46 protein-coding genes (1 of these 46 cut by a window edge) are annotated in these 50,056 nt (G+C 67.6%); 14 read left to right on the plus strand and 32 right to left on the minus strand.

Annotated elements, in window-relative coordinates; genetic code table 11:
• Positions 1-137, minus strand: partial view of a response regulator transcription factor gene (locus VGC47_13255; protein ID HEX9856274.1) — the start only. Its footprint begins 535 nt before the window's first position; 137 of the gene's 672 nt are visible here — the first part of the coding sequence; the start codon lies at positions 135-137; the stop codon falls past the left edge of the window.
• Positions 137-1,297 (minus strand): ATP-binding protein, encoded by a 1,161-nt coding sequence (locus VGC47_13260; GenBank protein ID HEX9856275.1) that lies wholly within the window; start codon positions 1,295-1,297, stop codon positions 137-139. Before VGC47_13260 ends, VGC47_13255 begins: the two co-directional genes overlap by 1 nt.
• 248 nt (positions 1,298-1,545) lie before the next feature.
• Here VGC47_13260 and VGC47_13265 point away from each other — a divergent pair, with 248 nt between their 5' ends.
• The 6 genes from VGC47_13265 to VGC47_13290 all read left to right on the plus strand — a co-directional run bounded on the left by VGC47_13265 (position 1,546) and on the right by VGC47_13290 (position 7,518).
• Positions 1,546-2,622, plus strand: coding sequence for a phosphate ABC transporter substrate-binding protein PstS family protein (locus VGC47_13265; protein ID HEX9856276.1), 1,077 nt, complete (start codon positions 1,546-1,548; stop codon positions 2,620-2,622).
• Positions 2,623-2,729: 107 nt separating this feature from the next.
• A complete protein-coding gene (gene pstC / locus VGC47_13270) occupies positions 2,730-3,662 on the plus strand; it encodes a phosphate ABC transporter permease subunit PstC (GenBank protein HEX9856277.1) in 933 nt (310 codons plus the stop codon).
• Between the two features lies 1 nt (position 3,663).
• Positions 3,664-4,611, plus strand: a complete 948-nt coding sequence (pstA, locus tag VGC47_13275) for a phosphate ABC transporter permease PstA (GenBank protein ID HEX9856278.1) — start codon at positions 3,664-3,666, stop codon at positions 4,609-4,611.
• A 122-nt stretch (positions 4,612-4,733) separates the two neighbouring features.
• On the plus strand, positions 4,734-5,555 hold the full coding sequence (gene pstB / locus VGC47_13280; GenBank protein ID HEX9856279.1) for a phosphate ABC transporter ATP-binding protein PstB: 822 nt from the start codon (positions 4,734-4,736) through the stop codon (positions 5,553-5,555).
• Between the two features lie 14 nt (positions 5,556-5,569).
• Positions 5,570-6,277, plus strand: coding sequence for a phosphate signaling complex protein PhoU (gene phoU / locus VGC47_13285; protein ID HEX9856280.1), 708 nt, complete (start codon positions 5,570-5,572; stop codon positions 6,275-6,277).
• A 41-nt stretch (positions 6,278-6,318) separates the two neighbouring features.
• A complete protein-coding gene (locus VGC47_13290) occupies positions 6,319-7,518 on the plus strand; it encodes an acyl-CoA dehydrogenase family protein (protein HEX9856281.1) in 1,200 nt (399 codons plus the stop codon).
• Here the strand turns inward: VGC47_13290 and VGC47_13295 are convergent.
• From VGC47_13295 to VGC47_13330, 8 genes are all read right to left on the minus strand, one after another.
• Positions 7,512-9,365, minus strand: coding sequence for a tetratricopeptide repeat-containing sensor histidine kinase (locus tag VGC47_13295; protein ID HEX9856282.1), 1,854 nt, complete (start codon positions 9,363-9,365; stop codon positions 7,512-7,514). The genes VGC47_13290 and VGC47_13295 overlap by 7 nt on opposite strands.
• 58 nt (positions 9,366-9,423) lie before the next feature.
• Positions 9,424-10,347: a hypothetical protein gene (locus VGC47_13300; protein ID HEX9856283.1), complete on the minus strand. Its 924-nt coding sequence runs from the start codon at positions 10,345-10,347 to the stop codon at positions 9,424-9,426.
• A complete protein-coding gene (locus VGC47_13305) occupies positions 10,344-10,961 on the minus strand; it encodes a zf-HC2 domain-containing protein (protein HEX9856284.1) in 618 nt (205 codons plus the stop codon). The genes VGC47_13300 and VGC47_13305 overlap by 4 nt, the downstream gene beginning before the upstream one ends.
• Positions 10,949-11,458: a sigma-70 family RNA polymerase sigma factor gene (locus tag VGC47_13310; protein HEX9856285.1), complete on the minus strand. Its 510-nt coding sequence runs from the start codon at positions 11,456-11,458 to the stop codon at positions 10,949-10,951. Before VGC47_13310 ends, VGC47_13305 begins: the two co-directional genes overlap by 13 nt.
• A gap of 57 nt (positions 11,459-11,515) precedes the next feature.
• The gene (gene tatA / locus VGC47_13315) at positions 11,516-11,686 is read right to left on the minus strand and encodes a twin-arginine translocase TatA/TatE family subunit (protein HEX9856286.1); all 171 of its coding nucleotides are present in this window, start codon (positions 11,684-11,686) and stop codon (positions 11,516-11,518) included.
• Between the two features lie 86 nt (positions 11,687-11,772).
• Positions 11,773-12,690: a hypothetical protein gene (locus VGC47_13320; protein ID HEX9856287.1), complete on the minus strand. Its 918-nt coding sequence runs from the start codon at positions 12,688-12,690 to the stop codon at positions 11,773-11,775.
• 81 nt (positions 12,691-12,771) lie between these two features.
• Complete coding sequence (locus VGC47_13325) at positions 12,772-14,283, minus strand: DHA2 family efflux MFS transporter permease subunit (GenBank protein HEX9856288.1); 1,512 nt, start codon at positions 14,281-14,283, stop codon at positions 12,772-12,774.
• Positions 14,284-14,345: 62 nt separating this feature from the next.
• Entirely contained in the window at positions 14,346-14,627 is a 282-nt protein-coding gene (locus VGC47_13330) for a WhiB family transcriptional regulator (protein HEX9856289.1), read from the minus strand.
• A 670-nt stretch (positions 14,628-15,297) separates the two neighbouring features.
• Here VGC47_13330 and VGC47_13335 point away from each other — a divergent pair.
• The 4 genes from VGC47_13335 to VGC47_13350 all read left to right on the plus strand — a co-directional run bounded on the left by VGC47_13335 (position 15,298) and on the right by VGC47_13350 (position 19,220).
• Entirely contained in the window at positions 15,298-16,032 is a 735-nt protein-coding gene (locus VGC47_13335) for a succinate dehydrogenase cytochrome b subunit (GenBank protein ID HEX9856290.1), read from the plus strand.
• An 11-nt stretch (positions 16,033-16,043) separates the two neighbouring features.
• Positions 16,044-17,960: a fumarate reductase/succinate dehydrogenase flavoprotein subunit gene (locus VGC47_13340; GenBank protein HEX9856291.1), complete on the plus strand. Its 1,917-nt coding sequence runs from the start codon at positions 16,044-16,046 to the stop codon at positions 17,958-17,960.
• Entirely contained in the window at positions 17,960-18,721 is a 762-nt protein-coding gene (locus VGC47_13345; protein HEX9856292.1) for a succinate dehydrogenase/fumarate reductase iron-sulfur subunit, read from the plus strand. Before VGC47_13340 ends, VGC47_13345 begins: the two co-directional genes overlap by 1 nt.
• A gap of 112 nt (positions 18,722-18,833) precedes the next feature.
• On the plus strand, positions 18,834-19,220 hold the full coding sequence (locus tag VGC47_13350; protein ID HEX9856293.1) for an SCP2 sterol-binding domain-containing protein: 387 nt from the start codon (positions 18,834-18,836) through the stop codon (positions 19,218-19,220).
• 123 nt (positions 19,221-19,343) lie between these two features.
• On the opposite strand, the gene VGC47_13355 is transcribed toward VGC47_13350, so the two are convergent.
• Positions 19,344-19,616, minus strand: a complete 273-nt coding sequence (locus VGC47_13355; protein HEX9856294.1) for an HU family DNA-binding protein — start codon at positions 19,614-19,616, stop codon at positions 19,344-19,346.
• Between the two features lie 213 nt (positions 19,617-19,829).
• Between VGC47_13355 and VGC47_13360 the strand changes: the two genes are divergently transcribed.
• Positions 19,830-20,699: a hypothetical protein gene (locus VGC47_13360; GenBank protein ID HEX9856295.1), complete on the plus strand. Its 870-nt coding sequence runs from the start codon at positions 19,830-19,832 to the stop codon at positions 20,697-20,699.
• A 3-nt stretch (positions 20,700-20,702) separates the two neighbouring features.
• Here VGC47_13360 and mdh read toward each other — a convergent pair whose 3' ends face one another.
• The 14 genes from mdh to VGC47_13430 all read right to left on the minus strand — a co-directional run bounded on the left by mdh (position 20,703) and on the right by VGC47_13430 (position 37,909).
• Positions 20,703-21,638, minus strand: coding sequence for a malate dehydrogenase (gene mdh, locus VGC47_13365; GenBank protein ID HEX9856296.1), 936 nt, complete (start codon positions 21,636-21,638; stop codon positions 20,703-20,705).
• A 131-nt stretch (positions 21,639-21,769) separates the two neighbouring features.
• Positions 21,770-22,972 carry an NADP-dependent isocitrate dehydrogenase gene (icd, locus tag VGC47_13370; GenBank protein ID HEX9856297.1) on the minus strand — a complete coding sequence of 401 codons (1,203 nt, stop codon included), beginning with the start codon at positions 22,970-22,972 and terminating at the stop codon, positions 21,770-21,772.
• A gap of 110 nt (positions 22,973-23,082) precedes the next feature.
• Positions 23,083-23,943 carry a bifunctional methylenetetrahydrofolate dehydrogenase/methenyltetrahydrofolate cyclohydrolase FolD gene (gene folD, locus VGC47_13375; GenBank protein HEX9856298.1) on the minus strand — a complete coding sequence of 287 codons (861 nt, stop codon included), beginning with the start codon at positions 23,941-23,943 and terminating at the stop codon, positions 23,083-23,085.
• Positions 23,940-25,499: a bifunctional phosphoribosylaminoimidazolecarboxamide formyltransferase/IMP cyclohydrolase gene (purH, locus tag VGC47_13380; GenBank protein HEX9856299.1), complete on the minus strand. Its 1,560-nt coding sequence runs from the start codon at positions 25,497-25,499 to the stop codon at positions 23,940-23,942. The genes folD and purH overlap by 4 nt, the downstream gene beginning before the upstream one ends.
• Positions 25,484-26,104 (minus strand): phosphoribosylglycinamide formyltransferase, encoded by a 621-nt coding sequence (gene purN, locus VGC47_13385; GenBank protein HEX9856300.1) that lies wholly within the window; start codon positions 26,102-26,104, stop codon positions 25,484-25,486. Before purN ends, purH begins: the two co-directional genes overlap by 16 nt.
• Positions 26,105-26,116: 12 nt before the next feature.
• On the minus strand, positions 26,117-26,995 hold the full coding sequence (locus VGC47_13390) for a PHB depolymerase family esterase (protein HEX9856301.1): 879 nt from the start codon (positions 26,993-26,995) through the stop codon (positions 26,117-26,119).
• Positions 26,980-27,810: a DUF6159 family protein gene (locus VGC47_13395; protein HEX9856302.1), complete on the minus strand. Its 831-nt coding sequence runs from the start codon at positions 27,808-27,810 to the stop codon at positions 26,980-26,982. The genes VGC47_13390 and VGC47_13395 overlap by 16 nt, the downstream gene beginning before the upstream one ends.
• A gap of 99 nt (positions 27,811-27,909) precedes the next feature.
• A complete protein-coding gene (gene sucD / locus VGC47_13400; protein ID HEX9856303.1) occupies positions 27,910-28,836 on the minus strand; it encodes a succinate--CoA ligase subunit alpha in 927 nt (308 codons plus the stop codon).
• A complete protein-coding gene (gene sucC, locus VGC47_13405; protein HEX9856304.1) occupies positions 28,833-30,065 on the minus strand; it encodes an ADP-forming succinate--CoA ligase subunit beta in 1,233 nt (410 codons plus the stop codon). Before sucC ends, sucD begins: the two co-directional genes overlap by 4 nt.
• A complete protein-coding gene (locus VGC47_13410; protein ID HEX9856305.1) occupies positions 30,062-30,457 on the minus strand; it encodes a cobalamin B12-binding domain-containing protein in 396 nt (131 codons plus the stop codon). The genes sucC and VGC47_13410 overlap by 4 nt, the downstream gene beginning before the upstream one ends.
• A 46-nt stretch (positions 30,458-30,503) precedes the next feature.
• Positions 30,504-32,687 (minus strand): DNA helicase PcrA, encoded by a 2,184-nt coding sequence (pcrA, locus tag VGC47_13415; protein HEX9856306.1) that lies wholly within the window; start codon positions 32,685-32,687, stop codon positions 30,504-30,506.
• A gap of 132 nt (positions 32,688-32,819) precedes the next feature.
• Positions 32,820-35,057, minus strand: coding sequence for a response regulator (locus VGC47_13420; GenBank protein HEX9856307.1), 2,238 nt, complete (start codon positions 35,055-35,057; stop codon positions 32,820-32,822).
• A 120-nt stretch (positions 35,058-35,177) separates the two neighbouring features.
• Entirely contained in the window at positions 35,178-36,752 is a 1,575-nt protein-coding gene (guaA, locus tag VGC47_13425; GenBank protein HEX9856308.1) for a glutamine-hydrolyzing GMP synthase, read from the minus strand.
• Positions 36,752-37,909: a GuaB3 family IMP dehydrogenase-related protein gene (locus VGC47_13430; protein HEX9856309.1), complete on the minus strand. Its 1,158-nt coding sequence runs from the start codon at positions 37,907-37,909 to the stop codon at positions 36,752-36,754. The genes guaA and VGC47_13430 overlap by 1 nt, the downstream gene beginning before the upstream one ends.
• Before the next feature lie 157 nt (positions 37,910-38,066).
• Here VGC47_13430 and VGC47_13435 point away from each other — a divergent pair, with 157 nt between their 5' ends.
• Complete coding sequence (locus VGC47_13435) at positions 38,067-39,281, plus strand: alpha/beta hydrolase (GenBank protein ID HEX9856310.1); 1,215 nt, start codon at positions 38,067-38,069, stop codon at positions 39,279-39,281.
• A 19-nt stretch (positions 39,282-39,300) separates the two neighbouring features.
• Here VGC47_13435 and VGC47_13440 read toward each other — a convergent pair whose 3' ends face one another.
• The 4 genes from VGC47_13440 to VGC47_13455 all read right to left on the minus strand — a co-directional run bounded on the left by VGC47_13440 (position 39,301) and on the right by VGC47_13455 (position 44,885).
• Complete coding sequence (locus VGC47_13440) at positions 39,301-40,800, minus strand: 6-bladed beta-propeller (protein HEX9856311.1); 1,500 nt, start codon at positions 40,798-40,800, stop codon at positions 39,301-39,303.
• A gap of 76 nt (positions 40,801-40,876) precedes the next feature.
• The gene (locus tag VGC47_13445; GenBank protein HEX9856312.1) at positions 40,877-42,439 is read right to left on the minus strand and encodes a 6-bladed beta-propeller; all 1,563 of its coding nucleotides are present in this window, start codon (positions 42,437-42,439) and stop codon (positions 40,877-40,879) included.
• A 16-nt stretch (positions 42,440-42,455) separates the two neighbouring features.
• On the minus strand, positions 42,456-43,445 hold the full coding sequence (trpS, locus tag VGC47_13450) for a tryptophan--tRNA ligase (GenBank protein ID HEX9856313.1): 990 nt from the start codon (positions 43,443-43,445) through the stop codon (positions 42,456-42,458).
• Between the two features lie 180 nt (positions 43,446-43,625).
• The gene (locus VGC47_13455) at positions 43,626-44,885 is read right to left on the minus strand and encodes a glycosyltransferase family 87 protein (GenBank protein ID HEX9856314.1); all 1,260 of its coding nucleotides are present in this window, start codon (positions 44,883-44,885) and stop codon (positions 43,626-43,628) included.
• Positions 44,886-45,132: 247 nt separating this feature from the next.
• Between VGC47_13455 and cimA the strand changes: the two genes are divergently transcribed.
• Both cimA and VGC47_13465 read left to right on the plus strand, forming a co-directional pair.
• Positions 45,133-46,713 (plus strand): citramalate synthase, encoded by a 1,581-nt coding sequence (cimA, locus tag VGC47_13460; GenBank protein ID HEX9856315.1) that lies wholly within the window; start codon positions 45,133-45,135, stop codon positions 46,711-46,713.
• Positions 46,714-46,717: 4 nt separating this feature from the next.
• Positions 46,718-47,788 (plus strand): HEAT repeat domain-containing protein, encoded by a 1,071-nt coding sequence (locus VGC47_13465; GenBank protein ID HEX9856316.1) that lies wholly within the window; start codon positions 46,718-46,720, stop codon positions 47,786-47,788.
• On the opposite strand, the gene VGC47_13470 is transcribed toward VGC47_13465, so the two are convergent.
• From VGC47_13470 to VGC47_13480, 3 genes are all read right to left on the minus strand, one after another.
• Positions 47,774-48,415, minus strand: coding sequence for a DUF480 domain-containing protein (locus VGC47_13470; GenBank protein HEX9856317.1), 642 nt, complete (start codon positions 48,413-48,415; stop codon positions 47,774-47,776). The two genes, VGC47_13465 and VGC47_13470, sit on opposite strands and share 15 nt — an antisense overlap.
• The gene (locus VGC47_13475; GenBank protein ID HEX9856318.1) at positions 48,412-49,248 is read right to left on the minus strand and encodes an SDR family NAD(P)-dependent oxidoreductase; all 837 of its coding nucleotides are present in this window, start codon (positions 49,246-49,248) and stop codon (positions 48,412-48,414) included. The genes VGC47_13470 and VGC47_13475 overlap by 4 nt, the downstream gene beginning before the upstream one ends.
• Before the next feature lie 591 nt (positions 49,249-49,839).
• Positions 49,840-50,056, minus strand: a 217-nt coding sequence (locus VGC47_13480; GenBank protein HEX9856319.1) for a glycosidase, incomplete at its 5' end; no start/stop codon positions are given.

Genomic DNA, 50,056 nt, shown 5'->3' on the forward strand with positions numbered 1-50,056 from the left:
GGCCGCTCCTCGCGGAAGGCGAGCAGCCCTTCCCTGCCGTCGCCCTCCGCCCGAAGCTCGAAGCCCTCACGGCCCAGCGCCACCTCGAGGGCTTCGACGTAAGCCGGCTCGTCTTCGATGATGAGCACGCGCAGCATCACGCGACCCTCAGGGGAAGCGTGATGGTGAACGTGGCGCCGGCACCGGGCTCGGAGGAGATGTCGACGGTGCCGCCGTGGTTGAGGCTGACGTGGCGCACTATCGCCAGGCCGAGCCCCGTGCCGCCGGTCACGCGGCTCCTCCCGCGGTCGACGCGATAGAACCGCTCGAAGATGCGATCGTGGTGCTCGGATGGGATGCCGATGCCGTTGTCGCGCACCGAGATGCGTACGAAGGCGGTGTCGTGCTCGACCGAGACGACCACCTTCCCCGGCGCGTCACGATGCTCGACGCTCGAGTACCGGATGGCGTTGTCGACGAGGTTGGTGACGGCCGCTTCGAGTTGCCTGGCGTCGCCGTCGATCTTGACCTCGGCGTCCGGCACGGCCAGCTCGATGCCCACACCTCGCTCGTGAGCGATGGGCTCCACCTGGTGGACTGCCAGCTTCACGACCTCCTGGACGACCAGCGGCTCACGCTCGAAGTCGCCGGACTCGACGAGCGAGAGGTCCATGATGTCCTCGAGCAATCGAGCCATGCGGTCGGATTCGGAGCGGAGGCGGGTCGTCAGCCGCCGCCTGGCGTTCGGATCGGCCTCGTCCTCGAGGGTTTCGGCGAGGACGCTCAGCGCTCCGAGCGGCGTCTTCAGCTCGTGGCTGACGTTGGCCAGGAAGTCGCGGCGCATGGCGTCGACTCGGACCCTCCCCGTCAAATCCTCCAGGTAGACGAGCGCCGAGATACCGCCGACCCCGTGCACCGGGACGGCTGTGATCCCGATGTGGCGGTGCTTCGGTACCTGGATCTCGACGACGTCGCGGACGGTCTCGCCCCTCTCCCCCATCGTCTCGAGGACCCGCTCGATCCGGAGCTCGGTGATGGCCGCTCCGTGGCGGGCGCCGAGCAGCTGCTGGGCGGCATCGTTCGAGAAGGCAACCCGGCCGCCGGCCGTCAGGGCAAGCACCCCGAACGGCGCCCGCTGCCAGGCCACGCTGGCCTCGTCCCTGGCGATCTCGGCGCTGACGATCTGGCGCTCTACGCCCTGGCGGCGGGCCTCGGCAGCCGCGACCGCACGCCCGGAGCGGATGAGCGCCGAGACGGCGACGGCGGCAGCTGCTGCGAGAAGCGTGATGGCGCCGCCTACCGGAATGATCGTGTCCACGTCTCGCGACTATAGGTGTGGGTCGCAACGGCGAGGATCGTTGTCAGACAAGGACACCCGAGAATTCACCCTGAGTTCAAGCAGGTGAGCGCCTCAGGTCACGTGCGCCCCATACGGTGTTGCCGGGCTGATCGCGACACCTCGATGAGGCGCCGAGTGCGTGATTCGGGATGGGTCACGGATCGGTCCGTCGCAGACAAGTGAGGGGCGGGAGCGGCGATGCTCTCGCTCGGACAACAGGAGAGGCAATGACATCAAGAAACAGGCTCGTCACCGCGGCGCTGCTCGCCTTGGCGCTCGTCGTCGCCGCGTGTGGTGGCGACTCCGACGAGACGACGACAACGGCAGGTAGCGGCGACACGACCCAGGCGCCGCCGGATACGACGGGGTCGGGCGGGCTCACCGGCCAGATCGTCATCTCCGGATCGTCGACGGTAGAGCCGATAACGGGACGGGTTGCGGAGGACTTCGGCGGCGCCAATCCCGAGGTGAGGATCAGCGTCGACGGCCCCGGCACATCGGACGGGTTCGTGCTCTTCTGCAACGGGGAAACCGACATCTCGGACGCCTCGCGTGCGATTCGTGAGGAAGAGGTCGAGACCTGCCTGGCCAACGGCGTCGAGCCGATCGAGATCAAGGTGGCGATCGACGGGTTGTCCGTCCTGACCTCCACGCAGAACACCGACGTGACCTGCCTCGACTTCGGCGACCTCTATGCCCTCCTCGGGTCGGAGAGCACGGCCTTCAACACGTGGGCGGCGGCCAACGACCTGGCGGCGGAGATCCAGGCGGATGGACTGGGCGCATCGCACGCTCCATACGCCGACGTCCCCCTCGTGATCACCGCTCCAGGTGAGGAGTCCGGGACGTTCGACTCGTTCATCGAGATCGTGCTGGCGGACACCGCCGAGGCGCGCGGCACGGATGAGAACCCTCGTCCCGACTACGTCGCATCTCCCAACGACAACGTGATCATCGAGGGCATCTCGAGCAACGACACGTCGCTGGGGTGGGTCGGCTACGCCTTCTTCATCGAGAACCAGGACGTCGTCGCCGCCCTCGAGGTCGACGGCGGCGATGGCTGCGTCGCCCCGACGCCGGAGACGATCGCCAGCGGCGAATACCCGATCTCGCGACCGCTGTTCATCTACGTGAACAAGGCGGCGGCCGAGGAGAAGCCTGCGCTGTCGGCGTTCGTCGACTTCTACCTCAGCGAAGCCGGCCTGGCCAATGTGGGCGAGGCGGGCTATGTCGACCTGACGCCCGACGAGAACGCCGAGTGGCTCGCCAACTGGGAAGCCGGGAACGTGGGCAAGGTCGACTGACCGGGCGCACGGATGGACGGGGCCCACGGTTGGCGTGGCGCCCCGTCCATCGGCATGATTGACGTCGATCTGGGAAGCGAACTGCGAAGCGCCGACCGAGGACTGTGATGACGACAGAGCCAACCGAGACAATCGGACTGCTTGCCGGGTCGCGCCCCCGCCAGCGTCGAGAGCGTGTGATCCGCTGGTTCTTCCTCAGCGCGGCGGCCACGTCGATCCTGATAAGCGCAGCCATCGTGCTCTCGCTCGCCGGTGAGGCCTGGACATTCATCAGCAACGTCGAGTTGGCGTCGCTCACCGACATCGGCTGGTTCCCGAGGCGGGGAGCGTACGACATCGGGACGATCGTCGTCGGGACGCTCCTGGTGGCGGGCATCGCCATGCTCGTGGCCGCTCCGTTGGGGTTGGGGGCGGCGATCTACCTCTCTGAGTACGCCGATCGCAGGCTCCGCAAGGTCCTCAAGCCGGCGTTGGAGATCCTGGCGGGCATCCCGAGCGTCGTCCTCGGCTACTTCGCATTGACGTTCATCACCCCCGAGCTGCTCAGGAGGATCTTCGGCAGCGAGGTCGCCGGGTTCAACATGCTGGCAGCCGGAGTCGGCGTCGGCATCCTCACCATCCCGTTGGTGGCATCGATCACCGAGGACTCGCTGCGCGCCGTGCCCAACTCGCTACGCGAGGCGTCGTACGGTCTGGGCGCCTCCCGGATGCGGACGTCGCTGCGGGTCGTCTTCCCGGCCGCGGTATCGGGCGTCGTCGCCTCGTTGATCGTGGCGTTCTCGCGCGCCATCGGGGAGACCATGGTCGTCGCAATCGCAGCAGGGGCCCAGGGCGGATCGCTGTTTTCGGTGAACGCGCTCCAGCCCGGCCAGACCATGACGGCGGCGATGGCCTCGCTGGCGATCGGCTCCGACCGGGTCCGCGGCGCCGACTTCGCCTTCCAGAGCCTGTTCTTCGTGGGTTTGTTGCTCTTCACGATGACACTGACACTGAACGTGATCTCGGAACGATTCGTCCGGCGAGTCCGGCAGAGGTACTGACATGGCGATCACCACACCCCGGGCGTACGCGCCGGACGCGGTGCGCAGGGTCTTGCAGCGCAAGAAGCGGGACGTGCGCGGCCGCACGTTCCATGTCGGCCTGGTGGCGACGCTCCTGACGAGCGTGGCGATATTGGTGATCCTCATGGTGGATGTGGTTCTCGACAGCTTGACGGTCTGGGAGACCCGGAGCCTCGGAAGCTTCCTGACGAGCCAGCTGTCGGCGGATCCGGCGGTGGCCGGCATCGCCCAGGCGCTGTACGGCTCGATCGTGCTCATGATGTTCACGATCGCCATCGCATTCCCGCTGGGGATCTCGGCCGCCATCTACCTGGAGGAGTATGCCCGCGACACCCGCTTCACCAGGATCATCAACGCCAACATCCGCAACCTGGCGGGCGTCCCGTCGATCGTGTACGGCATCCTCGGCCTCGCCCTCTTCGTCAAGGCGTTGGAGTCGATCACGGGTCCCCAGGTCCACGGCAGAAGCGTCATCTCGGGCGGCTTCACGCTGGGGCTGCTGGTTCTCCCCATCGTCATCATCACCACTGCGGAGGCGCTGCGCGCCGTACCCGGCGGGATACGCGAGGCTGCATACGGCGTCGGCGCGACGCAATGGCAGATGATCCGTCAGCATGTGTTCCCCGTGGCAGCACCCGGGATCCTCACGGGGACCATCCTCTCGATAGGGCGTGCCTTCGGTGAAGCGGCGCCGCTCCTCATGGTCGGGGGGATCACGACGTTCTTCCAGGCAGGCGACGCCAGCATCGTCGAGCAGCTCCAAGGGCGGTTCAGCGCTCTCCCGGTTCTCGTCTTCTCTTGGGTCCGCTTTCCCCAAGACGAGTTCCGGGCCCTCACGGCCGCCCTGATCATCGTCATGCTCGTCGTGCTGCTTCTGATCAACGCCACAGGCATCTACCTGCGAAACCGGTACGAGAAGGACCTATGAGCCAAGAACGAGAGGGGGTACGCGAGATGCCGACGACCGAGACGACCCGAGCCGCCCAGGATGGCGGCTCGAGGAGCGGGTTCGGCGAGCAGACCCATGACCGTCCGTTAGCGTCACGGCGCATGGAGGTCCCCGACGACAAGGCTCGCATAGACGACTTGAACGAGCATCCGGTGGTCATCGACGTTCGAGACCTGAACGTGTTCTACGGGGACTTCCACGCCGTCAAGGGCGTCGCCCTCCAGATCAGGCAAAACGAGATCACCGCCCTCATCGGGCCCTCCGGGTGCGGCAAGTCGACGGTCCTTCGATGCTTCAACCGGATGAATGACCTCATCGACATCGCCCGCGTCGAGGGGGAGGTCCTCTATCACGGAGTGAACCTGTACGACACGGCCGTCGACCCCATCGAGGTCCGTCGCCACGTCGGCATGGTGTTCCAGAAGCCCAATCCGTTCCCGAAGTCGATCTACGACAACATCTCTTTCGGACCCAGGATCGCCGGCTACAAGGGCAACATGGATGACCTCGTCGAGCAGTCGCTCCTCCGGGCGGCGCTCTGGGACGAGGTGAAGGACAAGCTCAAGGAGTCTGCGTACGCGCTCTCCGGCGGCCAGCAGCAGCGACTGTGCATCGCCAGGGCGATCGCCACCAATCCGGACGTCGTGCTCATGGACGAGCCGTGCTCGGCGCTCGACCCGATCGCCACGCTCCGCATCGAAGAGCTCATGCAGGAGCTCAAGGCCGACTACACGATCATCATCGTCACGCACAACATGCAGCAGGCGGCGCGCGTGAGCGACCGGACGGCCTTCTTCAACGTGCAGGTGAACGAGAAGGGCCAGCGGACCGGCCACCTCGTCGAGTTCGGCGAGACCGGGAGGATCTTCACGAATCCGATCGAGAAGGCGACTGAGGACTACATCACCGGTAGGTTTGGCTGAGAAGCGAGGGGCAGATGACAGAGAACCCGACAGTCCGGACGCACGAGGACATCCGGCACCGATTCGACGAGGTGATGGAGCAGATCCGGCAAGGCCTCGTTCGGATGGGATCGCTCGTCGTCGAGAACGTCGAACGCGCCGGGACGGCGATGCGCGAGCGGCGCCTCGAGCTGATCCCGGTCGTCATGGAGGCGGACCAGGAGATCAACCGCCTCTACTCGCAGTATGAGTCGCTCGTGTTCGAGACCCTGGCCCGTCAGCAACCGGTGGCCGGCGACCTTCGCTTCCTCGTGGCGGCCACCAGGATGCTCTACGAGCTGGAGCGCTCGGGTGACCTGGCCGTCAACTGCGTGAAGATGCTCGACAGAGAGGACGGGTTCCCGGACTCCCCCAAGCTGCTGGCGACGCTCGACGAGATGGTGCGCGGCGCAACGAAGGTCTTCACGATGGGAGTCGAGTCGCTCGCCGAGATGAGTCCGGACGCCGGCACTCGACTCGATGAAGCGGACGACGAGGTCGACAAGCTCGTGAGCCGCTTCTACACCGAGATCGGGCAGGAGAGCGAGAGGATCGGGCTCAACTCAGCCATCGCTCTCTCGCGAGTCGGCCGCTTCCTCGAGCGCATCGCCGACCATGCTGTGAACATAGGCGAGCACGTCACGTTCATCGTCACCGCTTCCTTCGCAGACGACACGCACGTGTCGATCCGCGAGGAGGACTGACCGGCTTCTAACCTCGCGCATCCGCCGTCTTGGAGGGTGTCATCGACTTCTCGTACAGCGAGCGATGCGAGCAGCTCCGCACCGACCTGCGCGACTACATGGATGAGCACGTCTACCCGGCCGAGGAGTCGTTCCACGAGCTCAACGGCGGCGCCAGCCCCTACGACCCGCCGCCGGTCATGGAGGCGCTCAAGCTGGAAGCCAGGCGCCGCGGGTTGTGGAACCTCTTCATGCCGGAGGAACGATGGGGCGCCGGCCTCGCCAACTCCGAGTACGCCCCGTTGGCTGAGATCATGGGGCGCAGCATCGAGGTCGCCCCCGAGGCGACGAACTGCTCCGCTCCCGACACCGGGAACATGGAGGTTCTGGCGGTGTTCGGGACGGCCGACCAGCAGGAGCGTTGGCTCGTTCCGCTCCTCGACGGCGAGATTCGCTCCTGCTTCTCGATGACCGAGCCTGCCGTCGCCAGCTCCGACCCCAGGAATCTCGAGACTCGCATCGAGCGGAGGGGCGACGGGTACGTCGTCAACGGGACGAAATGGTGGTCAACCGGCGCGATGGGCTCGACCTGCAGGGTGGCCATCGTGATGGGAGTGACCAATCCGGACGCCGACCCCAAGAGTCGCTACTCGATGATCCTCGTCCCGACCGACACGCCCGGAGTCGAGATTGTTCGCAATCTCCCCGTCTTCGGCTACCACGACCGAGGAGGCCACGCCGAGATCCGCTACGACGACGTGCACGTCCCGGCGGAGAACCTCATCGCCTCGGACGGCGACGGCTACATGATCGCTCAGGCGCGCCTCGGCCCGGGCCGCATCCACCACTGCATGCGAGCGATCGGGATGGCAGAGAGAGCGTTCGATCTGATGGTGGCGAGGGCGAAGGACCGCACCGCATTCGGCAGCGCCATCGCCGACAAGGGCGTCGTCCAGGACTGGATCGCAGAGGCGCGCTGGCGCATCGAGCAGGCCCGCCTCCTCGTCCTCAAGACCGCATGGCTGATCGACACGGTCGGCAACAGAGCAGCCGGCACCGAGATCTCGGCCATCAAGGTCGTGGTACCCAACATGGCACTCTGGGTCATCGACAAGGCGATCCAGGTGCACGGCGGGGCCGGCGTCAGCGACGACACCCCCCTTGCCCGGATGTGGGCCCACGTGCGGACGCTGCGCATCGCAGACGGCCCGGACGAGGTCCACAGCATGGTCGTCGCACGTCGGGAGCTCGGCCGCTACTGAGCGGCCACCGCCCTAGGGCTCGAATCGCGAGGCATCTGCAGGGTGGATGCGGCGAGCAGCGTGAGCCGAAAGATCGACGCCTCCCCGACGTGGAGGTACGCCAGGTTGCCTCCCATGAGCGCCGCCAGGCTGCGAGCAACGGCGAGGCCCATCCCGACCGAGTGGGGCCTCCTCCCGTCCCCCTCCTCGTGGTCGAACGGGTCGAACATCGTCACCACCCTGGGGAGCGGGATCGGGCCTCCCGAATCGCACACGTCGATCACCACGTCGTCGGCGCCGCCGCGCACGTCCACCCACACGTCCGATCCCCCGTACCGGAAGGCGTTCGTCAGGAGGTTGCGCACGATCTGCCGGAGTCGCAGCGGGTCGGCGGCGGCCGTGGCGGTTCCCCGCAGCCGGACATCGCGGTCCCATTCGCGGCCGAGCGCCTTGGCGGTGTGGGCGACGACCTCGCCCACATCGACCGGTAGGCAATGGACGGTCATGGTGCCCGCTTCGAGGCGGGTCATCGTCAGCAGGTCCTCGACGATGCTCGCGAGGTCGGCGGCCTGCCTGGCGATCAGCTCGACGAGCGATCGAGCTTCGGCGGGCTCGAAGGCATCCCAGGCGTCTGCGAGCTCGGTTGCGAACCCGAGCACTGCTGCCAGCGGCGTCCGCAGCTCGTGGCTGACGCTGGCGAGGAAGTCGCGCTTCGAGTGATCGAGCTTCTCGAGCTCGACGACACGCAGCTGGGCAACCTCCGCCTCGCGCCGCGTCTGCTCGACCTGGAGTCGTTCTGCCGTGAGCATGGCGCGCAGCTCGTTCGCCTCGCTGCGAACTGCGCCGTCGAGCCGGTGATACTCACGATGCGCCACGAGTGCACCTTCGTGGTCGCCGAGAGCCTCGAGGGCATCGGCGCGCAGCGAAGCTGCCCGTGCGAGGTTGCGGTTGTTGCCGGAGGCGGCGCTCTGGTCGGCGACCCACGCGGTGATCTCGAGCGCTTCGCGCGGCCGCCCGCCGGCCGTCAGCCACTCGGCGCGGTCGAGAGCGATCTCGGCGACGAGCGTGTCGAATCCCCCCCGTGCAGCCACCAACTGTGCCTCAGCCGCCTCGGCGAGAGCCGCCTCGACGTTGCCGGCTCGGGCGTGGACCTGGGCGAGGAGGGAACGACCGTAGGCGACCGTGTTGCGGCCCGCGTCGCCGAGTCCCGAGCCGCACGCGATCACCTCGCGGGCGACGGTCTCGGTCTCCACGATGAGGTTGGAGGCGTTCGGCTGTTCTTCCTCGGCGACGACGAGAAGCTCGAAACCTCGGTTGATCATCGCCATGGCGACGCGCAGCGGATCATGCAGGTCGGAGAAGACGCCTTGCGCCTCGGAGAACAGCTTGGCTGCTCCGCCATGGCGGCCGGCGTGGCTCATGGCGAGCGCGGTCAGGTTCATGAGCACGCCGCGGCCGAGCCTGTCGCCGGCGTGCTCCATGGGGGCGACCGCCCGCTCCAGGTAGTCGAGCGCCGTAGCAGTGTCTCCGGCGTCCGAGTAGATGTCCCCGATGGCCATCAGCGCGTTGGCGGTCCCGACGGGATCACCGGTCGCCTCGAAGTGCTCCAGGACGGCGAGCTGCTCGACGAGCGACTCGGAGAGCCGGCCGAGCGACCCGAGCGCCCAAGCGCGGTTGTGCCTGGCCCACGCCATGCCGTCGGAGTCGCCGAGGCGACGCGCCAGCTCGATCGCTTCTTCGGCGACCGCCACGGCTTCCAGCGAGTCGTACTCGAAGAGGCTCGCCGCCAGGGCGGTCAAGGCACGCTGGCGCCCCGCCTCGTCCGAGGCGGCGTCGACTGCTGCCCGCGCCGTCGCCAGCGTGTCCATCTCACGGTGATTTCGGCTGTTCAGGCCCTGGGATGAAGCACTGTCCCTCAGCCGAGCATCAGCCGAATATGCCCCGCCAGAAGCGCCTGAATATGTTCAAGGCACTCGGCTGGGGGAGCTCGACGAGGACCTCTTCGAGGTGATCGGGAGGAAGGTCGCCGACGAGGAGGTAGGTCGACCCTCCTGCCTGCCACGACACCCACACGTCGGTCGCCGTCGCCAGCCTCTTGTAGTCACGTCCGTCGATCTCGAAGCCGACCGCATCCTCGAATTGCTCCGCCTGCCGTTCGAGCTCGAAGAGCGAGAAGGAGAAGAGCCCATCCGTGTAGAAGGCTTGGACCACGTCGTCGGGGCCTGAGTACATGTCTGCGAGCCGGTAGCCGGCAGCGTCGTCGGGGAGCTTGGTGGTATCGATCGACAGCAGCACGTCCGAGATCCCCTCGTCCGACTTGTCGATCGCATACGCCTTCCATGGTGTCGAGTCGAACTGCATCATCGTCGACAGCCGGAAGAGCCTGCCGTCACCGTCGTAGATCTCCGTGGTGAGAGCCGCTCCGGTCTCCTCGTCGAACACGATCTTGGCTCGTACCGCACCGTCGTCCTCGAGGATGGCGACCGATTCGGCGTCGCGGCCGAGGCGCCGAGCTGCCACCGGGTCCGAGGCCGAGTAGCGATCGCTGGCGTACCGCTTCCATGCCGAAACGACGATCGAGCCTGCGCTCCCGTCGGCGAAGACCTTGCCTGCGTCGACGACCCTCCCGCCCTGCAGCATGGTCAGGCTTCCGGCGTGCTCGACCTCGATGACGGCGACCAGGGACTCGCCGTCCCATCGAGCGATCACGACCTGGGATCCTGCGTAGTCCGCTTCGGCCGCCGCCTCCAGATAGTCCTCGAGGTCGAACGCCAGCGCGACGGGGATCGAGGCGATGGACGCCAGCCCGGCGACGGCGACGACGAACGCTCCCCTCACCGTCCGGGTCATGGCTCCACCCGGGACGAGAACCCGGTCGGGATGACGGAGAAGCCGGCTTCGAGCGATGCCCTTGCGATGTGACGGTCGGCGATCGTGTCGAGATCGATGGGCGTCGACTCGTCGCGGCCCGCTGCGAGGCCGAGGACGAGGGCTGCGACGGCAGCTGCGCTCACCCCGCCGGCGACGACGCGGCGGGTCCTCGTGCGGCGCCGTGCCGCCAGGTGATCCTCGTGGTTCCAGTTGAGCTCCGGAAGCTCGACTCCGGGGAGCGCCCTCACGGCGGTCCTGGCGAGGTCGAGGTCCTGCAACTCGCGCCTGCAGTCTTCGCATGTCACGACGTGGCTGCCGATGATGCGCTGCTCCTGGGTGTTGAGCTCCCCGTCGAGGTACGCAGACAGATCCTCGCCGTAGTGGGCGAACGGGATCAGGTTGTCGGGGACCTGCAGCGTCGGCAGGAGACGCACCGCGGTCCTCGCCTCCTTGAGGTTGCGGAACTCGGCGATGCAGTCGAGGCACGTCTCGACGTGCTCGACGACGGCTTGCAGCTCCCCCGGCCGCAACTCACCGTCGAGGTAGGCGGAGAGGAGCTCCTCGACCTGGCAGGCGTCTCTCAGATCGGCCATGTCAACAGCCCCCTGAGTTGCTTGCGACCCCGGTGGATCCTGCTCCGGACGGTGCCGACGGGCGCGTCGACCGCGACGGAGATCTCCTCGTAGGTGAGCCCGACCACGTCGCACAGAACGACGCACTCGCGAAACTCGAACGGGATCTTGAGGAGCGCGGACTGCACGTCTTCCGAGAGCCTGACGGATGCGAGCACCTCGTCTGGCGAAGGAGTGGAGCCGATCGAGGTGTGATCGTCGTCCGGGAGCTGGGCCGTCGGCCTGCGCTTCTTCCTCCGCACGTCGTCGAGGAATGCGTTGCGTGTGATGCGCCACAGCCAGCCCTCGAAGGAGCCGGGGGTGTAGTCGGAGAGACCCTTGCGAACACGGAGGAGGACCTCTTGCACGAGATCGGACGCATCGTCCGGGTTTCCGGTGAGCCGGTATGCGAAGTTGTAGATCTTCCGCCCATAGCGCCGCGCGACATCTTCCCAACTCGGGACGAACTCTTCAGGCACAGCTCTCCCCTGCTCTCCAGGGGTCACAACGAAATCGGGCGGGACCCGGTTCCCGGATCAGGTCTGGTCTGAGGTCTCGTCCTCGGCGGCGCCTTCGGAGATGCCCTTGCGGAACTCCTTGGCAGACGAACCGAGCGAGCGCGCCAGGTCGGGAAGCTTCTTCGCACCGAAGAGGAGGAGGATGATCACCAGGACGATGACGATCTCCCAGCCGTTGAAATTCCGCACGTGGTGCTCCTTGCGTCGGCCGCCAGTGTACCCCGCCCCACCTCCTAGGCACGAGCCGGGCACACCAACCAGATATGGCGAGCCGGCTACCCCATGGCTATGGAGTCGACAAACGCCTGCATCCGTTCCCTCGTGATGAAACGGATGCGCGGCTCTCGCTTCTCCTTGGCGTAGACGGCGTACGGGCCGAACTTGTCCGAGAACAGGAAGCCGCGATCGGCGCGGGCGCTGATGAAGCCGTACATGAACTGGTCGATCGCCGACTCCGCCAGCTCCGGGTACGACCCGGGAGCATGGTCGACGAACGAGACGTAGCTCGTCCCGCCCCGACCGGTTGCGAGGAACGTCCCCGCCTTCGCTTGCGGGCTGAGGAGGTACCCGGCGTGCTCGAGGAGAGCACCGCAGAGGACGGAGGCAGGCGCCGTCGCCGGATCGACGCCCTTCGCTCGGATCGCCGAGTCGATCGACGATGGGAGCCGCAGGTCGACGCCGAGCGGGGGCAGGTCGTCGCGCCCCGGCCCCGTGGAGATCGCCGGCGGGGCAGACGGCTCGATCGCAGTTAGGGCCGCCAGCGGGTCATGGTGGACGATGGCAGGGGCGTCGTGCTCGTCGCGATGCTCCTCGGGAAGAGGAGGCGGCGCCTCGTCGATCGGCATGGTCGCCACGAGCCGAGCCGACCCGTCCCGCATGCCGTACACCTCGAGCGACTCGATGTTCTCGATCGGGAGTCCCTGGGTGCGCTTGCGGCGCAGCGCCTCGTATCCCTGCTTGAGCATGAGGTCGCGCATCATGTCGTCGTCGCCTGCCGAGGCGGGCACGTCGAAGGTGACCCGTGCCGTCGATCCGTGGACGTGAAAGTCGGTCTCTTGCTTGAGGAGCCGCGTGAAGTCGCTGCGCTCTGACTTGGTGGCCGGCTCACCGGCTCCAGGCGACCGATCCTTGAGGAACCACCACACGGCGAAGCCGAGGACGACGAGCACGATGGCGGCCAGGACGTACGGCAAGAACCTTCTCCTTCGCTACTGCTGTCGCCGATTCTATGGGCTGGCCCCGCCGCGTGTCCGCCCTAGGTCCGACGAAGGAGGCTAGAGCTTGACCGAGCCCAAGTCGGCTCGATCAACCCGCTCCCTGCGCATCCCCCACCACCCGACGACGACGGCGCACGCCACCACGGCGACCATCACGAGAACGGTGTCGTGGAGCCCGGCGACCTGGACGTCCGGGGGTGCTGACGCGGCGTCTCCTCCAAGGGCTCCGCCTGCCCTCGCCGCCACCCTCGAAGCCCACAGCGAGCCCATGACCGCAACGCCGGTGATCTGACCCAGCAGCCGCGTCATCGTCAGGAGGCCGCCACCGACACCGCCGTACTCGCGCGGCACCGATCCCATGATCGCACTGTTGTTCGGGGACTGGAACACTCCGACGCCGAGGCCGAGCGGTACCGCGACGGCGGCGAAGTGGAGGAAAGTCGTGTCGGTCCCGAAGGTGACGAACCCCAGTGTCGAGAATCCGAGCACGACGAGTCCGGTCAGCGTGATCCTCCGCACCCCGAGCCGGTCGGAGAGAGCTCCCGCCGCCGGCGAGACTGCGCCGAGGACGAGTGGGGCGATGGCGAGGGCGAGTCCGGTCTTGCGGGTGTCGTATCCGAGCACCCCCTCGAGGTAGAACGGCAGCAGGAAGAACATCGCCGCGATGCTCACGAAGACCAGATACCCGGAGACGATGCTGACGGTGAGCACCGGGTTCCGGAGGAGGCCGAGTTGCACCATGGGCGACTTTGCCCTCCGCTCGACGACGACGAAGGCCACCCCGGCGAGGATCGCCGCTGCGAAGAGCCCGAGGATCGCAGGCGACCCGTAACCGGCTGTCTGGCCCGCCGTCACCCCAAGCGAGATGCAGAGGAGCACTGCGCTCAGCGAGAGCGCCCCGAGCACGTCAAACCGCTGGCCCCCGCTCGGAGGAGTCGCCGGGACGTGGCGAACGGCGAGCAGTGTCCCGATCACGCCGACCGGCAGGTTCACGAAGAAGATCGCTCGCCAGTCGAACGTCGCGATGAGGAGACCGCCGACGACGGGGCCTGTGATCACGCCCGCCGAGACGAATGTGCCGATGAGGCCGAGCGCCTTCCCCCGCTCCTCGGGCGGGAAAGCCTCGGTGAGGATGGCCGCGCCGAGTGCGAGGGTCATGGCGGCGCCGACCGCCTGGACGACGCGGAAGGCGATGAGCAGCTCGATCGATGGCGCCAGCCCGCACAGCACCGAAGCCACAGTGAAGAGCACGAACCCGGCCGTGTAGATCTTCTTCTTGCCGACGATGTCGCCCCAGCGCCCGACGCCGAGCGTGAGCGTCGCCAGCGTGAGCAGGTACCCGACGGCCACCCATTGGACGACGGGCAGGGAAGCGCCGAGCTCCTGGCGAATCGTCGGAAGCGCGATGTTCACGATGGAGCCGTCGATGGTGGCGAGGAGGACTCCCGCCCCGATCGCCGCCATCACGTGCCACTTCCTGGCGTAGTCGACGCCTATCGGTGCGCCTACCGGTGCGCCTATCGGTGCGCCTGCCGGTGCGCCTGCCGGGGGCGTCAGTGGTGGATTCACGCGGTGCAGGCTATTCGCTCACCGAACCAGTCAGATCGCGAAACCGAGCGAGTCGCCGACCGTCAGCCGACGCGGCGCGCCGCGGCCGCGATCGCCCTCTCGCGCCGGATCTTGCGGCGCTCCCGCTCCGAGAGCCCGCCCCAGATGCCGAACTTCTCACTGCTCACGATGGCGAACTCGAGGCATTCGGCTCGAACCGAGCACTCCCGGCAGATGGACTTCGCAGTTCGTGTGGAGGCCCCACGTTCCGGGAAGAAGAGATCGGGATCTGCGCCACGGCAATTCGCGAGGTCTTGCCACGCCAGGTCCGCGCTCGACAGCACTTCGAGCAATTGGCTGAACACGGTGCACTCCTACACGCTTGTAATTACACAAATGTGATTCAACCAACCCGGGCACGCCCTGTCAACCCCGAACCTGTTGTGCCCCAAGGATTTGAGCCGATCGACCTAGATGCCCCCCGCGCCCCCTCTCACGCAGCCTCCCGCCCTTCTCACGCTGTTCCCGCTCTTCCTCCGCTGTCTCCCGCTCTTCTTCCGCTGTCTCCCGCTTTGCGGGGGACCGACGAGCGCCGCAGGCCGAGTCGAGGGGGTAGCTGCGGCGAGGCCCCCTCGGCTCGGTCCCTGACGGGACACTCACCGATCCCCCGGGAACCGGGGGATTGCGTATGAGGACGCTCACCGATCCCCCGGAAACCGGGGGATTGCGTATGGGCCGAGTCGAGGGGGCAGCCGCGGCGGGTGCTTCTCGCGCGCAGGGGCGACCTGCCCTACGGATGAGCACCCTCCCACGCTGTCTCCCGCTTTGCGGGGGACCGACGAGCGCCGCAGGCCGAGTCGAGGGGGTAGCTGCGGCGGAGCCCCCTCGGCTCGGTCCCTGACGGGACACTCACCGATCCCCCGGGAACCGGGGGATTGCGTATGGGACGCTCACCGATCCCCCGGAGACCGGGGGATGGCGTCGCGAGGACGCGCCTTGTTTGTGCATAATGGGGCTTCACCGACTGGAGGTGCAGTGACGGCAACCGAGTCGCGGCCGGCGTCGACACGTCGACGCGCCCCGTGGATCGTGGAGCTGTACCGCACGGACGTCGGCAAGAAGTACGCCATGGCCGTGTCCGGCGTCCTCGGCCTCATGTTCCTGGTGGCCCACATGGTCGGGAACCTCCACGCCTTCGAGGGCATGGAGCAACTCAACGCATACGGGGAGGGCCTGCGCGACATAGGAGAGCCGCTCTTTCCGAGGACGCTCATCCTCTGGGTCTTCCTCCGGATCCCGCTGATCCTGGCGCTCGTCGTCCACGTGCACGCTGCCTGGGCACTCACCAGGACGAACCAAAGGGCTCGAGGATCCGAGCGCTACACGGGAGAGCGCGACTACCTCGCCGCCAACTACGCCTCGAGGACGATGCGGTGGAGCGGTGTCATCGTGCTGCTCTTCCTGGCGTGGCACCTCGCCGATCTCACGTGGGGTGTCTCGGCGGTGAACCCGGGATTCGAGCGAGGAGACGTGTACGGGAACCTCGTGGCGTCCCTGGAGCGCTGGTGGGTGGCGCTCATCTACGTCGTCGCGCAGGCGGCGCTGGCCCTCCACGTGTGGCACGGCGCGTGGAGCATGTTCCAGAGCCTCGGGATCAACAACGAGCGCTTCAACCGCTTCAGGCGCACGTTGGCGACTGCGCTCACGATCCTCATCATCGCCGGGTTCGTCGCCATCCCGGTCGCCGTCCAGATCGGTGTCATGACGTGAACAGGAGCCCTGTGACGATCGATGCCAAAGTCCCGTCGGGGCCCATCGCAGAGAAGTGGGACAACCACCGATTCGCCATCCGGCTCGTGAACCCGGCCAACAAGCGCAAGTACGACATCATCGTCGTCGGAACAGGGCTGGCAGGCGCCTCCGCTGCCGCAACCCTCGCCGAGCTCGGTTACAACGTGAAGGCGTTCACCTTCCACGACTCGGCGCGGCGGGCTCACTCGATCGCCGCCCAGGGCGGCATCAACGCTGCGAAGAACTACCGCAACGACGGGGACAGCATCTTCCGGCTCTTCTACGACACCGTGAAGGGCGGCGACTTCCGATCCAGGGAGGCCAACGTATATCGCCTCGCCCAGGTGGCCAATGAGATCATCGACCAGGCGACGGCCCAGGGCGTGCCTTTCGCACGCGAGTACGGCGGCCTCCTCGACAACCGCTCGTTCGGTGGCGCCCAGGTGAGCCGCACGTTCTACGCGCGGGGCCAGACGGGTCAGCAACTTCTGCTCGGCGCCTATCAAGCCCTCGCCAGGCAGGTCAAGCTCGGAACGGTGGAGCTGCACCACCGCACCGAGATGCTGGACGTCGTCGTCCACGATGGACGAGCGGCCGGGATCGTGACGAGGGACCTCGTGACGGGCGAGGTCCGCTCCCACTCGGCGCATGCAGTGGTCCTGGCGACCGGTGGATACGCCAACGTGTACTTCTTGTCGACGAACGCCATGGCGTCCAACGTCACGGCGGCATGGAGAGCCCATCGTCGAGGGGCCTTGTTCGCCAATCCTTGCTACACGCAGATCCACCCCACGTGCATCCCCGCCAGCGACGAGTTCCAGTCGAAGTTGACGCTGATGTCCGAGTCCCTCCGCAACGACGGGCGCATCTGGGTGCCGATGGACCGGGGAGACGCCAGGAGCGCCGGCGACATCCCGGAGGGGGATCGGGACTACTACCTCGAGAGGGTCTACCCGGCGTTCGGCAACCTCGTTCCACGCGATGTCGCGTCGCGGGCCGCCATGCGAATGATCGACGAGAACCGCGGCGTCGGACCGCTCGCCAACGGCGTCTACCTCGATTTCGCGGACGCCATCGCCCGGTTGGGACGCGCCACGATCGAGGAGCGGTACGGCAACCTGTTCGAGATCTACAACCGCATCACCGACGAGGACCCCTACCGGGTGCCGATGCGCATCTACCCCGCCCCTCACTACACGATGGGCGGGCTGTGGGTCGACTACAACCTCATGACGACGATTCCCGGCCTCTATTCGATCGGCGAGGCCAACTTCTCCGACCACGGAGCCAACCGGCTCGGAGCGAGCGCCCTCATGCAGGGTCTCGCCGATGGCTATTTCGTGTTGCCGTACACGATCGGCGACTATCTCGCCGATTTCCTCAACGTGGCGCCGCTGCCGACCGACCACGAGGCCTTCGGCGAGGCGGAGGCGGCCATCACGAGCGGAATCGACCGATTCCTCGCCACGAAGGGCACCCGCTCCGTCGACTGGTTCCATCGCGAGCTCGGCAAGATCATGATCGAGCATTGCGGGATGGCCAGGAGCAGGGAGGGGCTCGAGAAGGCACTCAGCGAGATCCCCGCCCTCCGGGCCGAGTTCGACAGGGACGTCCGGGTGCTCGGTACGGGCGATACCCTCAACCAGTCACTCGAGAAGGCGGGGCGAGTCGCAGATTTCTTCGAGCTCGCCGAGCTCATGTGTCGGGACGCGCTCGACCGCGAGGAGAGCTGCGGAGGGCATTTCCGGGTCGAGCACCAGACACCCGAAGGCGAGGCGATGCGGGACGACGACCGTTTCAGCCATGTGTCCGCTTGGGAGTGGACCGGCACGGGTTCGCCCGCCGTGAAGCATCGGGAGGAGCTCAACTTCGAATACGTGAAACTGGCGCAGAGGAGCTACAAGTGATGGATCTGACTCTGCGGGTGTGGCGCCAGCCGGCACCTGGCACGCCGGGAGCGTTCCGGGAGTACCCGGCGAACGGCATCAGCCCCGAAGCGTCGTTCCTCGAGATGCTCGACATCGTCAACGAGCGGCTCATCGAGTCCGGCGAGGAGCCGATCGCCTTCGACCACGACTGCCGCGAGGGTATCTGTGGCTCATGCGGTCTGATGATCAATGGACAGGCACACGGTTCGCAGCTCGGGACGGCGACGTGCCAGCTCCACATGCGCAAGTTCCGCGACGGCGACGTCGTCACGATCGAGCCTTGGCGAGCGGCGGCTTTCCCGGTCATCCGTGACCTCGTCGTCGACAGGTCCGCGTTCGACCGGATCATCGAAGCGGGCGGCTACATCACGGTCACCACCGGCTCGGCGCCCGACGCCAACCTGATCCCCGTGCCGAAGGAGGCGGCCGAGGCCGCCATGGACGCGGCGGCGTGCATCGGCTGCGGAGCATGCGTCGCGGCGTGCCCGAACAGTGCAGCCCAGCTCTTCACCGCGGCCAAGCTCGCCCACCTCAACCTCCTGCCGCACGGTCAGCCGGAGCGCGACCGGAGGACGATCGGGATGGTTGAGACGATGGAGACGTACTTCGGGTCTTGCACGAATCACGGGGAGTGCGAGACGGCATGCCCGAAGGGCATCAGCATCGACAACATCGCCATCATGAACCGCGACTACCTGCGCGCCAAGCTCGACGATCGCCGCCTGGCCGGGCGCACCTGACACAGCCCGTGCTCGTGGGGCGGCACGCACCGAGTGGGCGCCGATGGATGCGACGACCGATGATCCGAGCCACTCTCGTACACTCCGACCGATTCACCTCGAAAGGATCTCGATGAGCGTCAAGTTCCTGTCCGACGAGTACATCGCAGCTGGGACGGACGCGCTGCACGGCCATGCCGACTTCATGGAGGCGGCCGGCGGCGTCGACTTGACGGTCCAGTTCATGGTCACGGGAGGACCAGACGGCGAAGTGACGTACCACCTCGACACCACGGGAGGGGCGACCGGCCTCGTCCCCGGGCCCCACGCCCAGCCGGACGTCACGATCACGTCGGGTTACGACACTGCCGTCTCACTGTCCAAGGGTGATCTGAACACCCAGATGGCGTTCATGACGGGCAAGATCAAGGTCGCAGGAAACATGGCCGTGCTGCTCTTGAACCAGACGCTCATCAACGAGTTCGCCCGGGCCCTCGGCAGCATCGACGTCGAGTACTGACGGCGGCTCCCGGCCCTCTCACGTGCCGAAATGCCTGGTCAGGGTGCTGGAGAGTTGATGTTGCGGACATGCGAAAGCCCCGCAGCCCACGAGAGGGCGTGCGGGGCTCGTGCATTCGGCTGACTACCTGACGGACTCCTTGAGGCCTTTGCCCGCCTTGAAGGCCGGCACATTTGCCGCCGGGATCGGTACCTCGGCCCCGGTCTGCGGGTTCCGGCCGACGCGAGCCTTCCGATAGCGCCGCTCGAACGTCCCGAACCCGGTGAAGGTGACCTTGTCGCCCACCTTGAGCGCACCGGTGATCGCGTCGAGCGTCGCGTCGATGACGTCGCCGACCGTGCTCTTCGACTCGTCGGTGGCAGCTGCCACCTTGTCGATCAATTCGCCCTTGTTCACTTTGCGAACCCTCCTTGGTTGCTGCCTGAAGTGAATTACAGCGATGTAACCATACCCGAAAACCGTTGAGCGTCAAGGCTTTGAGACGCGGAATGTGTACCGGCCCTCGGAGGGCCCGCCAACCGACCCCCAGGCAGCGTTGGTCGGCGCGGTTCGAACGACTCGGCGGGACCCGCCGAAGCTCACCAGGTAGCATGTCGCCGAGGAGGCACGTTGAGGAAACGCATCTTCGAGACGATGGCCGTCGTCGGCTCCCTCGTGACGATCCAATCGGTCGCCTGGGAGGTGGCTCGCATGGAGCCGGCCTACCGCTTCCTCGTGAGCCCATGGTCGATCAGGGGCTATGAGACGGTCCACGGCGCCGTCTACGCAGTGACCGGGGCGCTGCTTCTCGGGAGCGTGCTGCTGGTGATGGCGCCCCGAGCTCAGAAGGCGAAGACGAGCGCCATCGTCGCCGGCCTCATCGCGGGAGCGGCCGTCGCCGCCGCCGCCGTCTTCGGCAGGGAGCCTGCGACCATCCCGCTCAACGCGGTGACGACGTGGTTGGCGGCCGCGGTGCTCGCCTCGGTCATCACCCGGCTCGTCCCCGAGAGCGTCATCGCCAAGATCAAGGTGCCTGCGATCCGGCTGGTCATGTTCGCCGTTTCCTTGGTCGTCATCGGCGTCCTCGCAACAGTGGCGGGAGGCGAGGACATCGAGATGCCGCTCTTCCTGGTGATGCTCCTCGTGATGGCGGTGGCGGCGGCATGGAGCACGGGAGTCGAGCCGAGGGAGTTGGCCGCCTCGCGCATGCTCGTGATCGCATCGGTCCTCGCTTGGCTCTCGATCGCAGTCTCTGCCGGCGCGCTGCGGTCGACTCTCGTCCGAGCCCAGGACGTCGCCGCCGAGTACCGGGACACCCAGGTGACGTGGGGATACTTCCTCGCCAACATCGGTGCGGCTCTCGTCTTCGCCGGCGCGGTGGCGATGTGGGCAAAGAGGCGGGATCGCGTGATGGCGGCTCAGCGCGCCAGGCGACAGCGGGAGGCCGCTCTCAAGAGTGCCGCTGAGATCGAGGCGGCCCTCGAGAGCTCCACGAGCTGAGCTTCAGATCTCGAGGTCGTCCAGGTCTGCCACGACGGCCTTGACGGCTTCGGCGGCCTCTGCCAGGGCTGCCTTCTCGGCTTCGGTGAGGTCGACCTCCACGACCTGTGTGACGCCACCCGCACCGATCCGTGCCATGACGCCCAAGTACACGTCGGAGATGCCGTACTGGCCCGTCACCCAAGCGCACACCGGCATCTCGGCACCGGAGTCGCGGAGGACGGCCTCGACCATCGCCGCCGCGGCGGCCGACGGGGCGAAGTAGGCGCTGGCCGTCTTCAGCAAACCGACGATCTCGGCTCCCCCGTCGCGCGTTCGCTGCACGAGGCCGGCGATCGTCTCCTGGTCCAGGACGTCGGTCAGCGGCTTGCCTGCGACGCTGCAGAGCGACGGCACCGGGACCATCGTCGGCCCATGGCTGCCGAGGGTGACTGCCTTGACGTCGAGGATGTCGGCGCCGGTGGCCTCGGCGATGAAGTGCATGAAGCGGGCGCTGTCGAGCATGCCTGCCTGGCCGATGACCCGCTCCTTCGGAAACCCGCTCACCTCGGCGGTCAGCGTCGTCATCTGATCGAGCGGGTTCGTGACGACGATGATCACCGCTTCGGGTGATCCGGGGACGATCGCTTCGGTGACCCCCTTGACGATCTTGGCGTTCACCTCGAGGAGGTCCATCCGGCTCATGCCGGGCTTGCGCGGCAGCCCGGCGGTGATGACGACGACGTCGCTGCCCTCGGTGTCGGCGTAGTCGTTCGTTCCCGTGACGAGGGTGCGGTACCCGACGACCGGGCGGGACTGGTTCATGTCGAGCGCCAGGCCCTGCGGCAGACCCTCGACGATGTCGGTCATCACGATTTCGTCGGCGACGTCCGCCTCGGCGAGTCGCTGCACGGTCGTCGACCCGTACTTGCCGGCCCCGACGACGGTCACCTTGGTCATCTGCCATGTCTCCTGGGATCGCTCACGTCCGCGATCGGAGGCTAATCGGCGCCGACCAATCCCGGATCTGGAGATCCCCGCGTCGACCGAGGCGGCGCTGGAGGCTGACCCGGCTTCACCTGTGCCCGGGTTCACATGTGATCGACGACTGCCCGGCCGAACTCGCTCGTCTTCACCTCGGTGGCGTCGTCCATCAGCCGGGCGAAGTCGTAGGTGACGATGCGGTCGGAGATTGCGCCCTCCACGCCCCTGACGACCAGGTCGGCTGCCTCGGTCCAGCCCATGTAGCGCAGCATGATCTCGCCGGACAACGTCAGCGATCCCGGATTGACCTTGTCGAGTCCGGAGTACTTCGGGGCCGTGCCGTGGGTCGCCTCGAATATGGCGTGGCCCGTGACGTAGTTGATGTTGCCGCCGGGGGCGATCCCGATGCCGCCGACCTGGGCGGCGAGCGCATCCGAGATGTAGTCGCCGTTGAGGTTCATCGTGGCGATAACATCGTACTCGGCCGGCCTGGTGAGGATCTGCTGGAGGAAGGCGTCTGCGATGACGTCCTTGACGAGGACCTTGTCCCCCGGCTCGCCCTGGCAATCGTCCCACGAGACGGCCACCTCCGAGAACTCGTCGCGGGTCAGCTCGTAGCCCCAGTTTCGGAAGGCGCCCTCGGTGAACTTCATGATGTTGCCCTTGTGGACGAGCGTCACAGACTTGCGGCCGTGCTCGACGGCGTACTCGATGGCGGCACGGATGAGCCGTTTGGAGCCGCTCTCGGACAGCGGCTTGATCCCGAGACCCGAGTCGCGCTTGAAGTCCCAGTCGTACTGCACCTTCAGGAAGTCGAGGAGCTGCAGAGCGCCCGCCGAGCCGGCTTCGAGCTCCTTGCCTGCGTACACGTCCTCGGTCGCTTCACGGAAGATCACCATGTCCACCAGCTCGGGGTGCTTCACCGGCGAGGGCACGCCCTTGTACCAACGGACTGGGCGAAACGTGACGTAGAGGTCGAGTACCTGGCGCAGCGCCACGTTGAGGCTGCGGATGCCTCCGCCGACCGGCGTGGTCAGCGGGCCCTTGATGCCGACGAGGTAGGTGCTGAAGGCTTCGAGGGTTGCGTCCGGCAGCCATTCACCGGTCGCATCGAAGGCCTTTTGGCCGGCGAGGACCTCCATCCAGGCGATGGATCGCCTCCCGCCGTATGCCTTCGCAACGGCAGCGTCGAGCACCGCTTTCGAGGCGCGCCAGATGTCGGGGCCGATGCCGTCGCCCTCGATGAACGGGACGATCGGATCGTCGGGTACCACGAGCCCGTCCGGCCCCATCGTGATCGGCGTCGCCATCTATGTACCTCCTCGGCGCCTCCTGGCGGCGTGGCGCTCAACTGTCAGGTGTAGCGGCGCTGAGCGTACCGTCGCGGCTTCCGGGCGAGGCCGACATCAGGCGGCCTCCCTCATCCGGCGCCTGCCGTTCGCTCTGCGGCGGCGACGGTGTTGGCGAGGAGCGACGCGATCGTCATCGGCCCGACACCTCCTGGCACGGGTGTGATCGCCCCGGCGACTTCGGCGACCTCGTCGTATGCGCAGTCTCCGACGAGGCCCTCGCTGGTTCGGTTGACGCCGACGTCGACGACGGTGGCCCCCGGCTTGATGTGATCTGCGCCGAGGAAACGCGGTCGTCCAATGGCGACCACCAGGATGTCGGCCATCTTCGTGAGTGTGGCGAGCTCGGGTGTCCTGGAATGCGCCTGGACGACCGTGGCATCTGCCCCCTTGGCGCCGAGGAGGAGAGCGAGGGGCCTGCCGACCAGGAACGATCTGCCGACGACGACGGCGAGCTTGCCGCTCGTCGGGATCTCGTAGTGCTCCAGGATCCGCATCACGCCGCGGGGAGTGGCGGGGAGCGGGCCCGGCCGATCGAGGAGGAGCATGCCGAGGTTGTACGGGTGCAGCCCGTCGGCGTCCTTCGATGGGGCGAGGGTCTCCACGGCGCGGTTGCCGTCGAGCCCGGGAGGCAGCGGGAGCTGAACGATCATCCCGTCGACGGCCTCGTCGGCGTTCAGGTGGCGTATGAGCTCCTCGACCTCATCCTGTGAAGCGGTCGGGGGCAGGTGGTGGTCGAACGAGAGCATCCCGGCGGCCTCTGCTGCCCGGTGCTTGTTGCGCACGTAGACCGCCGAGGCGGGATCATCACCGACCATGACGGTCGCCAGCCCGACCGACTTCCCGCGCGACCCCAGAGCTGACACCCGGTCGGCGATGTCGGCGCGCACGGCGAGGGCCACCTCCTTGCCGGACAGAATGCGTGCGCTCAATGCCTGAAATGCCTCCTGTGCGTGAACACCATCGCCATCGCATGCTCGTCTGCAGCCGCGATGACCTCGGCGTCGCGGCGCGACCCACCGGGCTGCGCCAGGGCGGTCACGCCCGCCTCGGCGAGTCGATCGAGCCCGTCCCGGAACGGGAGGAAGGCGTCGCTCGCCGCCACGGCACCGTCGGCACGGTCGCCGGCACGTGACAGCGCCCGCTCGGCGGCGCCGACCCGGCTCTGGTCGCCGGCTCCGATGCCGACAGCCGATCCGCCCGATGCGATGACGATGGCGTTCGACTTGGTGTGGGCGGCAACGATCCACGCAAGCGTCAGGTCGGCCACCTCTCCGGGGGACGGCGTTCTCGTGGTGACCACCTCCCAAGTCTCGGGAAGCCGGCCTGCGAGCTCCAAGCCGACGTCGTCGCGCTCCTGGATGAGCAGGCCGCGCTCGACGTGCCTCACCTCGTACTCACCGGGCGACGGCAGAGGAGCCTCGAGGAGGCGGAGGCTCTCCTTGCCTGCCATGGCGTCGAGCGCCGAGGCGTCGGCGGCCGGTGCGATCACGACCTCGACGAACCTCCCGGCGAGTGCCTGGGCGGCAGTGCCGTCGAGCGGGCGGTTGACGGCGACCACACCGCCGAACGCCGAGACCGGGTCACACTGCCACGCTTTCTCGACCGCCTCATCGAGCGTGCCCGCCACCGCCACGCCGCACGGGTTGGTGTGCTTGACGATGACGCAAGCCGGCTCGCCGAGGGCGTTGACGAGCGCCCACGCCGCCTCGGTGTCTGCGTAGTTGTTGAACGACATCTCCTTGCCCTGCACCTGGCGAACGAGCGTCCACCACGAGTCGCCTCCCCTCGTTCGGTAGATCGCCGCCCTCTGGTGAGGATTCTCGCCGTACCGGAGGGTGGCGTACCGCTCCATTGGCAGCACCAGCGACTCCGGGAGCACCTCGCCTCTCGAGAGCCACTGCACGATCGCTGCGTCATAGGCCGACGTTCGACTGAAGGCGGCCCTGGCGAGCGACGCCCTGGTCTCGCTGGTGAGCCCGCCACCAGCCACCTCGGCTGCGACCTGCTCGTACTGGGTCTGGTCGGTGACGACCCCGACGTACTCGTGGTTCTTGGCGGCGGCCCGGATCATGGCGGGCCCTCCGATGTCGATCTGCTCGATCGCCTCGGCGCGGGTGACGTCCGGTCGAGAGACCGTGACCTCGAAGGGGTAGAGATTGCACACCACGAGGTCGATCGGGACGATCTCGGCGGCTTCGAGGTCGGCGACGTGCGCTGGATCGTCGCGCTTGGCGAGGATGCCGCCATGGATCTTCGGATGGAGCGTCTTCACCCTGCCGCCGAGGATCTCCGGCGCACCGGTCACGTCCGACACCTTGGTCACCGGCAGGCCCCACGACTCGAGCGCTTCAGCCGTTCCGCCAGACGCCACGAGCACGACTCCGGCGGCGACGAGGCTCGACGCCAAGGCTTCCAGGCCGTGCTTGTCCCAAACCGAGACGAGCGCCCGGCGCACCGGACGGCGACTCGTCACGCCGTCTCCCATACGACGGAGCGACCCTCGATCGCCAGCCTGTCTGCCGCGAACGCCTGGACGACCTGTGGATAGACCCGATGCTCCACGTGCTGGATCCTCGCCTGGAGCGTCGCCCGGGTGTCGTCTTCGAGAACCGGCACGGCTTCCTGGGCGATGATCGGTCCGTGGTCGACCTGCTCCTCGGCGAAGTGCACCGTGACGCCCGTCACCTTGACACCGTGCGCCAGTGCGTCCCCGACGGCATCGGCACCCGGGAAGGACGGCAGCAGGCTGGGATGGATGTTGATGACCGCCGCCGGGAACCGGGCCATCGCCTCGGGGGCCAGCACCCGCATGAACCCGGCCAGCACGAGAGCCGATGCGCCGTGTTCGTCGACGACGTCGCAGACCGCCTTGGTGAACGCCTCCCTGTTCGGCTGGTCACGCCAGTCGACCACGACGGCAGGGACGCCTGCCGCCGAGGCCCGGCCGAGGGCACCGACCTTCGGGCGGTCCGAGACGACGACCGCGACTCGGAACGCAGACGTCGGATCGTGCGACCAGTCGAGGAGCGCCTGCAGGTTGGTACCCGACCCGGACACGAGAACGGCGATCGGCTTGCGAGGTGCTGTCATGCGTCCGGCAGCCTATCGGCGGGGATGCCGGGTGAAGAAGTCCCAAATCGACCTGGTGGCGTCGATCGACGAGGTGGACCGAGGGGCTCGCTCACCATCCCTGGTCCCCGGCCAGCCGTGGCCGCCGCCGTCGACCAGGTGCAGCACGACCGAGGCGTCGCCGGCGCATTCGCCCCACGACAGCGTGGTGACGTCGCCCGCCACCGCCTCGACGACCTCGCCCGTGCAATCGTCGCGGCCTGCCCAGTCCTCAGCCCATTGATGCACCGGGGGAAGCAGCCCTCCGATCCCGTCGATCGGAACCGTCGCGTCCTCCGTGCCCTGGAAGGCGATCACCGAGACGGAACGACTCGGAGAGCACGGCACCGAGAAGAAGAAGGCGCCGGCGACCGTGCCGATGGCGGCGACCAGGTCGGCGGCGTCGCAGGCGAGCCGATGCGCCAACCCCCCGCCGTTCGAGAACCCGGTCACGTACACAGATCTCTCGTCGACCGGCACCCGCTCGGCGACGGCGGCGACGAGGGCTCGTACGAATCCGACGTCGTCGACGGTCGCTTGGTCACCGGGAGACGAGTCCCACACGGGGATGCCGCCGAGTGCCGCCGGTTGCACGACGACGAATCCCTCTTCGGCGCCGAGGGCCGACATACCCGTGAGGGCGTCCTGCGACTCGGGCGACGATGCCAGGCCGTGCAGGTCGACGACGAGCGCCATCGGCTCTGAACCTGGGTCGGGCACGTGGACGAGATAGGGGCGGGTCGTACCGTCGTGCTCGAGGGTCCAGGTGTACGTGCCCGGCTCGACGCCCGCCGTCCGATCCGAGGCGCACGCCGCCAGGCTCGAGGCCGCCAGAGCGACGAAGGCGACCAGCCTCGTCAGTTGCCTCGCCACCCGCCGCGGGGGGCGAAGGCGGCCGAGAACACCTGCGGGGCGTAGAAACCGCCCGGCACCGACCCGTCGGCGGCGTAGTGGTAGAGCGCCGTCTGGAAGATGCCGCTCAACGTGGCGAGCACGAGGCTGACGGCCACGGCCCACACGATGCCGAGCACGAGCAACGCGATCGATCCCGAGGAGGCGCCGAGCCCGAAGAGCAGCAACCCGGGGATCATGGCGGCGAACCCGAGAAGCCCGAATCCGACCTGGGCCGCGAGATTCTCTCCCCAGGTGCGCCGGAAGAGGTTGGTCGAGCGCTTGACGGCGTCCCCGACCCCGATGCCTTCGATCACGATGATCGGGAGCACCAGGAACGTGACGACGCTCCACGCCATCCCGATGAAGCCGATGACGATCCGACCGACGACCCCGGAGCGCTCCTCGATCGCTCTGAGGATCAGCGACACCGTCGCCGAGACGAGCGCCCACGGCAGGATCTTCCCGGCTTTGGATGCGGCACCCCGCAGGGCGCTGCCAACCGTCGGGTCGCCTCCGTTGAGCCGCTCGTGGGTCGCGCAGACGAGGGCGGCGTTGAAGAAGATCGTGATGTACGAGAGCACGACGTACAGCAAGAACAACATGACGTAGCCGCCCGTGCTCACCGAGTCGGCGGAGTCGGCGATGGCGAGCGTCCGCAGGGGGACGAAGAACGTCGCGACGATGGTGATGCTCGCCAGGCCGGACAGGAGCGGAAGCACGACGAGCTCCTTGTCCGCCTTGAGGACCCGTAGCGAGGATTTGGCGATCTCGATGGTTGCGCTGATGCGATTCATGCGGACATCGTAAACGCGACGCCCCGCGGGCGGGTCGGAACCGTTCTTGCGTCCCACCGTCGCGTACATGCGACAGGGGGACGCCGGAACGGTCCGGGGTCAGCCGCCCATGGCGTCGAGCATCGCCCGGCCCATGTCGGTCGGGGTCGGGGCGATGACGACTCCGGCGTCCGTGAGGGCCTCGATCTTGGCGGCGGCGGTCCCCCTCCCCCCCGAGATGATGGCGCCGGCGTGGCCCATGCGCTTTCCCGGAGGGGCGCTGGTGCCTGCGATGAACCCGGCGACCGGCTTCGTCATGTTCGCCTTGATCCAGTCGGCGCCCTCCTCCTCGGCCGTGCCGCCGATCTCGCCGATCATGATGACCCCCTCGGTGGCGGGATCGTCGTTGAAGAGACGGAGGCAGTCGACGAAGTCCGTGCCGTTCACCGGGTCTCCACCGATGCCGATGGCGGTGGTCTGGCCGAGCCCGACGTTCGTGAGCTGGAAGACCGCTTCGTACGTGAGGGTCCCCGAGCGGCTCACGACCCCGACCCTGCCGGGCTGGTGGATGTAGCCGGGCATGATCCCGATCCTGCACTCGCCCGGGGTGATGACCCCGGGACAGTTGGGCCCGACGAGCCTGCTCGCTCTGTCCTGGAGGAAGCGCTTCGCCATCACCATGTCGGCCACCGGGATCCCCTCGGTGATCGCAATGATGAGGTCGACTCCGGAGTCGGCCGCCTCCATGATGGCGTCGGCGGCGAACGGCGGAGGCACGTAGACGACCGAGGCAGTCGCCCCAGTGGCGTCGACCGCCTCTGCGACCGACCCGAAGATGGGTACGTCGACGCGGTAGGCGTCTTCTCGTCCCGGCACGCCCGAGTGGTCGGTCTCCCCCTCGAACACCTCGGTCTCACCTGCTCGGCTGGGGTGGACCGCCCCGACCATCCTCGTGCCGTAGGCGATCGCCTTGTCGGTGTGGAAGCGCCCGGTCTTGCCCATCCCCTGGACGAGCACCTTCGTCTCCGCGTCGATGAGGACGCTCATCCGGCTGTTCCGACGAGCTCGACGATCTTCTGCGCTCCGTCCTTCATGTCGTCGGCGCTGACGACGTTGAAGCCGGACTGGTCGAGGATCTGCTTGCCGAGGTCGACGTTGGTGCCTTCGAGCCTGACGACGAGCGGGACTTGCAGCCCGACCTCTTCGACCGCTTCGACGACGCCGCTGGCGATCGTGTCACAGCGCATGATCCCGCCGAATATGTTCACGAAGATGCCCTCGACCCCCGGGTCGGCGGTGATGATCTTGAACGCCTCGGTGATCTTCTCGGCGGTCGCCCCTCCTCCGACGTCGAGGAAGTTCGCCGGCTCGCCCCCGAAGTACTTGATGATGTCCATCGTTGCCATGGCGAGGCCCGCCCCGTTCACCATGCACCCGATCGTGCCGTCGAGCTTGATGAAGCTGAGGTCGTGCTCGGACGCCGCCAGCTCCGCCGGGTCTTCCTCGCCGACGTCCCTCATCTCGACGACGTCCGGGTGCCGGTAGAGGGCGTTGTTCTCGAAGCTCATCTTGCCGTCGAGAGCCAACACGTCTCCTGCCGTCGTCACGACGAGCGGGTTGATCTCGACGAGGTCGGTGTCCAGGTCGACTGCGGCTTCGGCGAGAGCCATGAGGAAGCGCACTCCGTTGCGGTGGGTGTCGCCTTCCAGGCCGAGGCCGCTCGCCAGCCTGGCCGCCTGGAACGTGAGAAGCCCGAACGCCGGATCGACCTCGACCCTCAGGATCTTCTCCGGCGAATGCGCAGCCACCTCCTCGATCTCGGTGCCTCCCTCGGTCGACGCCATCACGACGTTCCGGCCGGCTGCCCGGTCGAGGAGCACCGATACGTAGAGCTCCCTGTCGATATCGACGCCCTGTTCGACGTAGAGCCGGTTCACCTGCTTGCCGTCGTGGCCCGTCTGGACGGTGACGAGCGTCGAGCCGAGCATCCTGGACGCCAACGACTCGACGGCGCGCTCGGCAGCCTCGAGGCCACCCTCGGCGCCGGCCGTGACCACGTTCACCCCGCCCAGGTCCGGATGCTCTTTGAAGCGCCCTTTGCCGCGCCCCCCGGCGTGGATCTGTGACTTCACGACGACGACAGGGTTGCCCGTCTCCTCGACGAGCGGGCGCACCGCTGCGACCGCCTCTGCCACCGACGCGGCCACCGCCCCGAGCGGAACCGGGATACCACGAGCCGCCATCAGCTGCTTCGCTTGGTACTCGTGGATCTTCAACCTTCCCTCCGAAGGTTGGCGTGAACCCACTCCGAGATCTCCGAGAGCGGCGTTCCGGGCGTGAAGATCTCCGACATGCCCTTCTCCTTCAGCTTCGGGATGTCCTCCTCCGGGATGATCCCGCCGCCGAACACGACGACGTCGCCTGCCCCTCGTTCGTCGAGGAGATCCACGACTCTCGGGAAGAGCGTCATGTGGGCGCCGGACAGGACGGAGAGCCCGACACCGTCGACGTCCTCTTGGATCGCCGTCTCGACGATCTGCTCCGGTGTCTGGTGGAGGCCCGAGTAGATCACCTCACAGCCGGCGTCGCGCAGCGCTCTGGCGACCACCTTGGCGCCACGGTCGTGGCCATCGAGGCCCGGCTTGGCGATGAGCACGCGAGGGGGCATGAGCCGGAAGGTTAGCGGGGGGCCGCAGTGCGCCTCGGGGCGCCGTTCACACCCGCTCTAGTGGTGCCCACGCCAAGAGGAGGCGCTTGACCCCCTCGTGATCGAATCGGATGTACGCCTCGGCGCTGTCGCCGGCGCCGACGACCTGCTGGACGACGCCGTTGCCCCAGTGGGCGTGCTGCACCCTGTCCCCGGCCGTGATGTCCGTGCCGGCAAGCGTCTTCGTCGGACCGGACGATCGCTCGATGGCCGGGTTGCGCTTCTCGCGCTTCGCTTTCACCGTGAGGCTCCCCGGGATCTCACGCAAGAAGCGGCTCTCCGGGTTGTAGTTCGTGCCGCCCCACAGGTTGCGGCTCCACGCCCTCGTCAGGAAGAGGCGATCCATGGCCCTCGTGATCCCGACGTAGCACAGCCTGCGTTCCTCCTCGAGCTCGGCCGGCTCGCCGAGCGAGCGCATGTGGGGGAACACCCCGTCTTCCAGTCCGGTGATGAAGACAACCGGGAACTCGAGTCCCTTGGCATTGTGGAGCGTCATGAGCGTCACCGATTCGGAGTCGTCGAGGTGGTCGACGTCCGTGACGAGGCTGATCGACTCGAGGAACATCTCGGCGCGGCGCAGCCCGTCGGCCTCTGCCCAGTCGGCGACGCCGACGGCGAGCGGCCCGCTCTCCTCGAAGTCGGCGGCGGCGGAGACGAGCTCCTTGAGGTTCTCCTCCCTCCCCAGCGCCTCGATGGACCGCTCCGAGCGCACCATGTCCATGTAGCCGCTCATGTCGAGGATCGCCTCGAGAGCGCTGCGAGGACCCGTCTCGGCGACCTCGCGCAGGTGGTGCATGAGCCCGACGAAGTCGGCGATCGATCGCTGCGCCCTCGCCGACAGGCGGTCGTTGTCGTCCGCTCGCTGGAGCGCCTCCCAGAACCCGATCCGGTGTGCCTCGGCGTAGCGGTCGACGTGGCCGACGCTCGTGTCCCCGATTGCCCGCTTCGGCGTGTTGATGACCCTCTTCATGGAGACCGTGTCGGCGGGGTTGACGATCGCCCGCAGGTAGCCGAGCACGTCTTTGACCTCGCGCCTGTCGTAGTACTTGAGGCCGCCGATCACCTGGTACGGCAGGCCGAACTTGACGAAGAGCTCCTCGATGACGCGGCTCTGTGCGTTCGTCCTGTAGAACACGGCCACGTCGCTGAGCGGCCGTCCTCGTTTCTCGAGGTCTGCGATCTGCTCGGCGACGAATCCGGCCTCGTCGTGCTCGTCCTGCGCCTCGAAGGTGACGATCGGCTCGCCTCCGCTCGTGACCGTCCACAGCCTCTTCGGCTTGCGGTTCATGTTGTTCAGGATCACCGCGTTCGCCGCGTCGAGGATGGTCTGCGTCGAGCGGTAGTTCTGCTCGAGGAGGATGATCCTGGCGTCTGGGAAGTCCTTCTCGAACTCCATGATGTTGCGCAGGTCGGCGCCCCGCCACCGGTAGATGCTCTGGTCGCTGTCTCCGACGACGCACAGATTGCCGTGCGAAGCCGTCAGCAGCTTCACGAGCATGTACTGGGCGTGGTTCGTGTCCTGGTACTCGTCGACGAGGACGTACCGAAAGCGCTGCTGGTAGTGCTCGAGGACGTCGGGGAACGCCTGGAAGAGCTCGACCGTGAGCATGATGATGTCGTCGAAGTCGACGGCGGACGCTTCGACGAGGCGCTGCTGATAGAGCCGGTACACGTCTGCGATCTTCTCGTGGTAGAAGCCGTTACCGGTGCCGGCGAACGTCTCGAAGTCGATCAACTCGTTCTTGGCGCTCGAGATAGCGGCTCGGATGTTGCGCGGTGGGAAACGCTTCGAGTCGAGGTCGAGGTCACGAACGCACAGCGTCACGAGCCGCAACGAGTCGGCTTCGTCGTAGATGGAGAACGACGAGCGGTAGCCGAGCCGAGGGGCTTCCCTGCGCAGGATCCGGCCGCAGGCGCTGTGGAATGTCGACACCCACATGTCGCGGGCGACGGGTCCAACGAGGGCGCCGACGCGCTCCTTCATCTCGGCAGCCGCCTTGTTCGTGAACGTGATCGCCAGGATGGCGAAGGGCGATACGTCGTGATCGCGGATCAGGTGGCCGACGCGGCGGGTGAGCACCCTCGTCTTGCCGGAACCCGCCCCGGCGACGACGAGGACCGGGCCGTCGACGGCTGCCACGGCCTCGCGCTGTGACGGGTTGAGGTCCTCGAGCAGGGGGGAGTCGATCATTCGAAGCCAGAAGTATACGGGCGGGCCGGCCCTGAACTACAAGAGTGAGATTCCCCGCTGGGTGCACCCGTCACCGCGGGCTGCGAACGGAGTCTCGCCGCGGACGATGCCGACGGGTAGCGCTCGCCGGCGCTACGGCTTGCGCTGCCTGAGGAGGTGCCGCAGCGTGTCGCCGAGCGCACCCTCCCTGAAGTGGGCCTTGTCGAAGAACACGTCGACGCCGGCTGCGGTGGCCCGCTCCTGATCCTCCGGCGTCGCCACGCCGGACAGCATGATGATCGGGATGTTCGGGTTGTTGGCCCTGACCCGCTGCACCAGCTCGACACCGTCCTCCTGCGGCATGGAGAAGTCGACGACCAAGGCGTCTTGCGGTTCCTTGTGCAGGATGTCGAGTGCTTCGAGGGCGCTGGCAGCCACGGTCGTGATGAACCCGGTCGAAGCCAGGGCGCCGGACACGACGACACGGGCACCTTGCGAGTCGTCGACGACGAGCACCCGCCATGGTCCGTCGTCCTCCTCACCCGGCAGCTCCTCGACGATGCTCGGGTTGATGACGCGCTCGACGATGGCGCCGGCATCGAGGACGAGGACAACGTCTCCGCCGCCGAGCAGCGCCGCACCGGTGATGTGCGACGGCCCGCTGAGTAGGGCACCGAGCTCCTTGGCGGCGACGTCCCTGACCCCGGCGACGGAGTCGACGGTGACCGCGGCTGATCCGGCCCGGCCGGCGAGGATCACGAGCTGCGACCCGACGTCGGACCGGCTGGTGATGCCAACCGACGTTGCCAGCCGGGCGACGGGGATCGTCGTGCCGTTGCGCTCCACCGAGTGCGGATCGTCTACCGAGTCGACACCGGCGGCGTCGATCGGGAGGATCTCGGTAACCATCCCTTCCGGGAGGCCCCACTTGGTGCCGGCCGCCTCGACGATGACGATGCGCTGCAGTGCCCGCGACGTCGGGACAGTGATGGTCACCGTCGTGCCGGAGCCCTCTTGCGATTCCAGCTCGATCCTGCCGAGAAGCGACTCGACGGCGTCGGCGGCTACCCCCAACCCGGCTCCGGCGCCCCCGAGCTCGTTCTCGACGACGGTCGAGAAGCCGTGCTGGAAGAGGACCTTGGTGAGCGCGGCGACGTCGACCGTTGCCCCCTCGTACAGGCCCATCTGGTTGGCGGTGACCCGCACGACGTTCCAGTCGATGCCGGTCCCGTCGTCCGAGACGACGATCTCCAGGCTGCGGTCCTTGATCGACGTCGTGAGCATGATCGACCCGGTGACCGGCTTGCCTGCCTTCTTGCGGGCCACCTGGGGCTCGATGCCGTGCCGGACGGCGTTGACGACGAGCTGGCGCACCGGGTCGGCCACCATGTCGAGGATGTGGCGATCCACCGAGATCTCCTCCGCTCCGACGACCTCGAAGCGAATCTCCTTGTCGAGCTTCTTGGCGAGGTAGCGCACGAGCTGCGGGAGCGGGTTCGTCATCCCGGTCACCGGTACGGAAGCGAGGTCGAGCCCCTCCTCCTCCAACGACACCGCCGTGTCGACGAGCGCCGAGATCGAGAGCTTCAGCTCGAGGGCGGGCACCCCGGCGCGCAGTTGCTGCATCACGGCCTCGAGCTCGAGACGCATGTGGGCGGCATCGTTGATTATGCGGTAGAGGCGGCCTGCGTTGACCGTGACGATCTGGCCGGATGCCCAATCGTTCACTGCGGACAGCAGCCCGCCGAGCTCGGGCGAGGGAGTCGAGTATGAGGCGGATCGGGGGGCGGTGACGAGCGGGGCAGCCGCAGGCGGAGGGCGCTCCTGCTCGGCTTCGGGTTCGTCGCCTGCCGTGAGCAGCCCATCCGTCTCGCCGGCTGCGGGCGCATCGTCGGCGCCATCCATGCGGGCGTCGCTCTCGGCGACCTCGGCGACGGTGGCCTCGGCAGGCTCCGGAGAGACCGCCGGCTCGGCCGGCCGGCTGCGGCGCACGACGGAGTCCTCGGAGGCGACCCCGAGCACCGCCTCGAGCAGCTCGATGGCGTCGCGCAGCCCTGACGTGCCCGTCTCGGGATCTGCGTTGGCTGCTTCCGGCAGCGAGGCGGCGACGTCTTCGAGCGCCAGTCCCAGCTTCTTCGACGGCTTCAGGTCACCCTGGCTGAGCTGGCGCCATGTGTGCTCGAGAAGCTGGCCGGCCACCGACAGTGCCGGGAACCCCATGACGCGGGCCGTGCCCTTGATCGTGTGCCCCTCGCGCAACATCCGCCCTGCCACGTCGGCGTTGTACTCGTCGGCGACGATCGCCTGGGCGCCCGCCACCAGAGTGGCAGATCGCTCCACCATCTCGGTCGAGAACATCTCTTGTAGCTCGGGATCGTTGGCCCAAGTCACGCGCCTGCTCACTCCGTGAAATGCAGCCAGATGCCGCTGCCTCCAACGTCTATCGGTGGAGTAGCTAGTCAGCTTGAGGGAGTCGATCGTGATGGCGCCCGCACGCGGGAGCCCTCTCTCTCATTCCCACTCGATCGTCGCCGGAGGCTTCGAGGATATGTCGTACGCCACCCGGTTGATACCGGAAACCTCGTTTATCACCCGGTTCGAGATCCGCTCGAGCACCTCATACGGGAGCCTCGCCCAGTCGGCGGTCATGGCGTCGTCGGAGGTCACCGCCCGCACCACGAGCGGATACTCGTAGGTTCTCCCGTCGCCCTGGACCCCGACGCTCCGCACCGCGGGGAGCACCCCGAAGAACTGCCACAGGTCGCGTCCGAGTCCCGCTCGCTTGATCTCTTCGAGAACGATCGCGTCGGCCGCCCGCAAGATGTCGAGCCGCTCTCGCGTCACCTCTCCGATGATGCGAACCGCCAGTCCGGGACCTGGGAAGGGCTGCCGCCACACGATCTCTTCGGGGAGGCCGAGCTCCTCGCCGATCGCCCGAACCTCGTCTTTGAAGAGGTCGCGGAGCGGCTCGACGAGGTCGAAGTGCATGTCCTCGGGCAGTCCTCCGACGTTGTGGTGGCTCTTGATCTTGGCGGCATCCTTCGTCCCCGACTCGATGACGTCCGGGTAGAGGGTTCCCTGGACGAGGAACCGGGCGTCGGGAACGTCCGATGCCGCCACGGACTCGAAGACGCGGATGAAGGTCTCCCCGATGATCATCCGCTTCTGCTCGGGATCGGTCACGCCTTCAAGAGCATCGAGGAAACGGTCCTCGGCCTTGACGTGTATCAAGTTGACTCGGAAGTGGCGCCGGAACGTCTCCTCGACCTGCTCCGCCTCTGAGTGGCGCAGCAGCCCGTGGTCGACGAAGACACAGACGAGCTGGTCGCCGACGGCCTTGTGGACGAGGGCCGCGGCGACCGACGAGTCGACGCCACCCGAGAGCCCACAGATCACGGTCTCCGTGCCGACCGCGGCGCGGATCGCATCGACCGCCTGCTCGATGATCCCGACGTGCGTCCATGTCGGGCGTGCTCGGGCCGCGTCGTAGAGGAACCGCTTGAGGATGTCCATCCCGAACGGGGTGTGGGCGACCTCGGGGTGGAACTGGACGCCGTACAACCCGAGCGGGGTGCTCTCCATGGCAGCGACAGGTGAGCCGGCCGTCGAGGCCGTCACCACGAAACCCGGCGGGGGCTCGACGACGGCGTCACGATGACTCATCCACACGGCTTGCTCCGATGGCTGGTCGTCGAAGAGCACGCCGGCTTCGGATACGGTGAGCGCGGTCCGACCGTACTCGGCGGCGTCGTTGCGCACCACCTTGCCGTCGAGTGCGTGCGCCAGCACCTGGTGGCCGTAACAGATGCCGAGCGTCGGGATGCCGAGCTCGAGGATCCCCCGATCGATCTCGTAACCGTCGGAGGCGTACACGGACACCGGTCCGCCTGACAGGATGATGGCGGCCGGCTTGCGCGCCTTCACCTCGGCCGCGGTGATCTGGCGGGGCACGATCTCCGAGTAGACGTGTGCCTCACGGACCCTGCGGGCGATGAGTTGGGCGTACTGGGCGCCGAAGTCGACGACGAGGACCCGATCGAAATCGGCGCTCGATGCGTGCCCGGTGGTGCTCCCGGCGCCGGGCATCAACCCATCCCGACGCCCTGGCTGCGTTGCAGCCGCTTCCCTTCGGTCTGGAGCGCCGGGGCGATCATCACCTCGGCCTTCTGGAACTCCTTGACGTTGGCGTAGCCGGTCGTCGCCATCGACACCCGCAACGCGCCGAACAGGTTGCGCCGCCCGTCGTTGTCGTGGGCCGGACCGACCAGGATCTCGCCGAGGGTCCCCAACCGGCCGGTCTCGACGCGGGTTCCCCGTGGCAGCGTCGGGTGGAAGGTCGCCATGCCCCAGTGATAGCCCTGGGCCGGCGCCTCCTCGGACGCCGTGATCGGCGAGCCGAGCATCACGGCGTCGGCTCCACAGGCGATGGCTTTTGCGATGTCGCCGCCGGTTCGCATCCCTCCGTCGGCGATCACGTGGACGTAGCGTCCCGTCTCCTCGAGGTAGCGGATGCGCGCCCCGGCCGCGTCCGCGATGGCGGTCGCCTGGGGTACCCCGATGCCGAGGACTCCGCGGCTGGTGCAGGCCGCCCCTGGGCCGACGCCGACGAGCACCCCGGCAGCGCCGGTTCGCATCAGATGGAGCGCTCCGGCGTACGAGGCGCATCCGCCGACGATGACTGGCATGTCTGCATCTGCGATGAATCGGTAGAGGTCGAGCGGTTCGGTTCGCGAGGACACGTGCTCCGCCGACACGACCGTCCCCTGGATCACGAGGATGTCGAGCCCGCCCTGGGTGGCGTGGCCACACCACTGGGCGACGTTCTGGGGCGTCAGGCTGGCGGCGGCGACGACGCCTCCCGCCTTGATCTCGGCGACGCGCTGCGTGATGAGGTCCGGCTTGATCGGCTCCTGGTAGACCTTCTGGATCGTCCGGGTCGCCTCGTCGGCAGGCGCCGCGGCGATCTCGGCGTAGACCGGCAGCGGATCTTCGTAGCGGGTCCACAGCCCCTCGAGGTTGAGCACACCCAGCCCCCCGAGCCGGCCGATCTCGATGGCGGTCGCCGGAGAGACCGCCGAGTCCATCGCCGACGCCATCATCGGCAGGTCGAACCGATAGGCGTCCAGCTCCCAACTCAGGTCGACGTCATCCGGGTCGCGGGTGCGCCGCGACGGGACGATGGCGATGTCGTCGAAGCCCCACGCACGGCGACCGGACTTGGCAATTCCGATCTCGATCTCCACGGGACGATCCCTTCCAGTTGTGCGCCAGCGTGACGCCAGGGTACCAGTGGACCTCGCCCGCTCGATCGACCTTGGAGAGGCGACTTGTGGACGAAGGCGATGGTGCCGATGATGACCCCGCAGCCAGTGACCACGTGCCACCATTGTTCTGCCTCCCATGAGCCACATCGCAGCCCAGATCCTGTTCCTCACCAGCCTGCTCGGATTCCTCGGAGCGCTCAACGCGGTGCGCACGCTCGATCCGCGCCGCCATCCACTGCTTCGCCCGTGGTGGTTGCCCGCCCTGACGACGGCGGAGCTCGTGCCCGCCCGGGTCCTGGTCCACGGCGCCGTCGTCATCGCCGCTGCTGCTGCATCGGCACTCGACCACCGCGCCGGGCAGTGGGGGCTGTGGCTCACCGGTGCGACGTGGCTGCTGTACGTGCCGATCCAGCGTCGGGCGGCCGCGACCCGCCAGGCGATGGCCGCCGCGCTCGTCGAGATTGGCGTCGAGGCCCCGACACCGATGCCGATCGAGTGGAGGGCGGTGGCGCTGGCGTGGCCGTACCGACTGCCGAAGGACGTCGAACGCGTCGACGCCGTCGAGTACGCCCCGGGCCTGTGTCTCGATGTGTATCGCCGGCGTGACTTCGAGGCCGGCTCCCATCCTGCCCTCCTGCAGGTCCACGGCGGCGGATGGCGCGGTGGGAACCGGCGCCAGCAGGCGAGGCCGCTCATTCGCCGCCTCACGCAGGCCGGATGGGTGTGCGTCGCCATCGACTACCCGCTCGTCCCCGAAGCGACGTTCCCCGACCAGCTCGTGGCCGTGAAGCGGGCGCTGGCGTGGATGCGCTCAGAGGGCCACGAGCATGGGATCGACCCCGGCTTCATCGCCATCACGGGCGGGTCGGCGGGTGGGCATCTGAGCGCCCTGGCTGCCCTCACGCCGGGAAGACCCGAGTACCAGCCTGGATTCGAGGGCGCAGACACGACGGTTCAGGCCGCCGTGCCGTTCTACGGCATCTACGACTTCCTCAACAGAAACGCCACCCGCGACGAGTGGCCCGTCATCCCGACCGGCGTGATGAAGGCCTCGAAGTCGAAGCAGCCGGAGCTGTTCAGGGCCGCCTCGCCTCTCGACCAGGTGAACGAGACGGCGCCGCCGTTTCTCGTCGTCCACGGCGACACCGATTCGGTCGTCCCTCCCCGCGAGGCGACCCAGTTCGTCGAGGCCCTCGAGTCCGTCAGCGGCCGGCCCGTCGGCTACGCCCTTCTGCCGGGGGCCAACCACGCCTTCGACGTATTCGAATCGCTCAGGGCACATCACGCCGTTGCAGGCGTGACGGCGTTCCTCACGCACGTGCTCGAGTCGGGCCGGGTGGACGCCCGCTGAGCCGGCCGTTTCTGCCTGGTCACAGCCAGTAGGGGATGCCTTTGCGGGTCTCACACGCCGATGCCGTGTCGGAGCCCTGGCCCCCGAAACAATCATCCGTCCCGGAACCGCCCTGCAAGTCGTCGCCGCCGCCCTGACCACGCAACGTGTCGTCGTCGGCCCGGCCCTTCAACACGTCCCCCCCGGAACCGCCCCGCAACACGTCGTCGCCGTCCTCACCGTCGAGCAAGTCACCCTGCTTGCCACCCACCAACAAATCCTTGCCAGCCCCGCCGAACAAGTCATCCGAGCCTGCCTTGCCGAACAACTCGTCGCCACCCGAGCCACCCAAGACACGATCGTTGCCGCTCCCGCCGTCCAACACGTCGCCACCCGAGAGACCGTCGATCCGGTCGCTCCCGCCGTTGCCGTCGATCATGTCATTGCCCGAACCGCCACACAACCAGTCCCGGCCACCCTTCCCCGAGATCGTGTCGTTGCCACCCCGACCCGAGATCACATCCCGACCCGACGTGCCCACCAGGTTGTCCGGGCCGCCGGTGCCGACGATCGTCGCCAAGAACCCGAAACAATGATGAAAATCGAACAACTGCACATCGTCGCGTGTGTTGTCGACGGCCAACACGTCCTCGTTGGCATCCAACCCGATCAGGTTGAGATTGGAGAATTGACCGTCACCCGTTCCTGACGACCCGAACACACCCAGGAAGCCGCCCTGCAGGTCGAACACCTTGATCCGATCGTTGGTGCGGTCGACGGCGAACACGTTGCCACCGGAATCGACGGCGACGCCGATCGGGAACGTGAGCGCCCCCGCTCCTGTGTCACCGATGACCCGCAAGAACCCACCGGTCGAGTCGAACACCTGCACCCGGTTGTTGTTGTAGTCGCCCACCACGATCTCATCGTTGGGGCCGACGTCGACCGGGAACGGCCCACTGAACTGCCCATCGCCGGAACCAACTGCCCCGAACTTGTCGAGGAAGTTGCCGTCGAGATCGAAGACCTGGATGCGGTTCTGGCTGAAATCGGCGACGATGACACGGTTCTGCGAGTCGATGGTGATACCGGCGGGAAACGCGAACTGACCATCGCCGGATCCGGGGGCACCGATATCACGCAAGTAATCGCCGTCCGAGTCGAACACGAGCACTACCTGGTTGCCAGCATCCGTAACGAGGATCTCGCCACTCGGCGCCACCACGATTCCCTGGGGCGACGAGAATTGGCCGGCACCGGCACCGGATTCGCCGAACTCGTCGACGAACACCCCCGTCGAGTTGAAGATGACGACCTTGTTGCGTCCGGAGTCCGTGACGAGAATCCGTCCGGCCGCGTCGACGGTGGCGTCCACCGGGTTCGAGAACTGGCCCGGATTCGAACCTGGGCTCCCGATCGTCCGCACGAACTCGGGATCGGCGATCGGTCCCGGGGCACCCACCGCACCCGCACCACTCGCCACCGGCGCCACCACCACCATCACCACAGCCAACACAGCCCCGAAGACCAGCTTCCTCACGTCCACTCCCTTGTCCGTCGAACCCCGGTGACCAAAGGGTCACTCTACCCAGCCACACCCCGGCGCCGCCTGCCGGTCACAGCCAGTAGGGGATGCCCTTGCGGGTCTCGCACGCCGATGCCGTGTCGGAGCCTTTCCCGCCGATGCACTCGTCGACACCCGAACCGCCCTGCAAGTCGTCGCCGCCGCTCTGACCACGCAGCTCGTCGTCGTCGGCCCGGCCCTTCAAGACGTCGCCGCCCGACCCGCCCCGCAACACGTCGTCGCCGTCCTCACCGTCGAGCAAGTCACCCTGCTTGCCACCCACCAACAAATCCTTGCCTCCGCCGCCGAACAACTCATCGGCGTCTGCGCCGCCGAACAGGTCATCCGAGCCTGCCTTGCCGAACAACTCGTCGCCACCCGAGCCACCCAAGACGCGATCGTTGCCGCTCCCGCCGTCCAACACGTCGCCACCCGACAGACCATCGATCCGGTCGCTCCCACCGTTGCCGTCGATCGTGTCCTTCCCGGAGCCCCCGCAGAGCCAGTCCCTCGATCCCCCACCCGAGATCGTGTCATTGCCGCCCAGACCCGAGATCACATCCTCGCCGGCCGTCCCGACCAGGTTGTCCGGACCATCCGTCCCCACGATCGTCGCCAACAACCCGAAACAACGATGAAAATCGAACAGCTGCACGTCATTGCGGCCAACATCCGCCACGAGGACGTCCTCGGCACGGTCGAGACCCAGTAGGTTGAGGGTCTGGAACTGGCCGTCACCCGTGCCTGATGAGCCGAATGACCCCAAGAACTCTCCATCCAGCGTGAACACGTTGATCTGATCGTCGCCCCGGTCCACGGCGAACACGTTCCCAGCCGAGTCGACAACAACCCCGATCGGGTTGTTCAGCGCACCGGCACCCGAGCCGGGTTCGCCGATCTCCGCCAGGAAGCCCGCCGACGAGTCGAACACCTGCACCCGATCGTTGAGGAGCTCCGCCACCACGATCTCGTCATCGGGACCCGTCGAGACGCCGAAAGGCCCGTTCAGCTGCCCGGGGTTGGCACCCGAGGCGCCGAACTTGGTGATGAACGTGCCATTGAGGTGAAAGATCTGCACCCGGTCGGCTTCGAAATCCGTGACGATCACTCGGTTCTGCGAGTCGATGGCGATCCCGCTCGGCTGGGTGAACTGCGTATTGCCGGTGCCTTCGCTGCCCCATGCGCGCACATGATTGCCACTCGAGTTGAACACCTGGATTCGGTGGTTACCTCGGTCCGCGACATAGATGTCGTCATTGGGGGCCACCGCAACTCCAAACGGCATGTTCAGCTGACCGGCGGCGCTCCCCGGTTCACCGATCTCGTCGAGGAACACCCCCGTCGAGTTGAAGATGAGGACCTTTTCCCGCACCGCGTCGGTTGCGATGATGCGCCCCTGGCTGTCGACCGCAACGTCGACCACATTCGCGAACTGGCCCATCCCGGCGCCCGGTCCGCCGATCGTCCGCACGAACTCGGGGTCGACGATCGGCGATGGGGCGCTCGCCGACATCGCCACGCTGGCGACCGGCGCCAAGGCCACGATCGCCAAAGCCAACCCGCCGGCAACGACCGATCGGCGCACCCGCTGTCCCTTCGATTGCCCACCGATCACGGCCCGACTCTACGCCTCATACCCTGTCGAGGCCGACCGCTCTGCGCACCTGGTGCTGGTAGCCCTCCGCCTGGGTCCGAGCGTCGAGGGCCCCCTTCTGCATGAGACGGGCCACCTCGGCATCGTCCAGGTCCTGGTAGCGAGCCCGCACCGGCGCCAGCTCGGCGACGATCGCTTCCGCCACCGCCTCCTTGAACTTCCCGTAGCCGCCGTCGGCGTACTCGTCGACGAGGTCGTCGATGGTCCGCCGCGTGCAGTCGGCCATGATCTCGAGCAGGTTCGACAAGCCGGGTTTCGCCTCCCAGTCGAGCCGCACCGTCGGCTCCGAGTCGGTGACGGCCGCCTTCACCTTCTGCCTGATGGCTTCTGGTGGGTCGACGATGAGGATGCGGCTTCTCTCGTTCGGCTCGGACTTCGACATCTTGGACGTCGGGTCGGCGAGCGACATGACCCGGGCGGACGTCGGGGGGATGAGTGCGTCCGGGAGTGGGAAGACCTCCCCGAAACGATTGTTGAAGCGCTCCGCCAGATCGCGGGTGACCTCGAGGTGCTGACGCTGGTCGTCACCGACCGGGACGAGATCGCAGCGGTGCAGGAGGATGTCCGCTGCCATGAGCACCGGATAGGAATACAGGCCGAGGTTGGGCCCCACCCGGTCGGACTTCTCCTTGAACTGCGTCATCCGGTTGAGCACGCCGAGCTGGGTCATGGTGCCGAGGATCCACGAGAGCTCGGCGTGCTGGGGCACCTGACTCTGCATGTAGATGAGCGACCGGGAAGGGTCGAGCCCAACGGCCAGGAGGACCTTGGCGGCTTCGAGGCGCTGAGCGTGCAGGTCCGCAGGTGCGATCGGCACGGTGATGGCGTGCAGGTCGACGATGCAATAGATGGTCTCGTACTCGTCCTGGAGCCGTACCCAGTTTCGGAACGCCCCGAGATAGTTGCCGATGTGCATGTTGCCCGTCGGCTGGACGCCGGAGAACACCTTGTGTTTCTTCTGACTCATCCTTCACTCCGATAGTCCTCTGCGAGCCCTCCACGAAGAACGCCGGGGGCCTCGACGGCCTCCGGCGTTTGTCTCGGGCGCGCTGGAGGCGTCAGCCGATCCAGGGCCACCGGAACGCGCGGGTTCGATCCATCGGTGCCGAGGATAGGGGCGCCGGAGGCGCCGGGCGAGCCGACAGGGTCAAACGGGTCGGGCTCCAACGAGGGCGTCTGCGATGCCGCGCCGGGCCGGCAGCCACAGCACGAACCACGTCGAGAGGGCAAGCGCAGGCACGGCCAGCTGGAGAGCCCAGCCGGTCGAGTCGAGCAACTCGGTCACGAGCAAAACCGAGGTCGGAGCGGCGATCCCGAGCGCGGCGCCGGCCACCGCCACAGGCGCCCTCAGCTCGGGGTGCTGGGACCACAGCACGACGCCCACCGCCAGGAGGAGGGTCCAGCTGTACGTCAGCACCTGGGGAGAACACCAGAGGTTGAGAAGCACCGCCAGGGCGAACAAGACGTGCACGTCACGTCGGTGCAGCTTCGCCAGCCGCCGGAACACCAGGAGCCCGCCGATGACTGCGGCAGCGCCGAGCACAGCGGTCACCGCCCCCCACCCGGGAAGGAGGATCCCGAAGAACCGAAACGGCGCGAACTGCCCCCATTGCGCCATGTGCGACGTGTTGACCCGTGCGAAGTCGACGACGCCCTGCGGCCAGGCGAGCCACGCCGACCCCACGAACGGGAGCGACGCCGCCACGATCGCGGCGCTCCCGAGGGCCAGTCCCGCAAGGGCGCGCCTGTGGCGGGCATCGATCGCCCACCACAACAGGAATCCGACCAGCATCGTCGGCTTGAGGATGAGGAGTGAGGCCGCCAGGCCGGCTCCGAACACCCGGCCCGATCGCAGCTCCTTGTACACGAGCGCGAACGCAGCCAAGACAAACAGGCTCATCTGGCCGAATGTGATCGCGAAGTAGACGGGGAGGGTGAGAAGCGCGAGCAGCGACAGGGCGATCGGTCGCGGAGCGCCGAAAACCCGCAGCGACGCCGCCATGAGCACGAGACCGAGCGCCGTCCACACGTACCAGGCCCGCTCGACGCTCAGGACCGTGAGGGGAGCGACGGCCAGCGCCAGCACCGGGGGGTTGCCGAGAGCGGAGTTGTCGGACCGTTCCCCGAGCCCGTGCTCCAGGAACGCCGCCTGGAACCGGTCGACGTCGTAGAGGGCCCCGATGTCGCCGGAGGCGACGAGCTTGCCGGACGTGTAGAACACACTGAAGTCGCTGGCAACGCCGAATGTCGTCGTTCCCTCGAACCACCCATTCTCCGGTGCGTCGACGGCCCGCTCGATCCACCACACCGTCACAGGCACGAGGGCGATGATGAGCAGCATGAGGCGCAGCCGGGCGGGGCGCGTCGCCATACCGACGATATGTCCGGCTCCCGCTGGGCGCTCCATTGGTTCTCCACTCGCGTACGTCGAGAATGGTCGTCGCCGCAAGGTAGACCCTTTAGCCGCGGGCTCGGCGCCGGGTTGACGGATCAGGCCGCTGGTGTCACACTCGCCTGAGATGAACGGCTCGCCGACCATCGTCATTACGTAGGCGCACGCGCCTCGTAGCCGCGTGCGCCGACCGACCCTCCCCACCGGGAGGGTCTCTCATTTCTCCCCTTCGTGCCGATGAACCCGAGGACCCCTCATGACCATGCAACGAGTAGAGATCTACGACACGACACTGCGCGACGGGACCCAGCAAGAGGGCATCTCGTTGACCGCACGCGACAAGCTGGCTGTCGCCAAGCTCCTCGACCACCTCGGGGTCGCTTACGTCGAGGGCGGCTGGCCGGGCGCCAATCCCAAAGACGACGAGTTCTTCCGGTTGGCAAGGAAGGAGCTCAGTCTCGAAACGGCGACGCTCGTCGCCTTCGGGTCGACTCGCCGGGCCAACCGCAGGCCGGAGGACGATGAGCAGCTCGCGGCACTGCTGGCGGCCGACACCGACGTGATCTGCCTCGTCGGGAAATCGTCCGACTATCACGTCGAGCACGCCCTGCGGACAAGCCTCGCCGAGGCCGTCGCCATGGTCGCCGACTCGGTGTCGTACCTCGGCGACCAGGGCCGCAGGGTCTTCTTCGACGCCGAGCACTTCTTCGACGGATACCGTGACAACCCCGCCTTCGCCATGGCGGTCGTCGGCGCTGCCAGGGACGCCGGAGCCGAGCGCATCGTCTTGTGCGACACCAACGGAGGTTTCCTCGCCCACGAGGTCGAGCAGGTCGTTGGAGAGGTCGGCGAAGCGCTCGGCGACGCCATCCTCGGCTGCCATTTCCACAACGACTCCGGGATGGCCGTCGCCAACTCGCTCGCCGCCGTCCGCGAGGGCGTCTTCCAGGTGCAGGGCTGCGTGAACGGATATGGCGAGCGCACCGGCAACGCCGACCTGTGCTCGGTGATCCCGAACCTGGCGGTCAAGATGGGGCTGGAACCGGTTCCCGCCGGCCGCCTCGAACGCCTCACGATCGTCTCGCACCACATCGCCGAGATCGTCAACCTCACCCTCGATCCGCACATCCCGTACGTCGGGACCTCGGCGTTCACGCACAAGGCGGGGCTGCACACCTCGGCGCTCGCCCGCAGGAGCGACGCCTACGAGCACCTCGATCCCACCAAGGTCGGCAACAAGACGCGCTACGTCGTCTCCGAGCTCGCCGGCCGCTCGACCGTCGTGGCCAAGGCCAAGGCACAGGGCCTCGAGCTCACAGACGACGACGCCCAGGCGGTGGTCGACCGCATCAAGGAGTTGGAGCATCGCGGCTACCAATTCGAAGCCGCCGACGGGTCGTTCGAGCTTCTCCTCAGGGAGGCCCAGGGCTGGAAGCAGGACTTCTTCAGCGTCGAGTCCTACCGGGTGTTCATCGAGCACCACGGCGGCGAGGTCGTCGCCGAAGCCACGACCAAGGTCCACGTCGGTGACGAGCGGGTCGTCGCCACCAGGGAAGGCGACGGCCCGGTCAGCGCCCTCGACCGGGCGCTGCGTGCCTCCCTCACGTGGGCATACCCCGAGATCGAGGGAATCCGGCTCACCGACTTCAGGGTACGTGACCTCGATTCATCCGACGGCACGAGCGCCCGGGTACGAGTCCTCGTCGAGCATTCGAACGGCAGGGAGACCTGGGGCACGGTCGGCGTGCACGAGAACATCATCGACGCCTCGTGGCAGGCGGTCGTCGAGGGCCTCGTCGTCGGCTTGTTGCGCGCCGCAGAGGTCCAGGGCGCGCCAGACTGACGTCATGGAGCGGCCATCCGATCTCGACGCCGCACGGGCCGCGGTCGCGGCCCGCGGGCTCATGGCGGCGGCTTCGGCGCACCTCACGGAGACCGTGGCGATGCAGCTCCCCGTGGAGTCGCTCCCCCGGTACAAGGGCATGCTCAAGAGGTTCTTCTCCCGTGATGACTGGACCGAAGCAGACGAGGATGCGCTGGCGGCCCTCGTCGATCCCGTCCTCCAAGAGGGCCCGTGGGACGTGGCGCTCGGCGGGATCCAGATGTGGCACGGCCGGGCGAAGGACGGCTACCGGATGTACGTCACCGGTGCCGGGGCGACGGCATCCATCTTCGACAGGGCGTTCACAGGACCGGTCGTCCCGGAGCCGACGCCTCACCCGAGGAAGGTGAAGTTCACGTTCGGGGGCACCCCGAGCAATGGCGTCTGGTATCGCCGGGGCGACACCACGGACGACGCTCGGGCGGCCCGGCTCCTCGCCGAGCCCGACGTCACGGACGTGATGGTTGCCGGGACCTTTGTCACGGTCGGGCTCGACGCTGGTTCGTCGTGGGAGAACCGCCTCGACGCCGTCCTCGGCCTGGTGACCGAGATGTTCCCGGCCGAATCGGCGGGACCACCCGCGATGACGCGCGAAGAGCTCATGCGTGAGGGCGGGCGGGCGGTTTCGGCGGGCGTCGAGCTGCACCTCCTCGACCCGGACGACCCCGAGAGCAGGCAGCGACTGCGTACCGCCCTGGCGGAAGGAACCGTCGCCGAACGCCGGATCGCGGTTGCGATCCTCACCGAGTCGTCAGACTCCGCCACCTCCGTCGACGCCGTCGAGAGGGGGCGCCACGACCGTTCGGTGACTGTCCGCAGGACCGCCATCGACGCCGCCGCCGACCTGGAGAACGGGGCGCTCCGCCACGTGTTCGAGGATGCGCTGGACGCTCCGGACCCCTGGACGAGATGGCGAGCCGTGAGAGCCCTCGGTGCGATCGGGCCGAGCCCGAGTCGCGAAAGACTCGAAGGGCTCAGCGCCGACCCGGACTTCCAGGTGCGCTTCGAGGTGGCGCGGGTGCTACTCGAGCCCTAGCTCGCCATAGACCCGGTCGAGTCGGGACCGCAGTGCGTCGATCTGAGCCTGCAGCTCGACGACCTCGGCCCGGAGCGATGGCTCGGCGAGTTCTCGCGCTTCCGTGGGCTGCTCGAGGGTGGCGTACTCGAGTGACCCGGTCGTGAGGAGCTCCACGTAGCGGCTCTCCTTCTGGCCGGGAACCCGCGCCAGCCGGGTCACGTGGCCGCGGGAAGCGAGGTCGTCCAGAGCCGCCTCGACGGCCACGAGCGACGGAAAAGAGACATAGCGGCTGGTCCGCTGGCGCAGCTCGCCCGGGGTCTGCGCCCCCCGCAACAACAAGACAGCGAGCATGGCGAGCGCCTCGGGCCCGAGGCCGATCACCCGATCGACGGCATGCTTGTACTTCACGACGCGATCGCCCGGCCGGTGGACGAGCTTGGCGAGGCCCCGATCCGCCAGGCTTCGCAGGGTCACCTCGACGAGGCCGTCGTCGTACTCGACGATCGGTTCGCGGTTGGAGACCTGGTTGCATGCGACGGTCGTGGCGTTGAGCGAGAGTGGGTAGGCGTCCGGCGTGGTGAGCGCCTTCTCGATGAGGCTCCCGATCACCCTGGCCTCGACATCCGTGAGCGTGGCGCCCGTCACAGGCCCTGCTCGACGCTCGGGTTGCGCTGCAACCGGATGTCCTCGTGGCGCCGTTCGACGAACGGCATGACCCCTGGATGGGTGATGACGTAGAAGCGATCCTCCAGTACCGCTTCCAACACCCGCTCCGCCACCTCCCCGGGCGACCGGTGAGAGCGCTCGTACAAGCGATCGGCGGCTGCCCGGACGCGTTCCGTCACCGGTCCAGCGGCCCCCTCGGCGCCCGGCGGTCGGTTGCGGTCCGATTCGTGGATCGCCGTCCTGGTCCACGCCGGGCACACGACCGACACGCCGACCCGGGCTTCGAGCATCTCCATCTCGTAGAGCAACGACTCCGAGAGGACGACGACGCCGTGCTTCGAGACGTTGTACGCAGCCATGCCGGGCTGGGTCAGCAGGCCGGCGACCGAGGCGGTGTTGACGACGTGGCCCTCGTTCTGGTCGACGAACCGCGGAACGAAGGTGCGAACCCCATGGAGCACTCCCCAGAAATTGACATCCATGATCCAGCGCCACTCGGCGAGCGGCGTCTCCAGGATGCCCCCAGGAGGGCCCACGCCGGCGTTGTTACAGACGAGGTGGGCGGTTCCGAACTGCTCGAACGTCACAGCCGCGAGCGCTGCGACCGAGTCGGGTGACGAGACGTCGGTCGGCACGGCGAGCACTTCGTGACCGGCATCCGCCAGTTGTGCTGCGGCAGCCTCGAGCGGGCTGCGTTCGATGTCCGCCAGCACGAGCCTCATGCCCTCCTGCCCGAAGCGGCGCGCCATCGCCAGCCCGATCCCGCTCGCCCCGCCGGTGACCACGGCGACCTTTCCCGCCAGATCCTGCATAGCGCCGAGGTTAGAGGCACTCCGCCCGCCGCTCCGGCTCCAGGCTGCGGTGCGCGCCACTGGTGGTGCGTCGTTCGATTGGTGACCTCGGCTCTGGACCGCTGGGTGGCCGACGCCGCAAACGGGGACGGCCATACAAACGCTGTCTCCCGCTCGGCGGGGGACCGGCGCGCGGTCGCCCTGCGACCCGAGCCGTGGGGGCACCTGGCCGCCACACACTGCCCGGCCCCCTCGACTCGGCCTGCGGCACTCGTCGATCCCCCGGAGACCGGGGGATTGCGTAGAAGCCTGCGAACCGTGTGGACGGCCACCCACGCTGTCTCCCGCTCGGCGGGGGACCGGCGAGCGGTCGCCCTGCGACCCGAGCCGAGGGGGCAGCTGGCCGCCACACACTGCCCGGCCCCCTCGACTCGGCCTCCGGCACTCGTCGATCCCCCGGAGACCGGGGGATGAGCGTAAGAAGCCAACCAAACACAATCGAGGCGCCGAGTCGACAATCTCCGGCCTCGAGGTCATCCAGGTGGAGCGGCGCCTCGAGCTCACTGACGTCCACGTTGCCGAAGGTCACGACCGCCCGGAGTGAGCCGGCTGTCACGTCATCGCGGCGATGAGCTCTTCGAGGTCGACGGTGGCCACGTGGATCGCCTGGTCGGAGAAGCCGTACGGGATGACCACGGTCCCATCCTCCACGATGGCGCCACACGAGTACACGACGTTGGGCACGTACCCGTTGCGCTCGTCCTCCGCCGGCTCCAGAAGGGGAGACCCGAGATCGCCGATCACGCGAGAAGGGTCGTCGAGGTGAAGC

It is taken from the genome of Acidimicrobiia bacterium (assembly GCA_036396535.1).
GTDB lineage: Bacteria > Actinomycetota > Acidimicrobiia > Spongiisociales > UBA5794 > DASWKR01.

Bases quoted from the DNA above. Each gene is read 5' to 3' on its own strand.
- mdh (HEX9856296.1), bottom strand. From the start codon at position 21,638: ATGACCAAGGTGACCGTCGTCGGGGCCGGCAAGTACGGGTCGACGACC.
- VGC47_13410 (HEX9856305.1), bottom strand. From the start codon at position 30,457: ATGCCCCCTCGCGTGCTCATCGCCAAGCCGGGCCTCGATGGCCACGAC.
- VGC47_13395 (HEX9856302.1), bottom strand. From the start codon at position 27,810: ATGAATCGCATCAGCGCAACCATCGAGATCGCCAAATCCTCGCTACGG.
- icd (HEX9856297.1), bottom strand. From the start codon at position 22,972: ATGGCGACGCCGATCACGATGGGGCCGGACGGGCTCGTGGTACCCGAC.
- VGC47_13295 (HEX9856282.1), bottom strand. From the start codon at position 9,365: ATGGACACGCTGGCGACGGCGCGGGCAGCAGTCGACGCCGCCTCGGAC.
- purN (HEX9856300.1), bottom strand. From the start codon at position 26,104: ATGACAGCACCTCGCAAGCCGATCGCCGTTCTCGTGTCCGGGTCGGGT.
- VGC47_13435 (HEX9856310.1), top strand. From the start codon at position 38,067: ATGAGCCACATCGCAGCCCAGATCCTGTTCCTCACCAGCCTGCTCGGA.
- purH (HEX9856299.1), bottom strand. From the start codon at position 25,499: ATGGGAGACGGCGTGACGAGTCGCCGTCCGGTGCGCCGGGCGCTCGTC.
- VGC47_13265 (HEX9856276.1), top strand. From the start codon at position 1,546: ATGACATCAAGAAACAGGCTCGTCACCGCGGCGCTGCTCGCCTTGGCG.
- sucD (HEX9856303.1), bottom strand. From the start codon at position 28,836: ATGAGCGTCCTCATCGACGCGGAGACGAAGGTGCTCGTCCAGGGGATG.
- phoU (HEX9856280.1), top strand. From the start codon at position 5,570: ATGACAGAGAACCCGACAGTCCGGACGCACGAGGACATCCGGCACCGA.
- guaA (HEX9856308.1), bottom strand. From the start codon at position 36,752: ATGCCCGGCGCCGGGAGCACCACCGGGCACGCATCGAGCGCCGATTTC.
- trpS (HEX9856313.1), bottom strand. From the start codon at position 43,445: ATGAGTCAGAAGAAACACAAGGTGTTCTCCGGCGTCCAGCCGACGGGC.
- VGC47_13305 (HEX9856284.1), bottom strand. From the start codon at position 10,961: ATGGCCGATCTGAGAGACGCCTGCCAGGTCGAGGAGCTCCTCTCCGCC.
- VGC47_13300 (HEX9856283.1), bottom strand. From the start codon at position 10,347: ATGACCCGGACGGTGAGGGGAGCGTTCGTCGTCGCCGTCGCCGGGCTG.
- VGC47_13465 (HEX9856316.1), top strand. From the start codon at position 46,718: ATGGAGCGGCCATCCGATCTCGACGCCGCACGGGCCGCGGTCGCGGCC.
- pcrA (HEX9856306.1), bottom strand. From the start codon at position 32,687: ATGATCGACTCCCCCCTGCTCGAGGACCTCAACCCGTCACAGCGCGAG.
- cimA (HEX9856315.1), top strand. From the start codon at position 45,133: ATGCAACGAGTAGAGATCTACGACACGACACTGCGCGACGGGACCCAG.
- pstB (HEX9856279.1), top strand. From the start codon at position 4,734: ATGGAGGTCCCCGACGACAAGGCTCGCATAGACGACTTGAACGAGCAT.
- VGC47_13345 (HEX9856292.1), top strand. From the start codon at position 17,960: ATGGATCTGACTCTGCGGGTGTGGCGCCAGCCGGCACCTGGCACGCCG.
- pstA (HEX9856278.1), top strand. From the start codon at position 3,664: ATGGCGATCACCACACCCCGGGCGTACGCGCCGGACGCGGTGCGCAGG.
- VGC47_13475 (HEX9856318.1), bottom strand. From the start codon at position 49,248: ATGCAGGATCTGGCGGGAAAGGTCGCCGTGGTCACCGGCGGGGCGAGC.
- VGC47_13455 (HEX9856314.1), bottom strand. From the start codon at position 44,885: ATGGAGCGCCCAGCGGGAGCCGGACATATCGTCGGTATGGCGACGCGC.
- VGC47_13350 (HEX9856293.1), top strand. From the start codon at position 18,834: ATGAGCGTCAAGTTCCTGTCCGACGAGTACATCGCAGCTGGGACGGAC.
- pstC (HEX9856277.1), top strand. From the start codon at position 2,730: ATGACGACAGAGCCAACCGAGACAATCGGACTGCTTGCCGGGTCGCGC.